The sequence below is a fragment of the Mesorhizobium sp. M0306 genome (genome assembly GCF_040321655.1).
Taxonomy (GTDB): Bacteria; Pseudomonadota; Alphaproteobacteria; order Rhizobiales; family Rhizobiaceae; genus Mesorhizobium.
The window spans coordinates 1-56,397 of the sequence record NZ_JAMYRY010000036.1 but is presented as its reverse complement, the minus strand read 5'-3'; the positions used below and the strand labels follow the sequence as shown (position 1 = coordinate 56,397).

The 56,397-nt window shown below is 60.6% G+C and carries 52 protein-coding genes, 5 pseudogenes and 1 riboswitch (1 of these 58 only partly in view); of the genes and pseudogenes, 20 read left to right on the top strand and 37 right to left on the bottom strand.

Annotation, left to right across the window (positions count from 1 at the left end):
* Positions 1-73 carry the final stretch of a LysR family transcriptional regulator gene (locus NKI95_RS30155; RefSeq protein ID WP_352721414.1) on the top strand. The gene continues 797 nt to the left of window position 1, outside the view, so the window shows 73 of its 870 coding nt (coding positions 798-870); its start codon lies off the left edge, out of view; the stop codon is at positions 71-73.
* A 359-nt stretch (positions 74-432) separates the two neighbouring features.
* Here the strand turns inward: NKI95_RS30155 and NKI95_RS30150 are convergent, their stop codons facing one another.
* The 7 genes from NKI95_RS30150 to NKI95_RS30120 all read right to left on the bottom strand — a co-directional run bounded on the left by NKI95_RS30150 (position 433) and on the right by NKI95_RS30120 (position 5,958).
* Positions 433-1,248, bottom strand: a complete 816-nt coding sequence (locus NKI95_RS30150) for an MBL fold metallo-hydrolase (RefSeq protein ID WP_352721412.1) — start codon at positions 1,246-1,248, stop codon at positions 433-435.
* A gap of 160 nt (positions 1,249-1,408) precedes the next feature.
* Entirely contained in the window at positions 1,409-1,648 is a 240-nt protein-coding gene (locus tag NKI95_RS30145; protein ID WP_352721410.1) for a YdeI/OmpD-associated family protein, read from the bottom strand.
* Positions 1,649-1,694: 46 nt separating this feature from the next.
* Positions 1,695-2,489, bottom strand: a complete 795-nt coding sequence (locus tag NKI95_RS30140; RefSeq protein ID WP_352721408.1) for a helix-turn-helix domain-containing protein — start codon at positions 2,487-2,489, stop codon at positions 1,695-1,697.
* 75 nt (positions 2,490-2,564) lie between these two features.
* Positions 2,565-2,909 carry a hypothetical protein gene (locus NKI95_RS30135; protein ID WP_352721406.1) on the bottom strand — a complete coding sequence of 115 codons (345 nt, stop codon included), beginning with the start codon at positions 2,907-2,909 and terminating at the stop codon, positions 2,565-2,567.
* Positions 2,910-3,053: 144 nt separating this feature from the next.
* Entirely contained in the window at positions 3,054-3,824 is a 771-nt protein-coding gene (locus NKI95_RS30130) for a type 1 glutamine amidotransferase domain-containing protein (RefSeq protein ID WP_352721404.1), read from the bottom strand.
* Positions 3,821-5,320, bottom strand: a complete 1,500-nt coding sequence (locus NKI95_RS30125; RefSeq protein ID WP_352721402.1) for an aldehyde dehydrogenase family protein — start codon at positions 5,318-5,320, stop codon at positions 3,821-3,823. The genes NKI95_RS30130 and NKI95_RS30125 overlap by 4 nt, the downstream gene beginning before the upstream one ends.
* Entirely contained in the window at positions 5,317-5,958 is a 642-nt protein-coding gene (locus NKI95_RS30120; protein WP_352721400.1) for an NADPH-dependent F420 reductase, read from the bottom strand. Before NKI95_RS30120 ends, NKI95_RS30125 begins: the two co-directional genes overlap by 4 nt.
* 375 nt (positions 5,959-6,333) lie before the next feature.
* Positions 6,334-6,449: riboswitch (guanidine-I (ykkC/yxkD leader) on the top strand.
* A 102-nt stretch (positions 6,450-6,551) separates the two neighbouring features.
* Between NKI95_RS30120 and NKI95_RS30115 the strand changes: the two genes are divergently transcribed.
* From NKI95_RS30115 to NKI95_RS34555, 7 genes and pseudogenes are all read left to right on the top strand, one after another.
* Entirely contained in the window at positions 6,552-7,616 is a 1,065-nt protein-coding gene (locus NKI95_RS30115) for a putative urea ABC transporter substrate-binding protein (protein ID WP_352721398.1), read from the top strand.
* Positions 7,617-7,654: 38 nt separating this feature from the next.
* A complete protein-coding gene (locus NKI95_RS30110; protein ID WP_352721430.1) occupies positions 7,655-8,533 on the top strand; it encodes an ABC transporter permease in 879 nt (292 codons plus the stop codon).
* A complete protein-coding gene (locus NKI95_RS30105) occupies positions 8,530-9,339 on the top strand; it encodes an ATP-binding cassette domain-containing protein (protein WP_352721396.1) in 810 nt (269 codons plus the stop codon). The genes NKI95_RS30110 and NKI95_RS30105 overlap by 4 nt, the downstream gene beginning before the upstream one ends.
* Before the next feature lie 11 nt (positions 9,340-9,350).
* Positions 9,351-10,559, top strand: a complete 1,209-nt coding sequence (locus NKI95_RS30100) for an agmatinase family protein (RefSeq protein ID WP_352721395.1) — start codon at positions 9,351-9,353, stop codon at positions 10,557-10,559.
* A 1-nt stretch (position 10,560) separates the two neighbouring features.
* Positions 10,561-11,100, top strand: a complete 540-nt coding sequence (locus tag NKI95_RS30095) for a hypothetical protein (RefSeq protein ID WP_352721394.1) — start codon at positions 10,561-10,563, stop codon at positions 11,098-11,100.
* 47 nt (positions 11,101-11,147) lie between these two features.
* Complete coding sequence (locus NKI95_RS30090) at positions 11,148-11,741, top strand: HupE/UreJ family protein (RefSeq protein ID WP_352721392.1); 594 nt, start codon at positions 11,148-11,150, stop codon at positions 11,739-11,741.
* Between the two features lie 265 nt (positions 11,742-12,006).
* Positions 12,007-12,261 (top strand): annotated as a pseudogene (locus tag NKI95_RS34555) (IS91 family transposase); the annotation flags it as partial.
* Positions 12,262-12,393: 132 nt separating this feature from the next.
* Here NKI95_RS34555 and NKI95_RS30085 read toward each other — a convergent pair.
* Genes NKI95_RS30085 through NKI95_RS30070 form a run of 4 tightly spaced genes read right to left on the bottom strand, consistent with a single transcriptional unit; the run spans position 12,394 to position 16,123 of the window.
* On the bottom strand, positions 12,394-13,167 hold the full coding sequence (locus tag NKI95_RS30085; RefSeq protein ID WP_352721428.1) for an ABC transporter permease: 774 nt from the start codon (positions 13,165-13,167) through the stop codon (positions 12,394-12,396).
* Positions 13,151-13,981, bottom strand: coding sequence for an ABC transporter ATP-binding protein (locus tag NKI95_RS30080; protein ID WP_352721391.1), 831 nt, complete (start codon positions 13,979-13,981; stop codon positions 13,151-13,153). The genes NKI95_RS30085 and NKI95_RS30080 overlap by 17 nt, the downstream gene beginning before the upstream one ends.
* 12 nt (positions 13,982-13,993) lie before the next feature.
* Positions 13,994-14,995, bottom strand: coding sequence for an ABC transporter substrate-binding protein (locus NKI95_RS30075; RefSeq protein ID WP_352721389.1), 1,002 nt, complete (start codon positions 14,993-14,995; stop codon positions 13,994-13,996).
* Positions 14,996-15,040: 45 nt separating this feature from the next.
* Positions 15,041-16,123, bottom strand: coding sequence for a 4-oxalomesaconate tautomerase (locus tag NKI95_RS30070; RefSeq protein WP_352721387.1), 1,083 nt, complete (start codon positions 16,121-16,123; stop codon positions 15,041-15,043).
* A gap of 115 nt (positions 16,124-16,238) precedes the next feature.
* Here NKI95_RS30070 and NKI95_RS30065 point away from each other — a divergent pair, with 115 nt between their 5' ends.
* Both NKI95_RS30065 and NKI95_RS30060 read left to right on the top strand, forming a co-directional pair.
* Positions 16,239-17,138, top strand: coding sequence for a LysR family transcriptional regulator (locus NKI95_RS30065; RefSeq protein WP_292661417.1), 900 nt, complete (start codon positions 16,239-16,241; stop codon positions 17,136-17,138).
* A 616-nt stretch (positions 17,139-17,754) separates the two neighbouring features.
* Positions 17,755-18,030, top strand: coding sequence for a plasmid partitioning protein RepB C-terminal domain-containing protein (locus tag NKI95_RS30060; RefSeq protein ID WP_352721385.1), 276 nt, complete (start codon positions 17,755-17,757; stop codon positions 18,028-18,030).
* Here NKI95_RS30060 and NKI95_RS30055 read toward each other — a convergent pair.
* From NKI95_RS30055 to NKI95_RS30035, 5 genes and pseudogenes are all read right to left on the bottom strand, one after another.
* Positions 17,960-18,256: pseudogene (locus tag NKI95_RS30055) on the bottom strand (phage integrase N-terminal SAM-like domain-containing protein); the annotation flags it as partial. The gene NKI95_RS30060 and the pseudogene NKI95_RS30055 sit on opposite strands and share 71 nt — an antisense overlap.
* Before the next feature lie 91 nt (positions 18,257-18,347).
* Positions 18,348-18,542, bottom strand: coding sequence for a hypothetical protein (locus tag NKI95_RS30050; RefSeq protein WP_352721383.1), 195 nt, complete (start codon positions 18,540-18,542; stop codon positions 18,348-18,350).
* Positions 18,543-18,575: 33 nt separating this feature from the next.
* Positions 18,576-19,031: a YybH family protein gene (locus NKI95_RS30045; RefSeq protein ID WP_352721381.1), complete on the bottom strand. Its 456-nt coding sequence runs from the start codon at positions 19,029-19,031 to the stop codon at positions 18,576-18,578.
* Positions 19,032-19,304: 273 nt separating this feature from the next.
* Positions 19,305-20,372 carry a cyclic nucleotide-gated potassium channel gene (locus tag NKI95_RS30040; protein WP_352721426.1) on the bottom strand — a complete coding sequence of 356 codons (1,068 nt, stop codon included), beginning with the start codon at positions 20,370-20,372 and terminating at the stop codon, positions 19,305-19,307.
* Between the two features lie 575 nt (positions 20,373-20,947).
* Complete coding sequence (locus NKI95_RS30035; RefSeq protein WP_352721380.1) at positions 20,948-21,829, bottom strand: metal-dependent phosphohydrolase; 882 nt, start codon at positions 21,827-21,829, stop codon at positions 20,948-20,950.
* A gap of 147 nt (positions 21,830-21,976) precedes the next feature.
* On the opposite strand from NKI95_RS30035, the gene NKI95_RS30030 reads away from it, so the two are divergent.
* The gene (locus NKI95_RS30030) at positions 21,977-22,216 is read left to right on the top strand and encodes a tyrosine-type recombinase/integrase (RefSeq protein ID WP_352721379.1); all 240 of its coding nucleotides are present in this window, start codon (positions 21,977-21,979) and stop codon (positions 22,214-22,216) included.
* A gap of 565 nt (positions 22,217-22,781) precedes the next feature.
* On the opposite strand, the gene NKI95_RS30025 is transcribed toward NKI95_RS30030, so the two are convergent.
* The 15 genes and pseudogenes from NKI95_RS30025 to NKI95_RS29955 all read right to left on the bottom strand — a co-directional run bounded on the left by NKI95_RS30025 (position 22,782) and on the right by NKI95_RS29955 (position 36,590).
* Positions 22,782-23,063: a hypothetical protein gene (locus NKI95_RS30025; RefSeq protein ID WP_352721378.1), complete on the bottom strand. Its 282-nt coding sequence runs from the start codon at positions 23,061-23,063 to the stop codon at positions 22,782-22,784.
* A gap of 333 nt (positions 23,064-23,396) precedes the next feature.
* Positions 23,397-24,731, bottom strand: coding sequence for an NAD(P)/FAD-dependent oxidoreductase (locus NKI95_RS30020; protein WP_352721377.1), 1,335 nt, complete (start codon positions 24,729-24,731; stop codon positions 23,397-23,399).
* A gap of 40 nt (positions 24,732-24,771) precedes the next feature.
* Positions 24,772-25,125 carry a cupin domain-containing protein gene (locus tag NKI95_RS30015; RefSeq protein WP_352721375.1) on the bottom strand — a complete coding sequence of 118 codons (354 nt, stop codon included), beginning with the start codon at positions 25,123-25,125 and terminating at the stop codon, positions 24,772-24,774.
* 10 nt (positions 25,126-25,135) lie between these two features.
* Positions 25,136-25,828, bottom strand: coding sequence for an ABC transporter permease (locus tag NKI95_RS30010; protein WP_352721373.1), 693 nt, complete (start codon positions 25,826-25,828; stop codon positions 25,136-25,138).
* Position 25,829: 1 nt separating this feature from the next.
* Positions 25,830-26,543, bottom strand: coding sequence for an ABC transporter permease (locus NKI95_RS30005; protein ID WP_352721372.1), 714 nt, complete (start codon positions 26,541-26,543; stop codon positions 25,830-25,832).
* 57 nt (positions 26,544-26,600) lie between these two features.
* Positions 26,601-27,419: a transporter substrate-binding domain-containing protein gene (locus NKI95_RS30000; protein ID WP_352721371.1), complete on the bottom strand. Its 819-nt coding sequence runs from the start codon at positions 27,417-27,419 to the stop codon at positions 26,601-26,603.
* Between the two features lie 37 nt (positions 27,420-27,456).
* On the bottom strand, positions 27,457-28,233 hold the full coding sequence (locus NKI95_RS29995) for an amino acid ABC transporter ATP-binding protein (RefSeq protein ID WP_352721425.1): 777 nt from the start codon (positions 28,231-28,233) through the stop codon (positions 27,457-27,459).
* A gap of 53 nt (positions 28,234-28,286) precedes the next feature.
* Positions 28,287-28,537 (bottom strand): annotated as a pseudogene (locus tag NKI95_RS29990) (aspartate aminotransferase family protein); the annotation flags it as partial.
* 143 nt (positions 28,538-28,680) lie between these two features.
* Positions 28,681-29,172 (bottom strand): Lrp/AsnC family transcriptional regulator, encoded by a 492-nt coding sequence (locus tag NKI95_RS29985; protein ID WP_352721369.1) that lies wholly within the window; start codon positions 29,170-29,172, stop codon positions 28,681-28,683.
* 276 nt (positions 29,173-29,448) lie between these two features.
* Positions 29,449-30,207, bottom strand: coding sequence for an amino acid ABC transporter ATP-binding protein (locus NKI95_RS29980; protein WP_352721367.1), 759 nt, complete (start codon positions 30,205-30,207; stop codon positions 29,449-29,451).
* Positions 30,208-30,302: 95 nt separating this feature from the next.
* Entirely contained in the window at positions 30,303-31,685 is a 1,383-nt protein-coding gene (locus NKI95_RS29975; protein WP_352721366.1) for an aspartate aminotransferase family protein, read from the bottom strand.
* A 63-nt stretch (positions 31,686-31,748) separates the two neighbouring features.
* Entirely contained in the window at positions 31,749-32,828 is a 1,080-nt protein-coding gene (locus NKI95_RS29970) for an amino acid ABC transporter permease (protein ID WP_352721364.1), read from the bottom strand.
* Positions 32,825-33,844: an ABC transporter permease subunit gene (locus tag NKI95_RS29965; RefSeq protein WP_352721362.1), complete on the bottom strand. Its 1,020-nt coding sequence runs from the start codon at positions 33,842-33,844 to the stop codon at positions 32,825-32,827. The genes NKI95_RS29970 and NKI95_RS29965 overlap by 4 nt, the downstream gene beginning before the upstream one ends.
* Before the next feature lie 101 nt (positions 33,845-33,945).
* Positions 33,946-34,995, bottom strand: coding sequence for a transporter substrate-binding domain-containing protein (locus tag NKI95_RS29960; protein ID WP_352721360.1), 1,050 nt, complete (start codon positions 34,993-34,995; stop codon positions 33,946-33,948).
* An 86-nt stretch (positions 34,996-35,081) separates the two neighbouring features.
* Positions 35,082-36,590, bottom strand: coding sequence for an NAD-dependent succinate-semialdehyde dehydrogenase (locus NKI95_RS29955; RefSeq protein WP_352721424.1), 1,509 nt, complete (start codon positions 36,588-36,590; stop codon positions 35,082-35,084).
* Positions 36,591-36,696: 106 nt separating this feature from the next.
* On the opposite strand from NKI95_RS29955, the gene NKI95_RS29950 reads away from it, so the two are divergent.
* Positions 36,697-37,365 carry a FadR/GntR family transcriptional regulator gene (locus NKI95_RS29950; RefSeq protein WP_352721358.1) on the top strand — a complete coding sequence of 223 codons (669 nt, stop codon included), beginning with the start codon at positions 36,697-36,699 and terminating at the stop codon, positions 37,363-37,365.
* 1,161 nt (positions 37,366-38,526) lie between these two features.
* A pseudogene (locus NKI95_RS29945) lies at positions 38,527-38,709 on the top strand (SDR family oxidoreductase); the annotation flags it as partial.
* A 651-nt stretch (positions 38,710-39,360) separates the two neighbouring features.
* On the opposite strand, the gene metH reads toward NKI95_RS29945, so the two are convergent.
* Positions 39,361-43,170, bottom strand: a complete 3,810-nt coding sequence (gene metH / locus NKI95_RS29940; protein ID WP_352721355.1) for a methionine synthase — start codon at positions 43,168-43,170, stop codon at positions 39,361-39,363.
* A gap of 478 nt (positions 43,171-43,648) precedes the next feature.
* Between metH and NKI95_RS29935 the strand changes: the two genes are divergently transcribed.
* Both NKI95_RS29935 and NKI95_RS29930 read left to right on the top strand, forming a co-directional pair.
* Positions 43,649-44,092, top strand: coding sequence for a hypothetical protein (locus tag NKI95_RS29935; RefSeq protein WP_352721353.1), 444 nt, complete (start codon positions 43,649-43,651; stop codon positions 44,090-44,092).
* 286 nt (positions 44,093-44,378) lie between these two features.
* On the top strand, positions 44,379-47,765 hold the full coding sequence (locus NKI95_RS29930) for a PLL family lectin (RefSeq protein ID WP_352721352.1): 3,387 nt from the start codon (positions 44,379-44,381) through the stop codon (positions 47,763-47,765).
* A gap of 136 nt (positions 47,766-47,901) precedes the next feature.
* Here NKI95_RS29930 and NKI95_RS29925 read toward each other — a convergent pair whose 3' ends face one another.
* The gene (locus tag NKI95_RS29925) at positions 47,902-48,912 is read right to left on the bottom strand and encodes a hypothetical protein (RefSeq protein WP_352721350.1); all 1,011 of its coding nucleotides are present in this window, start codon (positions 48,910-48,912) and stop codon (positions 47,902-47,904) included.
* Between the two features lie 242 nt (positions 48,913-49,154).
* Here NKI95_RS29925 and NKI95_RS29920 point away from each other — a divergent pair.
* Positions 49,155-49,396: pseudogene (locus NKI95_RS29920) on the top strand (transposase); the annotation flags it as partial.
* A gap of 298 nt (positions 49,397-49,694) precedes the next feature.
* On the opposite strand, the gene NKI95_RS34550 reads toward NKI95_RS29920, so the two are convergent.
* Complete coding sequence (locus tag NKI95_RS34550) at positions 49,695-49,982, bottom strand: Y4oE-related protein (RefSeq protein WP_502909281.1); 288 nt, start codon at positions 49,980-49,982, stop codon at positions 49,695-49,697.
* 118 nt (positions 49,983-50,100) lie between these two features.
* Positions 50,101-50,817: a hypothetical protein gene (locus tag NKI95_RS29915; protein ID WP_352721348.1), complete on the bottom strand. Its 717-nt coding sequence runs from the start codon at positions 50,815-50,817 to the stop codon at positions 50,101-50,103.
* Positions 50,818-50,982: 165 nt separating this feature from the next.
* Between NKI95_RS29915 and NKI95_RS29910 the strand changes: the two genes are divergently transcribed.
* Positions 50,983-51,198 carry a helix-turn-helix domain-containing protein gene (locus tag NKI95_RS29910; protein ID WP_352721346.1) on the top strand — a complete coding sequence of 72 codons (216 nt, stop codon included), beginning with the start codon at positions 50,983-50,985 and terminating at the stop codon, positions 51,196-51,198.
* Positions 51,199-51,456: 258 nt separating this feature from the next.
* Here the strand turns inward: NKI95_RS29910 and NKI95_RS29905 are convergent, their stop codons facing one another.
* Positions 51,457-53,574: a DUF3363 domain-containing protein gene (locus NKI95_RS29905; protein WP_352721345.1), complete on the bottom strand. Its 2,118-nt coding sequence runs from the start codon at positions 53,572-53,574 to the stop codon at positions 51,457-51,459.
* Between the two features lie 528 nt (positions 53,575-54,102).
* Here NKI95_RS29905 and NKI95_RS29900 point away from each other — a divergent pair.
* The 3 genes from NKI95_RS29900 (at position 54,103) to NKI95_RS29890 (ending at position 56,199) form a co-directional block, all read left to right on the top strand.
* Complete coding sequence (locus NKI95_RS29900) at positions 54,103-54,411, top strand: hypothetical protein (protein ID WP_352721344.1); 309 nt, start codon at positions 54,103-54,105, stop codon at positions 54,409-54,411.
* Positions 54,412-54,471: 60 nt separating this feature from the next.
* Positions 54,472-55,044 (top strand): transposase, encoded by a 573-nt coding sequence (locus NKI95_RS29895; RefSeq protein ID WP_352721422.1) that lies wholly within the window; start codon positions 54,472-54,474, stop codon positions 55,042-55,044.
* A gap of 621 nt (positions 55,045-55,665) precedes the next feature.
* Complete coding sequence (locus NKI95_RS29890; RefSeq protein WP_352721343.1) at positions 55,666-56,199, top strand: Ros/MucR family transcriptional regulator; 534 nt, start codon at positions 55,666-55,668, stop codon at positions 56,197-56,199.
* Between the two features lie 88 nt (positions 56,200-56,287).
* On the opposite strand, the gene NKI95_RS29885 is transcribed toward NKI95_RS29890, so the two are convergent.
* The coding region (locus NKI95_RS29885; RefSeq protein WP_352721420.1) for a DUF736 family protein at positions 56,288-56,397 on the bottom strand (110 nt) is incomplete at its 5' end.

The following is a 56,397-nucleotide window of genomic DNA, read 5'->3' as shown; positions in this document are numbered from 1 at the left end:
AGTCGCTGACCGGATCGCCGCCTTGATGCGGGCGCACCAGCCGCTGTTTCGCGGCGAGACGCCGATCCGGTAAGCCTCAGGCGTCGATCGGCCGCCAGTGGATCAAGAATACTTTGGTGGGCCGGACGATGTGCCGCTGCCGCTGATTTAATTGATTTTTTTCGTGTGCCAAAATCAGAAACCTTTCCGTATAGTTCCGCGACAATCAACCAGTCGAACATATGGCGCACTTGAGGACGACAAACCCGTGAAGGTGACGTAAGAGCTTTCGGCTGCGGTGCATCGGGGGCTGGTCACATATGCTGAAGTCCTGCGCTGGAGCCAGGCAAAGACGTCTCCGGTCCCATAAGGCCCCATTCCTCCGTGATAGAGCACTTCATGGCCAGGGATCGAGGTTTAGCCAAGGCATGGCGCGACAGGAAAGATGCGGTATCACTCTGAACGCGGCGGCATCGCTCGAGCCGGCTCATAGCCGTATGCCTCGCCCTGACGCACCACGCGACCGATGCCCGGCCAGCCAAGGTGCGCGCCGGCGATCCACGTCCCCGCCTCGGCCGCGTCACTGAAAACCTTTAGGCGGGTTGTGCGCGCGGTCAGCTGATCGTCGTCATAGCCCCAACTGAACGCGGGATTGCCGAACTGCAAGGCCGGCACATGAACGATGTCCCCGAAGAATAGGAAACGGTCCTCGTCCGTGTCGAACGCGTAGCCGGTATGACCGGCAGCATGACCGGGCAGGGCGACCGCCCTCAATCGCTCACCCACCTGGTCGCCATTCTGGCCGGGCTTCAGCAGGGGCCGGAACTGCGCAAGGTGCGCGTAAGCGAAAAAGCCCTCCACAGCCGCCTCGGGAATTACGATCGCCTTCAAGTTTGGAAAGAGCACTCGGCCGTCGGGGGTCAAAAGTCCGTGCACATGATCCTGATGGGCGTGGGTGAGCGCCAAGACCGTGATCGAAGCCGGGTCGATCTTGGCTTCCGCCATGGCCTGCTCAAGACACCCCACTGTCGGGGCCCAACCCCCTCCTCCGCTGTCGATCAGAACGCCGTCAACGCCTGGACCTGCGAGCGCAAAGCAATTGACAGACAGGCGAAGCGCCCCTGCCTGCGCAGCTTGCGGCACCGGATTGTCCTGCGGGTCCCGCAGAAGGTCTGCCGGCATCTCGATGTAACCGTCCGAGAGCGACCAGACGCGCCACCTTCCCGACGTGCTACCGAGCACGTTGTTGGTCTGCGATGTCACGATCATAAGGCCACCTGCCGCAAACGAAAATGGAGGATAGGTTCGATTATCACTATTGGCTCTCTGCATCCTCTGCGCAAAAGCGCGGGGAAACCGATGAAGATTAATCCGGAAAGCACCCGATCTCGATAAGCCACGGATTGGAAAATGATCGTTGACCGATCTGCTAGCTTCGCGGCGATACCAGCTCTTGTTGCATGCCCATGTAGATTCCTCCCTTCGTAAGCTCGTCAATCATCTGATTTATGCGCTTTCGGCGTGTTTCCGGGTGACGGGCGCGCTCGATCCAATGCAAGTAATCATTACGCTGATAGGGAGGCCGTTGCTTGAAAGCAGGCATCAGATTTGCGGCCTCGAGCTCTGCACGCAAACTGTCGGGCATTTTAGCCAACGGACGTTTCAGCAAATCACGTCTCCGCCATTCGAATCCTGATGCTGGAATAGATCACAAGTCAGCCCTCGCGCCTGCGAGACCGCAGCCGGCCTGGCGACAGCCCTTTCAATCGGGTCACGACGCGATTCATATGGGCCTGGTGAGTGAAACCCGCGTGCTGAGCAATCTCGGCCAGCGGCAGATCGCTATTTTCCAAAAGCTCGACCGCGCGATCAACGCGGCGGCGTAAAATGAATTGATGTACCGGCAATTGCGTCGCCTCGCGAAAGGCGGCGGTGAAGGCGCGTCGTGGCATTCCCGCGATTCCGGCAAGATGGTCGATCGACACCCCCTTTTCCAGATCGCCGTCAATCGCAGCGAGAACCCGGTCGAACCGCTGCGAGGTTAGGACCGGAGACTTCTGCTGCCGCTGACGTGCATGCCCGAGACGGAGCAGGTTCGCGAAAACCAGGCCCAGCGTCCATTCGCGGACGATGGGGTTGGCTGGCGGGTCGCCTTCGAGGCGTCGGCACAACTCGGCCACCAGCGAATCGCGTATCGGTCGATCGGTCAGGATTACCAGGTCCTCGGGGGTCCCGCCTGCGGATACCAGGAGCCTTGACGCCAGAGCGGAGTCAACGGTGATCATCGTCAGCTCGCGCGGCTCCTCGATCTTGAACCGCGTGGCACGCTCGGGAAGGCTGAGCAGCAGGTCGCCGGGGCGGGTGAAGACGCGCCGCAGCCCGCGGCCAAGATCGATCTCTGCATAGGATGAACCGCTGCGAATCACACGCAGCTGAACGACTCCGGCCGGCGCATGGCGATAGTCGCCGGCAGGAAAGAACAACCTCTTTGCACTTGCCGCGGTCACCATCGTTGTACCGGGCGTCCGGACGCAAGTTCCTGCAGGACTTCGATGATCGATCGCCGCATCCTCGATCCTTGACGTCTACACTTTGGCCCGTTTGAATGGTCCACCAGGCGCATCGTTTGCCAGCGCAGTCAGTTCACCAATCCGGGGCACAAAGATGTTGTGCAGTGTCTGGATCATAATGGTCATTTCACGCTGAATTTGCAGTTCCTGTGCGGCGGGAAACAATGTGTCCTGCAAGAAGAGTTCCAGGCCTGCCTTGTCGTCCCATATCTCGATGATGCGATAGCCATCGTCGGTGGCATGCGCGATGTGCTGGTAGATGCCGCCAGCGGGCCGTTTCTCCACGCCGATCCGATCGAGGATGCGGCTATAATCTTCGGCCGTCAGGCCGGCAATATCAAGTGTCGTCACTACGGCCATGGTTCATCCTCGCTGCTGATAGTGGTTGTTTGACGTGGAGTTCTTGGACGGACCCCGGATCCTATTGGGCCCACGTCGTTTGGCATCGCCGTCCTGACGGCGAGTTTGACTCTCGAACTTCACCGAAGGAGCGGCCTTTGGTCCTCAGCCACCGAGCGCCTCGATGACAAGACGGGCGGTAGCCGCTCCGGAGAAGTTCTGCTGGCCGGTGATCAAATTGCCGTCGCGCACGACAAAATCGCGCCACAGCCCGGCCTGAACATAGTTCGCGCCGAGCGCACGCATCTCATCCTCGATCCGCCATGGCATCAGGTGCGTACCGTGCGGCAGCGCACCCATCTCCCAGACGGCATTGTCGGCGAAGTCCTCCTCGACGTTGGCGAACCCCGTAACAGTGCGCCCTTTGGCCAGCAGCTCGCCGGTTGAGAGGCGCGCGTAACGCAGCAGCGCGACGCCGTGACACAAGGCGGCCGCGACCTTGCCGGCCGCGAAAAAGTTGACGAACAGCCGCTGCAACTCAGTCGCACCTTGGAAGGTGAACATCGGCGCTTGGCCGCCAGCGACGACGATCGCGTCGAACGCGTCGACCGACAGCTCTGCAATGGGCCGGGTCGTCTCCACCAGCGTCGCCAGTTTCGGCGTCGACAGGAAACCGAGCGAGATCAGATCCGTATCCGAATAGCCGGACGGATCACGCGGGTCGCTCAACGCATCCGCCTCGCATTTGCCGCCCTCAGGCGAGAAGATCGCGACTTCGTATCCGCGCTCCGTGAAGGCGAGCCAGGGATGAGTTAACTCGCTCCACCAAAACCCGACCGGCCAGCCTGTGGTGGTTGACACAGCCGGGTTTGAAAGGACCATTGCGACCCGCTTTGGATGCAGCGGGTCGAGCGGGTTGGAATCGCGCACGCTCATCGCGCCATCTCGACTGGTTCGCCAAGATTCGCCCAAATCGTCTTGTATTGGGTGTAGCTTTCCCATGCCTCGCGGCCCTGCTCGCGGCCATAGCCGCTCATCTTGAAGCCGCCGAACGGCGCATTAGGATGGTATTTGTGCCAGCAGTTCAGCCAGACCGTGCCTGCCTTGATCCGGTCGGCGAGCCGCAAGGCGCGGCCGAGATCGCCGGTCTGGATGCCCGAGGCGAGCCCGTAGCTGGTGTCGTTGGCGATCCGGATCGCGTCCTCCTCGCTGTCGAATGGAATCACCGGCAGGACGGGGCCGAAAATCTCTTCGCGCGATATCCTTAGGTCTTTGGTCGCATCGGCGAAGATGGTCGGCTCGATGAAGAGGCCCTTGCCGTTGACCTGGCGGGTGCCGCCGCCCGCGGTCAGTCGCGCGGTGTGCTTGCCCTCTTCGACATAGCTCAAGACCTTGTCATACTCGCCGCGCGACGCGATCGGCCCGATCATGGTCGCAGGGTCCAGCGGATCGCCGAGCGTCGCCGACTTCGCCATGGCGCTCAGCTTCTCGACAACCTCGTCATAGCAGGCGCGTTCGACCAGCAGGCGCGATCCGGCGACGCAGACCTCGCCCTTGTTCCAGAAGATGCCCCAGAAGGCTGCCTGTATCGCGGCATCGATATCGGCATCGGCAAAAACGATATTGGGACTCTTGCCGCCGAGCTCCATGGTCAGGTGTTTCATCGTCCCGGCACCGTTGCGCATGATGCCCTGGCCGACGGCGGTCGACCCGGTGAAGGCGATCTTGTCGACGCGGGCATCGTTGACCAGCGCGTCGCCGATGGTGCCGCCCGGCCCGGTGAGGAGATTGTAGACGCCTGGCGGCACGCCCGCGTCGAGGATGACTTGCGCCAGGGCGAGGGCCGTCAGGGGCGTGTCGGTCGCAGGCTTGTGAACGACCGTGTTACCCGCCGCGAGTGCCGGCGCGATTTTCGAACAGGACAGCGCGAGGGGAAAATTGAACGGGGTGATCGCAGCGACCACGCCGAGCGGCTCACGCCGGGTCAGGATCCTGATATTTGGTTCGTAGCTGGTACGATAGGCGCCGTCCATCGCGCTCATGGCGAGCCCGCCGTGAAAGCGGAACAGTCCCGAGCAGTGCGGCATGATGATATCGCGGAAATCGCGATAGGGCATACCCATATCCATCGCCTCGCGCACCGCGAAATCCTCGGCCCGCTCGTCCATCAGATCGGCGATGCGAAACAGGATCTTGGCACGCTCCTCATGATGCGTCCGCGCCCAGGGTCCTTGCTCGAAAGCCCGCTGCGCGGCCGCGACGGCATAGCTCGTATCGGTGACGCCCGCCTTCGCAATATTGGTGATCGCCGCCTCCGTGGTCGGATCAAAAGTCGTCGAAGTCTCGCCACTGACGGCATCGCGCCATTGGCCATCGATCAGCAGACGTCCTACTGGAATCGCCTTGCGCCGCGCGGGTAGATAATCAGTCATGAACCGGTTCCGTCCTGTCGAATGAGATTGAAGGAAATTGTCGGCCCCATCCCGTGCCGATAGGCGAGCTGGACCAATAGCAGCATCATCGGCTCGATCAGGCGCGAGGCCGTGAGATCGCCGACATCGACCGGCATTGTCGGTAGATCGGCGAGAAGCCGGCAAACCGCCGCCTTGGCATCTGCGTCATTGCCGGCGACATAGCTCGTCACCGGATCCCCGTTGAGACGCGGATCATCCCTGTCAAGCAATTCGGCAAAGGTCGGAATGCACTTGACGACAAGTGCGCCCCGCGCGCGCCTCTGAACCTCCTCGCCTACAGACGTCGTAGTGCCTAGCAGCATCGTGGAAAGGTCAGGCGCGACTGCATTGGTATTGTCCCAGACGATCTTGCCCGACAAATCGCCAAGCGCGCCCATCACCAACTCGAGAGCCGGCCATGGCGTCGCCAGGGCAATTACGTCGGCCCATCTTGCTACTTCGTCAGGGGCACCGAAGCCAACATGGAGGGTTGCCGCGATTGCGCGCAACTTGCCTTCGTCACGACTGAAGCTGAGGCGAATTTCGTGCCCGGCGAGGCCAAGACGTTTCGCCAAGGCCTTCCCGAGCGAGCCTGGTCCGATGATCGCAACTTTCACAACTGCCTCCCGACACGCGATCGGGCTTGCCTAGCATCATTGCAGTCGCGCTTATTTCACGAATTGCCCTTGCACGATCGGGCGCACTCGTCACATGGGTCGGCGCCAATTGGCATCCGGATCCGCCGCGCGCTCACGCCCTCCCCGAACGTGTCCCTACTGGGCGTGTATGTGGGCCACCATAGAGGATGGTGCCATCAGCGGAGGTCCCCAGGGCACAAGGCTCACATTGGTGACGCTAGATTTTCTTTGCCTAATCTGTCGGCGTTGCGATGACTTTTGTGGCATCAGCACAACGCGATTGCCTGCAAAGCCGGGGAAAGGCCGCCTCAGGACGCCTTTCCAGACTGGCACGCCCCTTGCTTCGCTGTTCACGTGCAGAGCGTCTAGGGTTCCGGCCGTGTCGATCACGGTGCTGGTCCAAGAGACGCGACCGCTTGAGATGCATTGAGGCATCCGGCGGAACACGGCGGGCCAAAATCCCGGGAGAACCCTGCACGGGTTTGCTGGCGCGAACCTCTCCCGGATGCGCGCTCCGTGAACCCCCCAAACAGACGTTCGGACGCAATCCGGATCGCAAACAGGGGTATGCAATGCTTCGCAAACTGGCCGCAATCATTCTAGCCGCTTCACTCAGCCTTCCCTCCCTATCGGCCGCGGAAGCGGCGCCGAAGAAAGACTTCAAGATTTGCTGGTCGATCTATGTCGGCTGGATGCCGTGGGGCTATCTTTCCGACAGCGGCATCATGAAGAAATGGGCCGACAAATACGGCATCAATGTCGAGATCACCCGCATCAACGACTATGTCGAGAGCATCAACCAGTACACCGCCGGCGGCTTTGACGGCTGTTCGATGACCAACATGGATGCGCTTTCGATCCCGGCCGGCGGCGGTGTCGACACGACGGCCTTGATCGTCGGCGATTTCTCCAACGGCAACGACGCGGTCATCCTCAAGAACAAGGCCGCGCTCAAGGATATTGCCGGCCAGAAGGTGAATCTCGTCGAGCTTTCCGTCTCACATTACCTACTTGCGCGCGCGCTGGAGACGGTGGGGTTGGCCGAAAAGGACATTACGGTGGTGAACACCTCTGATGCCGACATGGTCGCTGCCTACGGCACCAGCGATGTCACTTCCGTCGTCACCTGGAATCCGCTGGTCTCGGAAATCGCCGCCATGCCGGGCGCCCACAAGGTATTTGATTCGACTGAGATTCCCGGCGAGATCATAGACATGATGGTCGTCAACACCGCGATGCTGAAGGACAATCCGGCCTTGGGCAAGGCGCTTGTCGGTGCATGGTATGAAGCCATGGCGCTGATGACCTCGGGCACGCCCGAAGGCAAGGCGGCCAAGGAAGAGATGGCCAAGGCGTCGGGTACGGATCTTGCCGGTTTCGACGCTCAGCTTGCATCAACGGCGATGTTCTTCGAGCCGGCCAAGGCGGTCGCATTCACCAACGGCGCCGAACTGCCGAAGACCATGGATCTGGTGCGCAACTTCCTGTTCAGCCACGGCATTCTTGGTACCAACGCGCCAAGCGTCGACGTGATCGGCATGAGCTTCCCCGACAGCTCGACGCTGGGCGATGTCAACAATGTCAAGCTGCGCTTCGATCCGGCCTTTATGGCAGAGGCAGCGGGCGGAACGCTCTGACGCGGGAGCGCGACATGCTAGCCAGAGGAACCGGCATCATGCAGGCCGCGGTGGGTCCCGAAGTCGCGCGCCTGCAACTTAGCAGGCCGAAAGCGCGGCTTCGTCTCATCAACGCGACGGTCTCGCGCGGCGGAGCGTTGCTGCTTGGGACGCTGCCGTTTGCCGCCGTGGCGATTGCCTATCTCTTCGCTTCGGCGCAAAGGCTGGCGGTCAATCCCAGCGACAAGCTGCTGCCTTCCCCTGCACAGATGTGGTCGGCCTTTTCAGACCTGGCGACGGTGCCGGACAAGCGCTCCGGCGACCTGATCCTGTGGGCCGACACCTATGCCAGCCTGATCAGGCTGTTCGCCGGAGTCGGCATGGCCACGCTGGTGGCGCTCAGCCTCGGCGTCGCCATAGGTTTCATCCCGCGCGTCAGGGCCTTTCTGCTGCCCTTGGTCACAGTTGTCTGCGTCATCCCGCCACTGGCGCTGCTGCCGATCCTGTTCATTGCGCTCGGCCTCGGCGAAACGGCCAAGATCACCTTGATCGCTCTCGGCGTCGCACCGGTCATGGTGCGTGACATCGCCAACCGGGTGATGGAATTGCCGCCGGAGCTCGTCGCCAAGGCACAGACGCTCGGCGGCAACAGCTGGACCATGGTGCTCAGGCTGGTGCTGCCACAGGTGATGCCGCGTCTCATCACGTGCGTACGGCTGGCGCTTGGGCCGGCATGGCTGTTCCTGATCGCGGCAGAAGCCATCGCCTCCACCGAGGGGCTCGGCTACCGCATCTTCCTCGTTCGTCGCTATCTGTCGATGGACGTCATACTGCCTTACGTCGCCTGGATCTCGCTGCTTGCGGTGATGACCGACTGGCTGCTCGTGCGGCTCTCTCACATCATCTCGCCCTGGGCTCATCCGGTGCGGACCAGATGAGCCGGATCCTCGTCCATGGGCTGGAGAAGAGCTACGGCGACGCCCGCGTGCTGGAACGGGTCAACGTCTCCGCCGAAGCGGGTGAATTCCTGTCGCTGGTTGGCGCCAGCGGTTGTGGAAAATCGACGTTCCTGCGCATCCTGCTTGGCCAGGAACAGCAAAGTGGCGGCGTGGTCGTCGTCGGCGACCAGCCGATCGTGCCGGAGCCGACGCCGCAGCGCGGCATCGTCTTCCAGCGCTATTCCGTGTTTCCGCATCTGACCGCGTTGCAGAACTTGCTGCTGGTCGAGGACTTCCGTTCGGGGGGACCGTTCGGCCGCGTCTTCGGCGCCAGGCGCAAAAGCGCCAGGCAAGAGGCCGAAACCATGCTGGAACGGGTCGGGCTTGCCCATGCGCGCGACCTCTATCCGGCTTCGCTGTCGGGTGGCATGCAGCAACGGCTGGCGATCGCGCAGACCTTGCTCGGCCGGCCGCAGATCCTGCTTCTCGACGAGCCCTTCGGCGCGCTCGATCCCGGCATTCGCATCGAGATGCATGAGCTGCTTACCGAGCTCTGGACCGAACACGGCATGACCGTGGTCATGGTCACCCACGATATCGGCGAGGCATTCAAGCTCGGCACCCGCGTGCTGGTCTTCGACAAGGTGCGCCACGACCCCCAGTTCCCGTCCGCCTATGGCGCGACGATCACCTACGATCTGAAGCTCGATCGCAAGAACCGGGCTTCCGCACGAGACGTGGCCGAAGTGGCCGCGATGGTCGGGACGACCCGACTGGATAGCGCAATCGCGACGACGGCGTCGTGAAGGAGGTTTTCATGCACAGAGATAGTCCAGAACGCCGGCATCGCCGCGCCGGGCTCACCGACCGCCAGCCACGCCAACGCTTCCACCATCCGAACTTCGAGATCCGCGACATGCAGGGCTGGAAGTCGATCGAGGCGGAAGGAAAGCTGCCCGAGGATGGCTGGCGCAAGGAACAGAAATGGGCACTCGACATGGGCCTGCCCGGATCGGATTCGATCATCGACAAGTCGATCCCGACATTCGCGCGAGGCGAGTTGCCGCATTTCGCCGGCATCAATACCTTCCTCAAGGCGCCTTATGTCGAGAACGTCCGCGATGTCGGCAGGTATGACGCTGCCGTCATGGGCATTCCTTTCGACAGCGGCACCACTTACCGGCCCGGAACCCGCTTCGGGCCGCAAGGCATTCGCCGCATCTCGGCGCTCTACACGCCTTACAATTACGAGCTCGGTGTCGACCTGCGCGAGCAGATGACGCTTTGCGACGCCGGCGACGTCTTCACCATCCCCGCCAATCTCGAAAAGAGCTTCGACCAGATCACCAAGGGCGTCAGCCATGTCGCCTCTTCTGGGGCGCTGCCGATCATGCTCGGCGGCGACCATTCGATCGGATTTCCGTGCGTGCGCGGCATCGCCGACGTGACCTCCAAGCGCATCGGCATCATCCATTTCGACCGCCACATCGACATCCAGGAAAAGGATCTCGACGAACGTATGCACACGACGCCCTGGTATTGGGCGACAAACCTGCCGAACGTCTCGGCCACCAATCTGGTGCAGCTCGGCATCGGCGGCTGGCAGGTGCCCCGCTACGGCGTCGCCGAGGCGCGGAAGCGCGGCACCAACGTGCTGACGATTTCCGATATCGAACAGATGGGGCTGGAGAAGGCGGCGGAGATCGCGCTCGAGCTCGCATGGAAGGACACCGACGCCGTATACATCTCCTTCGATGTCGACAGCATCGATTGCGGTTTCGTGCCGGGCACGGGCTGGCCGGAGCCCGGCGGGTTCCTGCCGCGCGAGGCACTGAAGCTGCTCGGGCTGGTTTCTGCGCCCGGCATCTGCGGACTGGAAGTGGTCGAGGTGTCGCCGCCCTACGACACGTCGGACATCACGGCGCTGTTTGGCGTGCGGGTGGTCGTCGAGGCGCTCGGCTCGATGGTCGCCCACGGCAATCTCGGCAAACACAAATCCATCATCGACAAGCCGACGAGCTTTTGACATGCACGAGGATCATCATCACCACGGCCATGACCATGGCGACGGTCACCATCACGGGCCGAACGGTCATCATCACCATCCGCACCCCGTCGGCCACAACGGGCCGGCCGGCAAGCCGTTGCAATGGCAGACACCGCATCTGCCGCACGACCTCGCGCCCGAACCCGCCGACGCGGGGGCGACGGATCTCGATCTCGTCGAGATCGCGTTTCTCGAAGGGTTTTCGCGGGCGCCCGACCCCTCCAGTTTCCTGCGCCTCGCCGGAATTCCCTTCGTCGGCGAAACCGCCGACGGCATGCGGCTGCATCTCCTGCGCGTCGAGACGCAGGACATGGTCGATGTCGGCGCCGTCATGCCGCTGATTGGTGGCGCCGGCGTCACCTATCACCCGCTGCCCGCGAAACTGACGTCCCGCCGGCGCCGCCTGGCCTTCGTCTACCATGACGGCAGGGGACAAAGCCCCCTCGACTTCGGCGAGGCGCGGCTTCTGGCCGACAGGTCCGGCGCCGCACAATTCACCATGCCAGGGGCCGGACAATGAGCATCGGCCTTGAACCGATCGCACCTCTATCAAACAGGTCCAGAACCATGAACAGAACGCTTTCATTCTTCGGCAGACTCGCCCTGGCAGCCGCCACAACCCTCATCCCCTCATTGGCGTTCGCCCATAGCGGCGGTTTTCATGCCCATGGGTTTGTAGACGGCCTTCAGCACCCGCTGGCCGGTATGGACCACCTGCTTGCCATGATGGCTGTCGGCATCATTGCCGCTCGCGCCGGCGGCAGGGGGATCATCATCGTGCCGTCGTGCTTTGTCTCGGCGATGGTCGCTGGCGCCCTGCTCGGTATCGCCGGCATCGGCCTGCCCTCACTGGAAACCGGCATAGCGCTATCGCTGGTAGTCTTCGGCGCCATGATGATGCTTGCCAAGCCGTCTCCGCTCGCTGTGGCTGCCTCGCTGACTGCCCTCTTCGCCCTCTTCCACGGCAATGCCCACGGCGTCGAAATTCCCGAGACTGCCAGCGGCATCGCTTATGCGGTTGGCTTCGTGGTCGCCACCTCGGCTCTTCACGCGACCGGCGCGTTGGCCGCCCTGACACTTCGGCGCTGGCCGGGAGCCATCCGCACGGCAGGGGTCGGCACGTCGGTGGTCGGTACGGCGTTGGCAGCACAGATCATCTGACCCGCAACCCAGGCATCTGCGATGAACAGGAGGGGAAGGCATGACCAAGCGGCTGACCGTTTGGCAGCGAATTCGGAACATGCTGTATCAGATCCTGAAAATCCGGGCTGAGCGGCTCTGATCACATCCGCCCGAGATCAAACCCGCGACCGGCTTCGTGCCGGCCGCGGTTGTTCCTATGCGCATAGAGGCTTCCCTGAACCATGAGTATTCTGCGCTCAGGCGCGAACCGGTTCGCGCCTGAGGGCAGAATTGTGCCAGCAGGGCGTCGCAGACGATGCCGACGATCGGGGCGGATCCCAAGCATCTCGGTGCGCGCACTGGCATTGCACCTATGTTCCCACTCATCGGAACGGGCGCTGCGGCACCATCCGCATGTCATGCCGGGCAGCCGCATGGCGCCGGACGGAAGCAGGTGGATGTCATCGCGCCCGACCTTCCTCCTCCAGTGCCGGTGCTCGGGGAACTGTTCCGCCGACTCGTCACCCGGCCGATCGCCGTCCATTATGCTGGTAGGCTCCGCCCAAACAACTCTGAGGGGAACGGAACTTGGAGGGCTGGAAAGTCGATACCTCCCAGTGAGTGGGCTTCTCCCTTCTTGGCCAAAGGGAGAACGCCAGTGAACAGGCTTCTCGGTCCCCGCTAATGATCGTTATGCAGGCCGTTCGGTAGCGCTCGGTCGCCACTTGATGAGATGCTTCTCAGCGACGTCCAGGATGCTGTCCATAATCAGCACGAAGATCGCCAGGATCAGGATGCCTGCGAAGACGCCGACCGCATCAAAATTGCCTTCCGCCTGAGCGATCAGATAGCCTAGCCCGGCCGAAGCGCCAAGATATTCGCCGATAATCGCCCCGACGACGGCAAAGCCGACGGATGTGCGCAACGACGACAGAATCCAGCTTGCCGCCGCGGGGAAGTAGACGTGGCGAAGCAAGTCGGACCGCTTGGCTCCCAGAATGCGGGCGTTCGATAGCACCACCGGGTTCACTTCACGGACGCCCTGCATGGCGTTAAAGAAGGTGACGAAGAACACCAGCGTGACCGCGAGCGCCACCTTGGACCAGAGACCGAGGCCGAGCCAAAGTACGAAGATAGGCGCAAGCACGACACGGGGAATTGCATTCAGGCCCTTGATGAAAGGATCCAGAATGCGCGCGGCCGAACGGCTGAGACCGAGCCATACGCCTGCCGCCACGCCAAGTGCCGTTCCGACCAAATAGCCGAGCACGGTTTCCGTCAGAGTGATCGCTACATGTCTATAAAAGCTGGCGTCTATCACCCAGGATACAATCTGTTTGAAGATGTCCACCGGCGCCGGAAAAAAGAAGACGTCGATCACCCCTGCCATAACACCGAGCTGCCAGCCGCCGACAATTGCCACCAAAAGCGCGGCCTGGATAGAGCGTTCAGTCGTGGCGTTCATAGCTTTTCTCCACTTCGCCGCGCAGGGACGACCATATACTGCGATAAAGATCCATGAAGCGTGGATCGAGCTTGATTTCGGCGACGTCGCGCGGGCGTTCAAGGTCGACGGGGAAGCTGTCGATCACGTGCGAGCATGGTCCGGCGGCAAGCACCACGACCCGATCACCGAGAGCAATTGCCTCTTCCAGGTCGTGTGTGATCATCACAACGGCGCGCCGCTCCTCCTGCCAAAGCCGCAACAGCTCATTCTGCATCAGGTGGCGGGTATGAATATCCAGCGCCGAGAAAGGCTCGTCCATCAGGATAACCTTGGGACCAGTAATCAGCACCTGTGCCATCTGCACCCGCTTGCGTTGACCGCCTGAGAGCTGATGCGGATAGCGATGCTCGAAGCCCTTGAGCCCGACTTTCGCCAGCCATCTCATCGACTGCCCACGACGATCGGCAGCGCCGACACCCTTGAACATGGGGCCGAGTTCCACGTTCTCGATCGCGGTCTTCCACGGAAGCAATGCATCCTGCTGGAAGAGATAGCCGATGTCGTTCTGGATCCCGCGCACCGGCTGACCATCGATTGATACGGTGCCACTCGCTGGTTTCAGCAGGCCGGCAACCGCATTGAGTATCGTGCTCTTGCCGCAGCCGGTTGGGCCAACGATGGCGAGGAACTCGCCATCGGAGACCTTCAGATTTACATCTTGCACCGCCACATAGGCACCGAAGGCCATGGTGACCGCGTCGAGGGAAACCATCGACTTTGCTTGATGACGGTTGTTCGCCGGGGGGGCGGTTTTTACTACGGCCAATGCCATGACCTCCTCCTGTCAGTTGGCGGGGACGTTCGGGACCTTGCCGACGAACTCGTTCGTGTAGGTTTTCGCAAGATCGATTTCAGCCGCGGCGACTTTTTCGTTGAAGCTCTTCAGGACGGCAAGCGGCGTCTTGATGTCTTCCTCGTTGATGCGCCCGTCCTTTGAGAAGATCGCTTTCGCGTTCTCGACCGCCTTGACGTAGGTGTCACGATCGCCGGAAATAAACTCCTTCGGCAGCTTTTCGACGATCTCTTCAGCGGAGTGGCTATCCATCCACGCAAGCGCTTTGACAGTCGCATTGGTGACTTTCTGGATGGTTTCCGGATTGGCCTCGATAAAGCTCTGCGTGGCATATAGGACCGAGGTCGGGTAGATCCCACCATAGATCGCTTTGGCGCCCTCGTCGCTGCGCGCGTCGATCAGGATCTTGCCGACACCCTTGGCTTCGATGAAGGTCGCCGCCGGATCGTAGTTGACGAGCAGGTCGACCTTTCCTTGTTCGATCGCCGCAACGGCGGCGGAGCCGGAGCCGACGCCGATCAGCGAAATGTCGTCCGCGGTCAGTCCGTGGCGTTGCAAATAGTAACGAACGAAAAAGTCGGAAGACGAGCCCGGCGAAGTAATACCGATTTTCGCACCTTTGATCGTTTCAGGCTTTGCCGGGTCGAACGTGCTCTTGCTGCCGCCTGCCAGCACGAGACCGGAATTGCGAGCGAGTAGCACGAAGGCCACGACGGCCTTCTTCTGCGCCTGCATCTGGATCGTATGGTCGTAGAAGCCGACGGCGATATCAGTCGAGCCGGCAACAAGCGCCTGAAGTGTCTTTGACCCGCCCGATGCGAAGTTTTCGACGGTCACCTCCAGGCCTTCCTTTTCATAAAGGCCGAGCCCCTGGGCGACCGGAAATGGAAGATTGTTGAGATTGTAAGAGCCGACGCTGATGCGGACCGGTTCCGCGAACGCGGAGCCGACAAACGCGACGGTTGCCGCGAGGGCGAGCATGAGCTTGCGCATAATATTCTCCTCCTGTTTGTGGCGCCCTCCCGGCGGCCACGGTTATTATGCCGCGCAACCCAGTTGCGTGACAGGTTTTGCGAATACATGTCCTTCGAACAGCCGGCGGGCGGTGCGAAGGATTCCGGCGACGACTTTGCCGTCCCTTTCATACAGCTTGACGTCCAGGTGGCCGCTTGGATGCTCTATGGAAAGCACGACTGGAGGCGCACGCACGCCGATCAGGAGCGACGCAACCGTGCCCTGGCTGATACAGGCAGTGGCGATCCCTACGGCGCCCGTGGTTGCCAGCGACGGATGACATTGATGAGGCATAAAATACCGTACGCTGATATCGCCTCCCGACGTTGGCCGGGAAATGAGCACCGGCTTCGGCGTTACCTGATTGCAAACGTCTCCAAGGCCCATCAGTTCGCCGGCGGCGATGCGCAGCTTTTCCAGCCGCGCTAGCAATTCCCTATCGGCATTCAGTTCAGCCGCTGACTCGAAGCCGCTTGCGCCGATCGAGTTTGCCTCGATCAATATCATCGGCATGGCGCAGTCGATGCAGGTGACAGCCACACCATCGATCAAGTCGACTGGTCTGCCTGTGGGAAACAGCTGTCCCGTACGGGCCCCCGCTGCGTCCATGAAGGTCAGTGCGATTGGCGCCGCACGGCCGGGCACGCCGTCAATCGCAGCTTCACCGAGATAGGAGACGCTGCCGTTTGGAGTGGGAACTTCGGCCTCGATCAGCTTGCTGGTGTTGACGTTGTGGATTCGGACGAGCGTCGTTTCTCCACGAACCGGGACAAGTCCAGCTTCGATGGCAAACGGACCGACCGCAGCCAGCATATTGCCGCAGTTCGGCGAAGTGTCGACAATCTGTTGATCGACCCGCACCTGGGCAAAGAGATAGTCCACGTCGGCGCCAGGAATGCTGGCAGGTCCGACGATAGCCACCTTGCTCGTGACCGGGTTGCCGCCACCGATGCCGTCTATCTGTAACGGATGGCCCGAGCCCATGACGGACAGTAGGATCTCGTCACGCTGCGCGGCAGCCGTGGGAAGATCGCTTGCCAGGAAGAACGGACCCTTCGAGGTGCCGCCTCTCATCAGGACGCAAGGGATCGCGAACAGGTCGTTCATCGCTTGTGCTTCCATCGGAATTATGTCACCGCCGTATCAATCAGCGCTCTTTGATCCAATTATCGGAAGAAGGCTTTTATTTGTGAAATGCTAAGAATCGGGGGATTGATGCAAGATGAGCATTAATTGCGAGATCCTTGACCTTCGCGCCTTCCTGAGCGTCGTAGAGTTGGAGAGCTTCCATGGCGCGGCCGACGCCTTGCATCTCTCACAGCCTGCGTTGAGTCGACGCATTCAAAAGCTGGAGCAGGTTATCGGGTCGCCCCTCCTGGAGCGGACAACCAGGCGTGTATCCGCGACTGCTCTGGGTACAGAGCTCGTGCCGCTCGTCCGACGCATGCTGGAGGAGTTCGATGGCTCTCTGTTTGCTGTCCGTGACGTTGGACCCAATCGAGGCGGATTGGTGACGATCGCATGCCTCCCTACCGCGGCATTCTACTTCCTGCCCACCGTCATCCGACAGTTCAATGAGGAGTACCCGAACATCCGCTTTCGCATCCTGGACTTGCCGGCGACCGACGGTCTTCAGGCCGTGGCACGCGGGGAGGTGGAGTTCGGCATAAACATCATGGGCACGTCCGATCCGGACCTGACCTTCGAGCGGCTCGCGGAAGACCCATTCGTGCTTGCAGCGCGCAAGGATCACCTGCTTGCAGCAAAACCATGGGTGGAGTGGGCGGAGTTGGAGCCCTATCATCTGATCACGGTTCATCGATCAAGTGGCAACAGAACGCTGCTCGACGCGGCACTGGCCAAATCGAACATCAAGCTTCGCTGGTTCTACGAGGTAACGCATCTGTCCACCTCCCTCGGGTTGGTGGAGGCAGGCCTCGGGATTTCGGTGCTGCCACGAATGGCAACCCCGCAAGAAGACCATCCTTTTCTGATTACCCGCCCCATCCGCAATCCCGAGATATCACGCACTATCGGCGTGGTTCGCCGTCGCGGCGGCACCTTGTCGCCGGCGGCAGAGCGATTTCTCAAGATGCTGATCGATGTATGGGGAACTGATTGAAATGCTCTAGGAAGTTCACGGTTGCACCATAGCCGCCGGGAGCGCAGATCTCGGAAGTCGCAGGCAGCGGCGAGAGCCGCCCTTCTTGGACCAATCTGAAAATGTGGCGATTGAGAATGAACCGACGCTATCGGGAAGCATTTGGCTGAAGCGGACGTTCTGCTGACACCCATTATCTGCAGCCGATGTGTGCTTCGTAGCTGGCGGGATGTGAGCGTCCCCCTGAGCGCGCTCCTGCATGGCGACATTCGGACGGAATTGTGTCCGCGTGCTCGACCGAATCCAACAACGGCAACGTCCGCTTCCTGACGTCCAGCCTGCGCAGTCAAGAGGCGCTTCGATGGCCGCTGGCGGATGACCGAGAGCCGGTCGGATACTTTGCTGGCCTGATTGGCAGCGCGAACGACGTTACACAAAAATACTTGGCGGAGCGGGTTAAGGTGTTAGCAACAGACGCGCACGGCACCACTTGGCCGTGGGCCAGAACACCGCCAGATTTCTGTCCTGGAAATTGCGGAATGCCGATTCGACTCTCGCTGAAAGGAATCTGCCCGGAAGTGGCCGAAATGCTCAATGACCGTTTCGTGCCACGAATAGTTTCATTGAACTACGGAAGTTGGCCCCGGTTCGTCAGATCGAGGCGGCGCAATTGATGATCGCGATGAACAAGTTCTCGGTCAACTACGCAAAATCCCTGGTTGGCGCGACGCCGCAGTCGCAACTTGCCGAGACGTCGCAGCCGAAAAAGCTATCCGGTCTTAGCGACGCGCAAATCGCATTGATGGAGAACGAGTCCGCCAACGTCGATAAGGAATACCGGCTTATCGAGGAGAGCTACGGATCTGACCATCTGGATCTAGTGGCGGCCACGGCTTGCGCGGATATCGGGTGACCACCAGCGCACGCGCCAGATCGCGTCGCTTCAGCGTCACCGTGAACAGGAAGCGTAGCGCCGAAACCGCACCGTTGATCGTCGCAGGGCCCACGCCGTTCTCGTGCTGATACAGCTGGAAGCGCCGGATGTCGTCGGTCGTCGCGGTGTCGGGAGCGCGGCCAAGGAACGCGGCAAAGCGCCGGACATGACGAACGCAATCCTGCTGCGTATGCGGTCCCAGGTTGCGAGCTTGATGAGCGGAACACTCTTGGGAATGCTCTGAAGATCAATACCCTCGACACCGGCCCCCAAATAGACGACGGCGCTTAGCCCCGTCATGGCTCAAAAAAGCCAGGACTGGCGCCCTTGTCGATCAGCACAACATCTATGTCACTTTTGTCCCCGGCGTCTGGCCAGAGCCTGAACTCCAGCTGCGGCACACGGCTTTTTAGCTCAGCAGCCCATACTTGTGCATCAATGTAGTCAGGATACTCATTGACCATCAGAACGGTAATTGGTTCATCCGACACTTCGCCCTCCCGGTCTCAGGGGTCACGGCATCCCTATCGGGCCGCACCCAAGTTCCAGATGTCCCGATGCAGACGCCATGTCCCATCGTCGCCTTTTTTCCAGACGACAATGTACTTGCCTGCGACGGTGGAGGGGTCGCCGCTTTTGCTCGGCACACCGAGCGTAAATGCGCCAACTTCGTAGGCGAGATTCCCGCTCCCTTCTACTTCCAGCGCCTTTAGGGTGAGATTCTTCATCCCGGCCTTGATTGCGCCCTGCCAGAATTCTTCCACGCGCTTGCGGCCATCGATGCGCTTGCTGTCGGGCGGCAGCAGTGCGGCATCGTCCGTATACATCTGACCCACCGCTGCCGCGTTTCCGCTGTTGAAGGCATCCATGAATTTTGTCGACGCCGCTTCGATGTCCTCGCGAGCCGACTGGGCGGCCGCAGACAATGCAGGGGAAAGAAGCAGCAAAGCAGCAAATGCAAATGACTTAGCCAGTCTCATTTTGTCCTCCCTTTGCGTGCTCCACATGCCCACCCGATGGATAGCGGCCAATCCAACTGCGCCGCGGGTGCGCTCAACGGCCAGACGCGGCTTACATTAGGTTTTTCTGATATGATAGCGCAAGCACAGTTGCGGCCCTCTGAATGACCGAACTTCCACGTGCCGTCCAGAACCTCCGCGCGTGGCCGATAGAGCCGCACCATGTAGTTCACCATCGGCAGGCAATTGGCAGCCTTGCCGTCGCATCCTCCTCCTGACGAACACCTAGTACGGTCAACCCTTAGGTGCCGCGCCGCGCCGCTCGAGCGCGGTCTTACGGATGATTTCCGCGATCTCCGGGCTGCTGCTGCACAGCATCTGGAAATCCGCCGAGTGCAGCGACAGGAGTGAGACCACCGTTATGGCGCTGACGGTCGCCGAGCGCGGTTCGCCGCTGATCAGCGCCATCTCGCCGAAGAAGGCGCCAGGGCCAAGCTCCACCGGGTTCGGCGTCGCGACGCTGACGCGCCCCTCCACGACGAAGAACATCTGATCACCGGTCTCGCCATTGCGGCAGATCACAGCGCCCGCCGGCACGATACGAGGTCGTAATGCGCGCACGATCTCGACTAGTGTGGCCGGGCCGAGCTTCTGAAACAACGGCACGGCGGCGACCAATTGCCAATTACGGACGAAATCCTCGCGACGGACTTCTTGGTAAAAGCCGGTGGCAAGAATGCCAGCCCAGAGCGCGAAGATGCCGATGCCACTCATCATGACCGCCCCGGCAAGGACGCGGCCGGCGAAGCTTTGCGGAATAGCGTCGCCATAGCCGGTAGTGGACAGCGTGACCACCGCCCACCACATTGCCTGGGGGATGCTGCCGAACTTTTCCGGTTGGACGTCGCGCTCGATGACATAGGCCGCGAGCGAAACACCGAATAGAACGATGCCGAAGACCGTGGTGACGCCGATCAGGTTGCGCGCTTCGTTGGTCAGGATCCTGCCCAGCAGCGGGAAGAAAGTCGAGTCGCGCAGCGGTTTCAGCAGCCAGACAGCACAGTAGAGGCTCCGGTCGGGCGTGCCGACGAGCAGAAATGCGGCTAGTGGAACCAAAACCGCGAGCACATCAATGGCGATTGCCGCCGTCCTGTCCCGAACGTCTCCCGCCCGGCGCTTGAGCAGCGTCTCGGCCAGTTCCAGGAGATAGACGCCCCAAATGACCGCGAGCACGGCAGCCAAAGCCAGTCTGCTTCGTCCGGACATGTCAGGTGTCGTGAGCGCAGCCACCGCCACAAGCCCAGTCGCAGCCAGCAGCGCGTTGAGCGGCGCGTAAATTCTTAAGAAAGGCAGTACCGACATTCTATGCCCACGAGCGGCTACTATCCTCCAGAATAGGATGCCTTCAAGGCAAGCGCAAAGGTGCTTACTGTCGCTGCGATGTGCATCACCAACGGTGAACTCAGATGTCCGGGAAAGTGAACTGACACGCCACAACCGACGAGAATGACCCGATTCGGACAATTGCAATAGATTCCGCGAAGGTCAGCTTCGGAGAAAAGGCGACATGGGATCGCGACGGAAAAACTGACATATCGGACGCCGCAACGCGTGGCGGCAGAAGCGCCAAGCTGGCTGGTGATCATCATGTCGGTTCGTCTAGTACCAGGCGTCGGGCGCCAAGCTCGCCTTCCGGCCTGAGCTAACAGGCCAGCCGAACCTCATCGGCCAATCTCAACCGGTTCGCCATCAGGGTTTCGTCCGGATTCCGGTCCGGGCAAGCCTCAATGCCGTCGAGAACCCCAAATGCGGCATGTTGAGCATTTCGCCTTCTCGCGATCGTGGCAAGGCAGCTCGACCCGGCGTTCATCTTCGTCGACAGCCGCCGGATGCCGGCTTGGCACAGGTGGAAAAGGAAACAATCCCGGGCTCTTAAGTTACACCGAAAGGCTCGCCGAGGTCGGCTGCAACACGCCGGGGAACGGCCCGATCCTGGCTGGGCGATGCCCGGACTGGAAGAGGTTGCTGTGGAGGTTGGCGATCCACTGCTTGCCTTCGGTCGTCAGCTCCAGATAGCGGATCGCGTCGCCGATATAGGGCTCTACCTGCAGCGTGAAGAAATCGGTGAAGATGGCGCCGAGATCGGCGGCGGTCTTGCAGCCGAGCTTTTCCACCATTCCGATCTCAGAGAACTCGGCAAACAGCGCCGGCAGCTTGCGGTGGTAGAAGGGATCAGCGAGTTGGCCGATCAGGTCCGCGGCCCTGACCAGCGCCGGCTCGGTGTTGGTGACCTGGTAGGCCGGATCGTTCGGCACCGGAAAGCGCGTCATCTCGATCGCCTCGACAATGCGCTCCTCGTTGATGAACTTCGAGGAAGCAAAACGCTGGCGCGCATAGATCTTGGCGCGCTCGATATGATAGGGCGCAAGAACCGCGTCGGAGGCGCCCCGCGGTGGCGTATGGCGGTCGCCGGAGTCGTTAATGACGAAGCTGTCCTCGGTGTCGCCCTGGCATACGCCGTGCACCATGCCAATGTCGTGGACAAGCAGCGCGCAGGTATAATGCAGCCAGTCATCGGGAGTCAGGGATTCCGAAAGCAGCCGGCCGCGGATGATCTGCTGGCCAGCGAGCGTAACCATCAGTGTATGCTCGATGTTGTGATAGAGCGCGTTCGAATTGCCGATACGCTCCAGGACAAGGCGGGCCGCCCCGCCTATGTAACTCGCATATTCCGGATTGCGATGCGAGAAATACTGGAGATAGAGTTCTGACAGATAATCGCCGAGCCGGTCGGCCATTATGGAGATTGGATTGAGCATGACAATCGTTCCTGGGCGCTTTGAAGCACGACAAGTCGCGCCGCGTGGCGGCCATCCTAGCACGGTTCCGGCGTAGATCTTATCTTAGGACCAAGGCCGCCAAGGCAGCGGCGACTACCGAATGCTGCTGCGGTCGCCATCACCGGCATGATGGCACATTGGAACAAGCAGGCCGGCATTCCGGACGGCTACACCTTGCACCGTCTGCGCCGCACCTTCGGCACGCATCTCGCCGAATGCAACATCCAGGCACGCGCCATTATGGAAGCGATGGGACATTCCTCGATGACGGTGACGGACGCGTACGTACGGAAGGCCAACAAGAAGCGGATGGCCGTCGACATCGCCCCGCCATCAACAAGCGGGAGGCGAAACGCGACGCTATAAAGCAGCGGACACCGCTATGCGTCATCAAATGAATGGTTTCAATCGGACCGGTGCAGGGCGGCTTATCGGCCGCTTTTTTTGTTGGGCCCATAATGGGCCCAAAACGTTTTGGGCCGAGGCACTTTTTTATCAATAGAATCAATGGTTATGGTGGGCCCGGAGGGTCAACGTTTTCTACACAAAATCAGTATGTTAGCGGCTGGTTCGCCAATCCATATCTCTCGTATGATCTCGTATGGTTTGGCGAACCGAAAGACCAAGAGGAGGAGTGATCTAAAGCACGCCTAGCTGGCAACATTCTCACGGGCTGCCCTCAAGCTGCGATCGTCTTGCATCAGTTTGGACCCACCCTCAACACATTTCAGAATGGCATCCAACGGCATGCCATGACCCATTCCAGTCGTTCCCGCCACGCCTCATGAACGACTGCTTTGCGCCTGACGGCAGTCATTCCTACGATCCTGTCGGTTCACCAGAAGCGGACATCGCTAATGCACAGGCCACAGGCAGCTTTGCGCCGCGAAGCTGCCTTGCCAGAGCTTGACCAAGACCGGTCTGGTCTTGATCAATGCGCCGCGCCGTCGGACGCGTGCAGCAGTCTCCAGGTCAAGCCGATGCGGCCCTCGAACTGGGATGCAAAATGTTCGGCGGCGACGCCTTCCAGTCCGTCATCGACAAGAGCCTCGATGCTTCGTCGCACCAGCGCGAGCTGCATCTCGCGGGCGTGTGCCAGGTCTGCCTCTCTCATGATTTCCGTGACGTGGTAGGCGACAACTGGCTGGCCGAGGCAAGACATGAGCGCGCTCGCTTCTGACGTCACTGCCGTAACTGCGTCTTCGATATTCATTCTGGCGCTCCTCATCAAACATGATGCTGGCGCCTCCCCATAAGACGACGGTGTTCCGTCGCTTCATTTTTTATTTCGACTGCCGTGAATGAAAGTGGCAGGTGCGCGAACAGGAGAATTACCCTCTGGTTCCAGTCTCCTTGAGCAGCCTCGCTACCCAAATCAGTATGCTGCAAAATTGAATTAAAGGCGACCGGATAGTTAATCGATGGTTAATGGCGGCGCTCGCATCTCAGGGGTTCGCGCATGAAACATCGGGCAGGTCCGCCTTGCGCTCCAGGTCGGGCGTCCGAATTCAGATGGTCCATGACGCGATCACAGGGGAAAGAAAGCTCATGATCGCCCTTCCCTTCCATTGCGTCGGAACATCGCGCGCCTATCCCTCCACTCGTAGAGTGAATAGACAATCGGGATGAACCACGGCCTTCCCCGGTAGAAGGGCACTGCCTTCGGCGCTGGATCGAAGTCGAAGGCCGATCGCGCCTTCTCTGTCTCGCCAAGAAGTTTGAAGGCTGCCTTCTTGCCGAGCCAGCGTGCCCAAACCACGCCGGAGCCGCAGAAGCCAGTGGCGTAGACCGTGTCTCCCGAAGTAAACAGGCGTGGAACCATGTCCCGGTTCATTGCGACCTGGCCGAACCAGCTATGCGTAAGACCAATACCTGCCAGTTCGGGGAATATGCGGCCAAGTTCGGAGCGCAGGTGCGTGGTGGGGGCAAGCGGGTCGCCTTCCGTCGTGCCGTCGCGCCCGCCAAAGAGAATGCGCGAGCCGTCTGGCGATGGACGGTAGTAGTAGCTGAGCTGCCTCGTGTCGCCGTACATCATGCGCTTGGGCATCAGGCGCTCCATAACGCCGTCACCCAGGGGCTCAGTGGCGACGATGCGGCTGCGCACGGGCACGAGACGACGGCGAAGCCAGGGATCGAAGCCGTCAGTATAGGCGTTGGTGCATACCAGCACCTTCTTGGCGAACACCTCGCCGCGCGATGTGGCGACACGCACCCCGCCCACCTCAGCACTCGTCCCCAGAACCGCGGTGTTCTCATGAATGACCGCATCTGTCGCCCGGGCGATTCGCAGTATGCCGGAAAGCAGCTTGGCGGGATGCAGCCCACCAATATCCATGCGCACGAAACCGCCAGCGTAGAAGTCGGTTCCGACGTATTGCGACACTTCTGGGCGGGCAACTGAATACGCCTCAATCCCGAGAAACCGTTGCAATAGCTCGGCATAGCGGCTCAATTCGTCACATTCGTGTTGATTTATCGCTCCATCGAAAAGGCCAGATAGGAAAAAGTCACACTCGACCTTCTCCTCTTCAAGAAAGCGCCAAAGATCCTCTCGCGCAGCCTTTCCCTCCATCAGGATGCCGTTGGCACGAGCTTCTCCAAACCTCCGGATCAATTGTTTTCGGCCCGGCCTTATGCTGCCGCTCGCCATGCCGCCGTTGCGGCTGGATGCGGCTTGCCCTATCGGTAGCCGGTCGAAAAGCTGAACGCTGCGCCCGGCCCTCGCAAGCTCAATGGCTGCGGATAGGCCCGCATAGCCGCCCCCGACGATGGCGACGTCGCATCGAGGGACCACCGGCCGCACCGGCAAGGAAGAGAACGCGCAGTCATCCCACCAATACGGCACGGATTTGAATTGGCGCGCGGAATCTTCGATACTCATGGTGTGCCTCTTGGTTCAGGCAGCTCGGACGTAGTTCCGCTCAATCGCGGGAAACCCAGAGCTTTCGCGTCGTTTCGATCACTCGCCAGACCCCCGTGAATCCGGGATGCATGACGAAAGCATCGCCTGCTGCGATTCGACGTGGCTCGAACCCATCCTCAACGAGTTCCGAAACCCCCGAAAGGATGTAGCAGAATTCGAAGATCTCGCCCTTGACGGAACGATAGGCGCCAAGTGTGACCTCCCATACTCCGGCCTGCACCTGGCCATCGGAAGTTTGCGCGATATCCCAAGTCAGAAAACGGGGATCGCCGTCCACACGTCGTTCCGGCAGTGGTACCCCTCTCCTGGGTTCGGGGAGATTTTTCTGGTCGACAAAGGTAAGCTTTGACATGGAAACCCTTTCAGCGTGCGGAACGCGGCTCGAAAGACAGGCGTCTTTCGATGACATTCAGAGCAGTCAGACAGACGACGTTGATCACGAGATAAAAGACGGCGGTGATGACGAAGATTTCCATGATGGCGAATGTCTCGCTCATCAGCCGTTTGGCATGGCCAGTGATTTCAAGCACCGTTATGGTGGAGGCTAGGCTCGATTCCTTGACGATAACGGCAACCTCAGTGCTGTAGGAAGGCAAGGCCTGCCGCAGCGCCAGGGGGAACTTGATACGCTGGAAAATCACCCACGGGGACATGCCGCAGGCCTCCCCCGCCTCGATAAGCCCACGCGGCAGCGAGAGGAGAGCAGTGCGGAAAATTTCCGCCGTATAGGCACCCGTGTTGAGAATGACGGCGAGGACGGCAGCATGCAGACTGTCGCCGATCAACCACCAGAGGATCGCGTTATGGCGTATGAATCCTATCTGAGCGAGGCCGTAGTAAATGACGAAGATCTGCACGAGCATCGGGGTGCCCCTGAAAACCGCGCAATAGAAATCGGCGCATCTCCGGATCATGACGACTTTGGATGTGCGGGTTATTGCCACAAGAATGCCGAACGGCAATCCGAGGCCGACCCCAAGAAGTGCAATCAGCAGGGTTGTCTTCGCGCCGACGAGGAGAAATGGAACCGCATACGTGATGATGCTCAAATCCATTTTACCCCCTGCTGAAGCCGCGATTGAAGTATTTTTCAGCGCGGTTAAACAGAATTTGACTCACGGCGGTCATGCCAAAGAACATAGCTGCCGCCACGCAATAGAACAGAAGCGGTGAACGCGTGATGCCCGCGGCGATCGCTGCTGTGCGCATCAATTCCTGCATGCCGACGACGGATACGAGCGACGTATCCTTGATCGTCATCTGCCATACGTTATTGATCCCCCCCAACGCCAACCTGAGGGCGAGCGGCAGCGTCACCCGAAAAAAGGTCAAGCGTGGCGTCAACGAAAGCGATCGAGCCGCTTCCAGCAGACCAAGGGGGACGGCCTGCAGTGCGCCTCGTATGACCTCCACAGAGTACGCGCATGAGATGGCGGCGATTGCGATGATGCCGACAATGAATGGATAGGCGTTTTCGGCGCTGTCCGCATAGCCGAATGCGGAGGCAATTTTCTGTACCCAATCGACCGAGCCGAAAAACAGGAGATAGATGACCAGCAGTCCCGGAACGCCACGAATGATGATGCTGTAGGCATCGACAAGCTGAGACAGGACAGGCATTCGGCGCCAACGAAGAATGGCAAGCGGTATTGCCGCCGCCAGCCCTATAACCACGCCAAGAACACCAATTAGAACCGTAACGCCGGCGCCGCGCAGCAGTGCAAGGGTCCAGCCCTTCTCTACCATCAGCACCCAAATATCGTTCAACATGAAAACATCCCGGGATCGTCGCGGCATGGCCGCGACGATCTGTTGACAGTGGAACGATCACTTCTTGCACGCGATGGTGTAGTCGTCCTTGAACCAGTTTTCCGAGGTCGCCTTTACCTTGCCGTTGCTGATCATGTCGCAGAGCGCAGCGTCCAGCTTGGCCTTGAGCTCGGCATTGCCCTTGCGCAGGCCGACGCCCATACCATAACCTAGCGCTTCGTGATCGTCGGCCCCGGTGACCTTGACGTCGATGCGGGCAAAGTTGGCGCCGTCCGGGGAGCCGAGAAAGTCAACCCAGGTCGGGGAATCCCCAAAGGCGGCGTCGAGCCGGCCTGTCGCAAGATCGGAATTCTGCTGGGTAGTGGCGTCGTAGGTCTTCAAGTCTGCGGTCGGAATATGCTTCTTGATGAACTTTGCGTAGGTGGTGCCGTTCACTACACCTACGGTCTTTCCTGCCAGCGCCTTTTCAATTTCTGGAAGGCTCTTCAGCCCGACGAGAGCAGAGTCCTTGGGAACCACAAAATACTGGGGCGTGGTTGCGTATGGAATGGAGTAGTCGATCTTTTTCATTCTCTCGTCGGTGATGCCAAGACCCGAGATGATGATATCGAAGCGATCTTTGTCCATCGACGGAACCAGCGAACTGAACGTCTGAACCACGAATTTGCACTTAACCTTAAGTTCGGCGCAGATGCCGTTGGCGATATCGGCGTCGAACCCGGTGACGTTGCCGTTGGCATCGGCCATGCTGAATTGCGGCGCATCACCTTCGGTGCCGACGCGTAAAACGCCATCGTCGGCCCGTGCGAACCCCATTGCCGCCGTCAGGACAAGGCAGGATGCGAAAACTGAGCGAAGTGTGTTCTTAGTGCGCATGCAATTTCCCCTTTTTGCTTTATGGTGATGGCCGCCATCAGGCGGCTGTTGAGATAACGCTGGAAAGAAACCGATTCACCGCCTCGGATGCGGGATTGCAAAACAGTTCTTCCGGCGAGGCATCCTGCTCAACGGTACCTTTGTGCAGGAATATCATTCGGTTCGACACCTCCCGTGCGAACCTCATTTCATGCGTGACGAGGAGAATGGTCGCCCCCTCGCCGGCAAGCGTTCTGATGACCCTCAAGACCTCGCCGACCAGTTCGGGATCAAGCGCGGAGGTTGGTTCGTCAAAAAGCATCAGTTTGGGCCGCATCGCCAGGACACGCGCGATTGCCACGCGCTGCTGCTGGCCGCCCGAAAGCTGGCTTGGATAGCGGTGGCTGAAGTCGGCCATGCCCACCTTCGAGAGCGCGGAAAGTGCTGTTTCTTCCGCGTCGCGCTTGTCCTGCCGCAGAACGTAGATCAATGCTTCGGTCACATTTCCGAGCACGGTCCGATGGGGCCACAAATTGAAGCTCTGGAACACCATGCCGATGCGTCGGCGAAAAACTCTGATATTGGCCGCGTTGACGATTTCCGTTTCACGACGTTCGTTCTGCACGGCGGAAATCGCGTCGCCCATCACCTCAATCTCTCCCGAACTCGGGGTCTCCAGGAAATTAATGCATCGTAGAGCGGTGCTCTTTCCTGACCCGGACGAGCCAATGAGGGAGATGACCTCGCCCTGCCGCATCTGGAAGCTCACCCCATTGAGAACGCTGGTCGCGCCAAAGGCTTTGCGAAGTTCGCGAACTTTCAGAACAGGGGACATTCTTGAGGCGTCTTCCATGCGTGCCGTTTCCACTCCACCGTTGCTCGGCGCCTTTAGCCATCGATCGTTTGCGCGACCTCGTTTACGGCCGCCTTGGCGATCGAGACCATCTCATCAATTTCGGACTCCGTCATAACGACGGGCGGCGCAAACCCCAGAATGTCTCCATGCGGCATGGCACTGGCAATAAGATTGCGGTCGCGCGCCGCCTGGGAGATCCGGCCCCGACCTTCAGGGCTGGGTCGAATGCCTCTTTGGTCTCGCGGTTCGCAACGAATTCGACGGCGGCCATCATGCCGAGGCCGGAGCGGGTAATACAGGCGGAAATCAACCTCCAATGCCTAGAGGCTAGACCCGCGCCGTGATCAAAAAAGACCGTTTGGCAGCCTTTTTGTAGAGAGATTGTCTGTCTTGGACCCCTCCTCCAGCATGATCTCTCTTTTGCTGCTACAATGACACCCGCAGCAGGCCTGCCAATGGCAGCACAACCTCCTCTTTCACCGTCCTGGTGACGATGTAGGTGAAATAGCGATCGACGCCCATCTCGCGCGCAAGCATTGCATCTACTAACTCCTGGTAGGCTTCGATGTCGCGCGCCATCACTTTCAGGACGTAGTCGACACCCCCACCAACCGACCAGCAGGCGACGACTTCCGGGACGTCGCGGATGACACGTTCGAATAGGATGAAATCGGAGTGGCGATGATTGCGGAGCGTGACTTCCATCAGCACGGTGGTAACGGGCGTCACTGTCCGCACGGCGACTTTCGCATGGTAGCCGGAGACGATACCCACCTTTTCGAGCTTTCTCAGCCGCGCCCAGCATGGCGAGGGCGACAACCCGACTTTCTCGGCTAGTGCCAGCTTGGTTATGCGTCCATCGCGCTGGATGGCATCCAGGATGCGCAGATCGACGGGATCGAGTTTCGTTGGGATCATGGACCAGAACTTTCTCGCGTGGCTGGCAAACAACACCCGCCGATCCATCGATGGCTGGCGGGTAGTCCGAGCGGTTGGTGCATATGGTCAGCCGCGCAGATAGCGAGCGCGTTGGAAATAATGCCGCCACCTCGATGAGCGGAATCGAAAAGGTCATCACATTCGGTCCAATCGGAGCACTACTTGTCGATGGCCTCCCACAGGGTCCTTGTCGAACTGGTGGCGAGGACGTGAGGCGGGACGGCGCCTCGCACAACCGCCCCTGCGCAATGCGGGTCAATTCAATATCTGGCTCAGGAACATCCTAGTGCGTTCGTGCTGGGGATTGTCGAAGAACTCGGCTGGTGTGTTCTGCTCGACGATCCGTCCCCCGTCCATGAAGACTATCCTGTCGCCGACCTGACGCGCGAAACCCATCTCGTGCGTGACGCAGATCATGGTCATGCCGTCCTCGGCAAGCGTCACCATCGTCTCGAGCACTTCTTTGACCATCTCCGGATCGAGCGCCGAGGTTGGTTCATCAAACAACATGATGCGCGGGTTCATGCAGAGGGAACGCGCGATAGCTACTCTTTGCTGCTGCCCGCCCGAGAGCTGGCTGGGATATTTGTGCGCCTGCTCAGGTATCTTCACCCGCGCCAGGAAATGCATCGCGCGCTCCTCCGCCTGCTTCTTCGGAATCTTCCGGACCCAGATCGGCGCAAGCGTGCAGTTCTCGAGAATTGTGAGATGGGGAAACAGATTGAACTGCTGGAACACCATCCCGATATCCCTGCGGACCTCGTCGATCCTCTTGAGGTCGCTGGTAAGTTCGATCCCGTCGACGACGATGCGCCCTTCCTGATGCTCCTCGAGCCTGTTCATGCAGCGGATCATCGTCGATTTGCCAGACCCGGATGGACCGGCCACCACGATGCGCTCGCCTCTCATGACCCTGAGATTGACGTCAGACAGAACCTGGAACTCACCGTACCATTTGTTCACTCTCGTGATTTCGACTGCGACATCGGTCGCGGATATTGCCGTCGCTTTCACTAGCCCCTCCCGTTGATCGAGTTCAGTGTCATGTCGTTGTCCTCATATTGGTGCTGGCCGCCACGAGCAGACCGCTTGCTGGTGGCTTTGGGATCTCAGTAGGCGGGCTTGCCGCTGGCGATCCATCGAACTGTATCCTCGAGCGTCCTTTCGAAGGCGCTGACCAGTTCCTCGATCTGGTCTTCGCTGATGATAAGGGGCGGGCAGAACGCGATCGTATCCGTGATGGCCCGAACCACGAGGCCATGATGATGAGCGCGATGAAATACGTAGGCACCGACCCGGCCCGGTTCGTCGAAACTGGCTTTGGTGGATTTGTCGGCGACGAGCTCCACGCCTGCGATCAGGCCGGCCCCCCGAACTTCGCCGACAAGGGGATGATCTGCAAGCGCGGCGAGCCTTGATTGCAGAACACGGCCCATCCTAGCCGCGTTTTCGACAAGTTGCCGTTCCTCGATGATTGCTATGTTCTCCAACGCCACGGCGGTAGCCACCGGATGGCCACTTCCGGTGTAGCCGTGCCCGAAAGTGCCGATCTTTCCCGTGTTTTCAGCCACCGCCTTGTAGATCGCATCGCTTATGACGACCGCTGCCAATGGCTGGTAGGAAGAGGTAATCTGCTTGGAAAGCACCAGGATGTCTGGCTGGATGTTGTAGTGTTCACTTCCGAACATCGTCCCCAGACGCCCGAACCCAGTGATGACCTCATCAGCCACGATTAGAATGTCATTGCGTCGGCATACCGCTTGCACGCGCTCCCAATATTGGTTCGGCGGAGGAATTACCCCACCTGCAGACATCAAGGGCTCGCCGATGAAAGCCGCGATTGTTTCCGCGCCTTCCTCTGCGATCACAGCCTCGAGCTCGCCGATCAGGCGGTCGACGAACTGTGCCTCGGTCTCGCCTTCCTGGCCGAAGTGGTAGTAATGCGGGCAAGTGAGGTGCCGCACGGGGATCGCGGGGAGATCGAAATCCCGGTGATTGTTCGGAAGCCCGGTCAGGCTTCCCGACGCGACGGTGATACCGTGATAAGCCTGCTCGCGCGCAAGGAACTTCTTCTTCTTGGGCCGACCGCAGGCGTTGTTGTAATACCAGAGCAGCTTGACGACGGTGTCGTTTGCTTCCGAGCCCGAGTTCGTGAAGAAGACATGCGACAGATCGCCGGGCGTCATCTCGGCCAGCTTTTCCGCCAGAGCGATCGACGGCATATGCGATTTGTGGCTGAAGATGTGGTAGTAAGGCAGTTTCTCCAGCTGTCTCTTCGCCGCCTCCACGAGCCTCTTTTCCCCGAAGCCGACCGCCACGCTCCATAGGCCCGCCAGACCCTCCAGGTAACGACGACCCTGATCGTCGTAGGCATAGACGCCCTCGCCCCTGTCGATGACGATGGGACCGATCGCCTCGTGCCGGATCGCATTGGTGTAAGGGTGCAGCTGATGGGCTATGTCGCGGGCCGCGGTAGAACTCAGTATGGACATGACGGTCTCCGGTGTTGTCTGGATTCGCCGACTGCGAAGTGAGCGGTGGATCGGTGTATCGTGCTATCTCCGCTCCCGAGCGAAGTCCTCTTCGAGTCGGCGGGAATGCAGTGACAAGATGAAGCAGAAAGCGAAGAAGGCCGCGCCCACTGCAAGGTAGGCTTCGCCGTAGAAACCCATCCAGACGCCATCGGCGATAGCGCCACGAGCGCCGCCGAGCACGTCAACGAGGCCGATCACGCTGATCAGGGTCGTGTCCTTGATGGACTCGATGAACGTGTTGATGATGGCAGGCAGGGCAATCCGGAACGCCTGAGGAAGGACCACGAGACGCGAAACGAGCCCGTCCGGCAGGCCAAGGCTCGCCGCGGCTTCCGACTGTCCGCGCGGAACAGCTGCTAGCCCCGACCGGATCGCTTCGGCGAGATAGGCCGCCTGGAACAGGACAAGCGCGATCTGGGCGCGTAACACCGTGTCGACGTTTCCTCCGAACGGAAGCAACAGCGGGAGCAGGGTAGACGCGACGAAGAGGACCGCGAGCAAAGGAAGACCCCTGACGATCTCGACATAGGTATCGCAAAACCGCTTGACCACTCCGACCTGGGAGCGACGGCCGAGTGCGATCAAGACAGACAGCGGCAGTGCCAGGATAATGCCGAATGCCGACAGGCCCACGGTGAGGGGAAGGCCGCCCCACTTGCTCGTCGGAACGTCCGGCAGACCCGGCAGGCCACCACTCATTAGCACGGCGCTCGCGATCATCGTCGCGACCCAAGCGAAGGCCAGCCAGGGCTTCCAGAGGGTTCTGAATCCGCTCGCCACCAACAGGCCAAGGACAAGGAGGACCGCGGCGGTCGGACGCCAGTATTCCTGGGGCGGGTAGCTGCCGAACAGGATGATGTTGTACCGTGCCCGCAGCATCGACCAGCAGGCGCCACCGGCGGCGCGGCAGTCGTCCGGAGTAGCGGCCCTGAACGTGGCGTCGATGACGGCCCAACGCAGGAGCTCGACGGTACCATACGAGATGACGGCCGCGGCGAGGATCGTCACAAGCGCATGGGGCCAAGGATTGAAAAGGGCACCCATCCGTTTCGCAATGGTTGGACGTTGGCGGACAACCGCCGAGACGGCGAGGTCACTCATAGCTTCACCACTTGCGCGCGCCTTTCGAGCCGTCGGATGATCATCGACGTGATCAGGCTGAGTGAAAGGTAGATCAGCAGGTAGATGCTGACGGTTTCGATCGCGCGCCCAGTCTGGTTGAGTGCCGTGTTTCCAACGGACACGAGGTCCGGAAATCCGATCAGGACCGCCAGGGTCGTGTTCTTGATCAGGTTGAGATATTGATTGGCCAGGGGAGGAAGCGTGAGCCGGATCGCCTGCGGCGCCTGGACGAGCCAAAGCGAAAGCAGCGTGCTGAGGCCCAGCGACGCGGCGGCTTCGGACTGACCCTTTGGGATCGCTGCCAGGCTGCCCCTGACAATCTCGGCTATGAAGCCGGATGTGTAGAAGCCCAGACCGAACATCATGGCCAGGTATTCTGGGGTAACGCTCCAGCCCCCACGGAAGTTGAAGGCCGTAAGCCTTGGCCAGTCCATAGACGTCGTGAGGCAAACCCAGACGACGAGAGATGCGAAGCCCGCCACGCAGAAGGTCAAGGCGGCCCGGCTGGCGAACGGAAAGCTACCCAATCTGCTTCTGCCTCGCAGTGACCATTTCCAGACGACCGAAGTCGTTGCGGCGAGGATGACCGCGGCGATGCCCAATGCCCATCCACCGGAGAAGACCGGCATCGGCAGATAAAGTCCCCGGCTGGAAAGGATCACACCGTCGAAGAGCATCCACGCTTGACGTGGCGCGGGCAACTCGCGAACCGCCGTTGCGCAGACCACGAGAATCAAAAGCAACGGGACGTTTCGGGTGAACTCCACATACGCCTTTGCGGCGCTGGTGAGCAGCGGGTGGCCGATGCGCGCCGCCAGTCCCACAGCGATGCCGAACACGGTCGCCAAGACAATGCTCGACAGTGCGAGATGAATGGTGTTCAGCAGTCCGGCAATCAGGGCCCTCAGGTACGTATCGCCCGAACTGTAGGCGATCAACGATTCCCCGATGGGGAATGACGTCGGCGCGGACAGAAATCCGAAGTCGATCGTCATGCCCCGTGCCGCCAGGTTAGCCGAGAAATTGAGCGACAGCCAAATGACTATGGCTGTGGCTGTCGCCACAAAGACCAGGCCGTGAAGGCGGGTCCGACTGATCATCTCAGTGGAGCCGCATACATGAGACCGCCCTTGGTCCAGAGGGCGTTCAGGCCGCGATCGAGCTTGAGCGGCGAGCTCTTGCCAAGGTTGCGTTCGAAGCTCTCGCCGTAGTTGCCGACCGCGGAGACGACCTTCACGACCCAGTCCTCGGGAAGGCTCAAATCCTTGCCGTTGCCGGGAGTCTTGCCAAGCAGTTGTTGCACTTCGGGATTGGTCGAGGAGGTGGCCATTTCCTTGACGTTCGCCTGGGTGATGCCGAGCCGCTCGGCCTCGACAAGTGCGAACATCACCCAGCGAGCGGTCAGGAAAAGTTCGTCGTCACCGCCGTAGACGGCGGGCGCATATGGTTCCAGCGTGATGAATTCCGGAAAGATGATGTAGTCGCTGGCGTTTCCATGGGCCGCCCGCGATCCGGCAAGATTGCCGTAGTTGCCGCCGAAGGCGTCGCAGCGGCCGCCGAAAAACGCGGCGTCAAGCTGCTCCCAGGTACCGAGAACGAGCGGTGTATACTTGAGGCCGCGCGACTTGAAGAAGTTCTCGGTGTTCACCTCGAACGTAGACCCCTGGAGGATGCAGACCGTGGCGTCGGCGAGCTTGTCTGGGCTATCCACGCCGAGGGATTTCGACACCATGAATGTGTAGCCGTCGAAGTAATTCGGCGAGGTGAAGCGCGCTTTCTGAGCGCCTTCGCGGTTTAGAGTGGTCGTCGTATCATGCACCAGGACGTCGATCTCGCCGGAGGCCAGGAGGACGAAGCGGTCCGAATAGGAAGTCTGGCGGTAGGTCAATTTGGTCGCGTCACCCAGGACAGCGGCTGCCATGGATTTGCAGAAATCGATGTCGATACCCGCAAGGTCGCCGTTCGCCGCCGGCGCCGAGAAGCCTGGAACCGCCTGTCCGACGCCGCAGACCAGGTTTCCCTTCTGCCTGATGCCGTCCACGACCTTTCCCGCCGATGCATCGACAGGGGCAAGAAGCGCACCTGCGGCCGCGATTGCCGCGAGGCACCCGAGTAGCTTGGCACGAGTTCTTCTGAAAGCGTTCATTCTGCATTTCCTCTCTTTTGTTGAATAGAAGACTTCCTCCGGCGCCGCCGTCAGTTACGGAGCCGATCTGCTTTGCGATCCGCTGGTTACCAGCCAGCCGCGATGTATTTTGTCTCCAGATATTCGAGCATGCCGTGGTGGCTGCCCTCACGGCCCAAGCCGCTCTGCTTCATGCCGCCGAATGGAGCGGCCGCGTCGGAAACGACGCCACGGTTGATGCCGACCATGCCGCTCTCGATCCGACCGGCAACGGCGAGCGCCCGTTTCAGATCGCGGCTGAACACATAGGACACCAGTCCATATTCGGTGTCGTTCGCCATGCGGACAACTTCGTCCTCCGTATCGAAGGCGACGATCGGCGCGACCGGACCGAAGATTTCCTCGTTCAGGAGAGCTGCGTCGGCGGGGACGTCCGCAAGCACGGTAGGCGGATAAAAGAAGCCGTCACCGTCGTACCGGAAGCCGCCGGTCACGACGCGCGCTCCCTTGGCGACGGCATCTTCGACCAGACTGGCGACCTTGCTCATGGCGGCTTTGGTGATCAAAGGGCCCAACTGGGTCTCCGGGACCAGGCCTGGACCGACCTTGAGCGCCGCCATCTCCTCGCCGAGACGCCGGGTGAAGTCCTCCAGAATACCGCGCTGGACATAGAAGCGGTTCGCAGCGGTGCATGCCTCTCCGCCATTGCGCATCTTGGCGACCATCGCGCCCGCTACCGCGACGTCGAGGTCGGCGTCGTCGAACACGACGAACGGTGCGTTCCCGCCGAGTTCCATGGAGCAGCTGACGACTTGGTCGGCCGCCTCCTTGAGGAGAATTCGGCCGACACCGGTCGAACCGGTGAAGGAAAGCTTCCTGACCCGCTTGTCATGGAGCAAGGCGTTGACGACGGGCCCGGCCTTCCGGGTCGTCAGGACGTTCACGACGCCGCCGGGAACGCCTGCTTCGGCCATGATTTCGCCGATCGCCAGCGCGGTGAGCGGTGTCTCCGCCGCGGGTTTCAGGACACAAGTGCATCCAGCCGCCAGGGCGGGAGCAATCTTGCGGGTCGCCATGGCCGCCGGAAAGTTCCAGGGCGTTACCAACACCGCGATGCCAATCGGCTCTTGGTTTACGATGATCTGGTTCGCTCCCGATGGCGCGAGACCAAACTCTCCTCGATTCCTGACGGCTTCTTCAGCATACCAGCGGAAGAATTCCGCAGCATATGCCACTTCGGACCGAGCATCGGCCAGAGCTTTGCCATTCTCGACGGAGATGAGCCTTGCCAGCCAATCCGAGCGCTCGGTCATAAGATGAAAGCACTTCATCAGCATGTCCGAGCGACAGCGCGGCGATGTTGCCTTCCAAGGCTCGGCGGCAGCAGCGGCAGCATCTACCGCGGCGATCGCATCCGCGACGTCGCCGTCGGCGACTGTTGCAATGACTCGGGCCGTCGAAGGATCGACCACGTCAAAGGCGAGTGCGTTTTTCGCATGCAGCCACCGCCCGCCGATGAAGAGTTGCGTCCGCGCTTTGCCGGCGACGGCGGCCACGTCACTCTGGGATTCCGCGTAAGTCTTCTGTACTGGATTTGGCTTCACGTAGGACACCATTCGCAACCAAATTGGGTTAAAACATGCGATCAACTTAACATTGGTCTTGATATTGGTGTCAACATGGATCAAATTGGTTGCGAAAAAAAGTTTCAAGGTTAGGATGATGAGCGTGGTACTGAAGGATTTCATCGAGGCGGAGGGATTGGAGCCAGGCGACCGCCTGCCACCCGAGCGCGATTTGGCGCTAAAGCTTGGCCTGCCTCGCACCGCGTTGCGGAGGATGCTCGCTTCGCTCGAGAACGAGGGGCGCCTGACAAGGCACGTGGGAAGGGGCACTTTCATCGCAGGCAGCGGAGTCACGTCAACGGCACTACGCCGTCCGCCAGGCAGCGCGGGCGACGCGGTCCGCACCTATCCAGCAGAAGTGTTCGAGACGCGTTTGATCATCGAGCCAAAAGTCGCCGGATTGGCCGCGCTCAGAGCGACGCCGCAGGAGATCGATGAACTACAAAAATCGATCGACAAGGGGAGCGCCGCCGAGACGCTTGTCGAGTTCGAAAAGTGGGATGCCGTCTTTCACCGCATCGTCGTCGAGGCGGCAAGAAACGGTCTTCTTTCGTCACTGTACGAAGTAATCCATGAGGTGCGGGCCGGAAATCTTTGGGGTCGGATGAAAGAGCAATCACTCACACCGGACAGAATGAGGGGATACATCGCAAAGCATCGAGAAATCCTAGCGGCCATCAGGGACCGGGACAGCGTAGGGGCGGAGCTAAGTATGTACAACCATATCATGGAAGCGAAGGTGAACATTCTTGGCCCGCATGCATGAAGCCATGGGCCGAACATATTTTTAAAGTCGAATACGTTCACTGGCTTCGACAAGACAGTCTACGACGACGAGCGCTGAAAATGCGCCTCTCAAGGCGCCGATGCAACCTCGGCGCCGACCGCGCTATCGACCAGTGGTGGGACGTGGCGGGTCGAAACTTGGAAGGAAATGTGGCGTCCGGCCAAAGCGGCGGACCGTTGCTTCGCACAAACGAATGTCTCGTTGGACCAGCACACCGCTGGAATGGTCAGCTAGCGACCGCCGGCGTCGATGTCGGCTTTTGGGAAGTGTAGTACCTTGCTGGACGTCCGCTACAATGTCAGCGGATTGGCCGCTTGTCGGTAACTTCGTCCCGAAAGCGGAAGGGTATCTCTGATCGACTGATGCCTTAGAAATCCTTTTCCGAGGCGTCGCTCCTGCTAGGCTCAACCTGTCGGGACTCATATTCCCCTTATTCCCTCCCCTCCTGACCTTACCATCTGAGGCCGGTGATCTGGCGCGATCTCTGCAGCAAGCACTCGCTGTGTCATCGGAGTCGGCTAAACCAACGCTGCTATCTGCGAAACCTGGAGCACTATCTTCTCAACCGCCTCTTCCGATTGTCAGTAGCCCACCATAACGCAAGGAAATCAATGTGATGCAGTGGGGTTCGCCATCCCCGCCTGGCTAACCGAGGACCTAAAAAGCTGCTAAGTCATTGATAAATAACGATAATGGTGGGCCCGGAGGACGTATCAAGGCCGTTGATTTCATTGGCTTCTTCGCGGGTTAAAATCAGGACCCTTCCCGTATCGTTCCGTATAGTTCCGCGACGGCCAAACGGTCGAACATGCGACCCGTTCCTTAAGGCGAGCGCCACATCTGCCGCGGTTGCCTTTGGGGAAGCTTGCGTTTGCATTCTATTCTTCTCTGGTAACGGAGCGTTGTCGGCCCGGAGTATAGAGTGATGCTGCGGAGGAGATCGAGTGTGCCGGAGTCGAGTTACTGACGACCGTACGATTACCTAGTCCTCGAAGTAACATACGATCCTCAGGTAGCGGCGCGTCATTTCTTGCGGGCTTGACGCTGACTGCCTTTTGGCGCGGACCGGCCCTAAAAGATCAAGCATGGTGACGCAGGTTCTTGCGATGTCCAATCCAGTCAGCCTTACGCTCGCGCGCCACAACCAAGCCGGGCGTGGCCAACGACCCGGATGCGCTCGACTATTCACGCCGGCGCACGCCGTGGCCACGGCTTGGGGCCCCGAGCGACGTTGCCGGTGCAGCCCTATTCCTCGCCAGCGACATGGCGAGCTACGTCACCGGCATCAACCTGATGGTGGATGGCGGTTGGATGGCAGGCTGATGGATTGGCCCGCCCCTGTCGCTTCACAGTCCTCCAGCAGCGGCTGAAATAGGCGCGAAGCGAATCGGCAAGTGGTTCGCACCTTTGGATGGCTGATGTCCTTGTGGCCTTGACTCAGGCAAGTATCTGGTTTGACCGCATGGGTCTGTTTCTGGCGCGAGCGGGCCGGCTTCGTCACTGGTTCGGGCTTTTATGAGCCGCCGATTTGCACGCCATAGCCCTCTATGAGGCGGAATGGGATTTACTCGCGAAGCAACGACGTATCAGATCGGTCAAACGCTTGGCTAGGAAGGAGCACAAGAAACTGTCGAAAGCATCCGATCGAAAAGGCAGCGGAGATTTAGAAGGCACGAATTTACGATACCGCCGTTCCCCCTCACTCCCACTCGATTGTTGTTAGCCCAGCTAGGTCATTGATCTAGCTGGGTTTTCTTGCTTGCGGCACCGAAAGCCGACGCATGGTCCGTCAAAGAGTTACGCTTTTGATTTTAAAAGGAAAATCGCCGCAAGAAATATTTTGAGGTTTCGCCAACTATCGGGGCCAATCGGGCGATTTTTCCACCCTCCCCCTTTTCGACGGCGCGCCCAAGCCGACTCGAAAAGTACCGTCACCGCTAGCTGTCAGATCGAAAAAGACAGAGCTTGCCGCCGCTATTCAGCCGCCTCGGCATAGTGTGCCGGCACATAGTTGAGAATGGGGCCGAGCCAGCGCTCGACATCGGCGATTGGCATCGCCTTACGGCGCGCATAATCCTCGACCTGGTCGCGTTCGATCTTGGCGACGCCGAAATAATAGCTTTCGGGATGGGCGAGATAAATGCCCGACACGGAAGAGCCCGGCCACATCGCATAGCTTTCGGTCAGGCTGACGCCCGCATTGCGCTCGCCGTCGAGCAACCGGAACAGCGTTGCCTTTTCGGTATGGTCGGGCTGCGCCGGATAGCCGGGCGCCGGGCGGATGCCGCAATAGGACTCACCGATCAAATCGTCCGGTGCCAATGCCTCGTCAGTTGCGTAGCCCCAGAATTCCTTGCGCACCTTCTCGTGCATACGCTCGGCGAAGGCCTCGGCGAAACGGTCGGCCAGCGCCTTGACCATGATCGAGGAATAATCGTCATTGGCCCGTTCGAATCGCTCTGATATCGACACCTCCTCAATGCCGGCGGTGACGATGAAGCCACCGATATAATCGGGCTTGCAACTCTCGGTGGGTGCGACGAAGTCCGACAGCGCGACATTGGCCTTGCCGTCTCGCTTGGTCAGTTGCTGGCGCAACGTGAAGAACGTCGCCAGTTCCTGCGATCGCGCCTCGTCGGTGAACAGCCTGATATCGTCGCCGACGGCGTTGGCCGGCCAGAAACCGATGACGCCGCGTGGCGCAAACCACTTTTCGGCGATGATCTTCTTCAGCATCGCCTGCGCATCCTCGAACAGCTGGCGCGCGGCTGGCCCCTGCGCCTCATCCTCGAGGATCCTAGGATAACGGCCCTTCAGCTCCCAGGTCTGGAAGAATGGCGACCAGTCGATGTAGCGCGCAAGCTCCGTCAAGTCCCAGTTGTCGAACACTTTTACGCCGGTGAAGGACGGTTTTGGCGGCTCATAGGCCGACCAGTCGATCCGGTGCGCATTGGCCCTCGCCCTGGGCAGCGGCAGTCGCTGCTTGTCGGCTTCGGAGCGGGCATGCGCGTCGGCGACCTTCTTGTACTCGGCCCGCACGGTCTCGACATAACCGCCCTTGGTCTCGTTTGACAAAAGCGACGACACCACGCCGACGGCGCGGCTTGCGTCGGTGACGTAGACCGTCTGGCCCCTGGAATAGCGTGGGTGGATCTTCACCGCCGTGTGCACGCGGCTGGTCGTCGCGCCGCCGATCAGCAGCGGAATGTCGAAGCCTTCGCGCTCCATCTCGGAGGCCATATGCACCATCTCATCAAGCGACGGCGTGATCAGGCCGGATAGGCCGATAATGTCGACACTTTGCTCACGCGCCGTCTGCAGGATCTTGGCCGCCGGCACCATGACGCCGAGATCGATGATCTCATAATTGTTGCAGGCGAGAACGACGCCGACGATGTTCTTGCCGATGTCGTGGACATCGCCCTTGACCGTCGCCATCAGGATTTTTCCGGCCGTCTGGCGCTCGTCATTATCGATGCCATTGGCGGCGTTGGCCAGCTTCTCGGCCTCCATGTGCGGCAGCAGCCCGGCCACTGCCTGCTTCATCACCCGCGCCGACTTCACCACTTGCGGCAAGAACATCTTGCCCGCGCCGAACAGGTCGCCGACGACATTCATGCCGGCCATCAACGGGCCTTCGATGACGTGCAGCGGCCGCTCGGCCGCCAGCCGTGCTTCCTCGGTGTCGGCGTCGATGAATTCGGTGATGCCGTTGACCAGCGCATGGGAAATCCGCTGCTCGACCGGCAGGTCGCGCCAGGCGAGATCGCGCTCCCGCGCTTCCTTGCCCGCCGTGCCCTTGAAGCGTTCGGCGATCTCCAGCATGCGCTCCGTGGCGGTGCCGCCGACCCTAGGCACGCGGTTGAGCACGACATCCTCGCAGGCCTCGCGCAGCGCGGGCTCGATCGTATCGTAGACGGCGAGCTGGCCGGCATTGACGATACCCATATCCATGCCGCGCTGGATGGCGTGATAGAGGAACACCGCATGCATGGCCTCGCGCACCGGCTCGTTGCCGCGAAACGAGAAGGACAGGTTCGACACGCCGCCGGAAATATGGGCATGCGGCAGCGTCGAGGTGATCTCGCCGGTGGCTTCGATGAAGTCGACGCCGTAGTTGTCGTGCTCCTCGATGCCGGTGGCAACCGCGAAGACGTTGGGGTCGAAGACGATATCCTCGGGCGGGAAACCGGCCTGCTCGGTGAGCAGCTTGTAGGCACGGGTGCAGATCTGGACCTTGCGCGCCTTGGTGTCGGCCTGCCCGGCCTCGTCGAAGGCCATGACGACCACGGCCGCGCCATAGGCGCGCACCAGCCTGGCATGATGCAGGAACGCTTCCTCGCCTTCCTTCATCGAGATGGAATTGACCAGCGGCTTGCCCTGCACGCATTTCAGGCCGGCCTCGATGATCTCCCATTTCGAACTGTCGACCATGACGGGCAGACGGGCGATATCCGGCTCGGCGGCGATCAGGTTGAGGTACTCGACCATCGCCTTCTTGGAATCGATCAAGCCCTCGTCCATGTTGATGTCGATGATCTGCGCGCCATTGGCGACCTGGTCGCGCGCCACGTCGAGCGCGGTCACATAGTCGCCCGCCGTGATCAGCTTCCTGAACTTGGCCGACCCGGTGACATTCGTGCGCTCGCCGACATTGACGAAGGGAATCTCGTCGGTCAGCGTGAACGGCTCCAGGCCCGACAGGCGCATCTTGCGTTCGATCTCGGGAATGGCGCGCGGCGGATACTTTTTGACCGCCTCGGCGATGGCGCCGATATGATCGGGTGTCGAGCCGCAGCAGCCGCCGACGACATTGACCAGCCCTTCCCGCGCAAAATCCTCGACCTGCGCGGCCATGAATTCCGGGCTCTCGTCATACCTGCCGAATTCATTGGGCAGGCCAGCATTCGGATAGGCGCAAGTGAACGTATCGGCGACGCCGGATATCTCGGCCAGATGCGCGCGCATGGCGTTGGCGCCGAGCGCGCAATTCAGGCCGATGGTGAAGGGGCTGGCATGGCGCACCGAATGCCAGAAGGCGGTCGGCGTCTGCCCGGACAGAGTGCGGCCGGACAGGTCGGTGATGGTGCCGGAGATCATCACCGGCAGGTACACACCCTTCTCGATGAAGATCTCGTTGCAGGCGAAGATCGCCGCCTTGGCGTTCAGCGTGTCGAAGATCGTCTCGATCAGGATGATGTCGGCGCCGCCGTCGATCAGGCCGCGCAACTGCTCGCCATAGGCAAGGCGCAGGTCGTCGAAGGTCACGGCGCGATAGCCGGGATTGTTCACGTCTGGCGACATCGAGGCGGTGCGGTTGGTCGGCCCGAGCGCGCCGGCGACGAAACGGCGCTTGCCGTCCTCCTGCTCGGCACGAACAGCGGCGCGGCGCACCAGTCGCGCGCCATCGCGGTTCAACGCGTAGACCGCATCCTCCATGCCGTAATCGGCCTGGGCGATTGAGGTCGAGGAGAAGGTGTTGGTTTCAAGGATATCCGCGCCGGCGATGGCGTACTGATAGTGGATCTCCTCGATCGCCCCAGGCTGCGTCAGGATCAGCAGATCGTTGTTGCCCTGCTGGTGGCAGGCACAGCCGGCGAAGGCCTCACCCCGGAAATGGTCCTCGTCAAACCCCAGGCCCTGGATCTGCGTGCCCATGGCGCCGTCAAGGATGAGGATGCGTTCGTGCACCGCTGCGGTCAACGCAGCAAGCACTTCGGAACCGTCGGGCTTTGCTGCGGCGGGGCCGAACAGGTCATCCAGCGATGAGGAACTTTGCGACATTTTTCATCCTCAAGACGACAGTCGCACTCAAGTCACATAAAGACATCTTTATGTCAACATACGCCGTCTAGCTCTGTTTGTCACGCTTGTTCCCCACGCATCGGTTTCGCCGGCCTGAGGCTGGTGATGCCGCTGGCCGGCAGCATCCATCTGCGTCCGTCGCTGTGTAGTTAGTCAATGGGGCTTTGCCATGAAATATCATCCAGGCCGACGGGGTCCGAAGCAGAAGCCTGACACCCGGAAAAATCTCGTCGAGGCGGGCTCCGGATGATTCACGCTGATGCCGCGACTGGTAATACAGAGCATCGTCGAGGGAGCCGGCAGCGTACGCCACTTGCGGTGGCGGACCTGGGATACCGAGTTGGCAGCTGCGGTGCGGCCGTCACGAGTTCGACACAGCGGACTGTCGCCCGTGCGCTGGCCGCACATGATGCTCGGGGATGATGGCATATAAGTTCCTGAGTCAGCGTCAACTGCATTGCGGATCAAGCAATTTGTTTTGCTTGTGAAGCGCGATGATTTCGTGCCGACCTTCGACTACGCTACGCTCCTCACTGAAAAAGGGAGACATCGACTTGGCAATCAAAACCATAGTGCTGGTCCATGGGCGTTTGCAGACGGCTCCTGTTGGGCAAAGGTCATTCCGCTTCTGACGAAGCGCGGTCTCAAGGCGATCGCGGTTCAGAACCCGCTGAGTTCGCTGGCCGACGACGTGACGGCGACACATCGCGTCATCGGAATGCAGGAGGGGCCGGTCCTTCTGGTCGGCCACTTGCGGCGCCCTCAGCACGGCGCATACCGCTACCGTTTTGTCGCCACCGTTGGCTATGACCAGTCGGACCTGGAGACTGCACGCAACAGTCGCCTGCGCGATTCGTGCAACGATCGGCAGCCTGTCTGGAAGCTATTGGTGAGAGCCTGACCGAAAAAGAAGTTGGGTGATATCAGCATTTTGTGATTCAGCCGGTGTTGCGAAACATCGACGGAGGATCACATGTGGACCGACACCACCCGCAAGCACTTTTGCCCGGGGCGGGGGGCGTCGCAATCCGCTGGGTGATTGACAGCCAGAGCGTCAAGGGTGTCAAAGGTTAAAATTCAAACTGACACACTGGAATCCGACCTCCGTTGACAGTCCGCACAAATGAGCATTAGGCGTTGGCCCTGAGCAGACGGCCGCCGCCGCCTTTCCACAAGCGAGGGCATACATGGGCGGCAATGTCATCAACTTCAACGGGATTCCAACTGCGCTAACGCCATTCGACTCCAATGAGGAGTCCCTGTTTCGGGCTCGGGCGAACGTCGCCGTGGCGTTCGAGGCGACGTTGCAGTATCCAGGCGACTGGATCGGGGGCGAGATCGACGGTGACGGCTCGGTCAACAACGCGATAGCTCGGCTGGAGCTCGGCGGTAGTTCGCCTGCTAACACACATCGTGGTCCAGTGTTGCCAGCGTTCTTGCCCGATTCAGGTTGGGATGTACTGACCATTGACAATATCGTCGCCGTCAATGATGCCCTGCTGCGCACCCAAGTGCGTGCCAAGACCGGCACTAGTGCCGATGTTGATTTCATCATCCCGATCGCCAAGCGCACCGGCGAGTGGGACACCGTGCTCAAGGGCCTGGTGGTAATCATGTATCGCCATCGGACCAAGTTGCGGCCGGAGGTGGCTGCCCACGTGCTCAACGACCTGCTGAACACGCGCGGGTCGCGGCCGGCGAACGCCGACCACGTCAACATCGGCGGCGCGGCCGGTGCGCTTGCTTCTGACCCGTGGGAGACCGAAAACCACGTCCTGATGATCGAGACGTCGCGCTACCTCACCAACCAACTGCTGGCCCTAGACCAGTGGCAGCGCGGCGTGTGGAAGGACGTGGATGCGCTGCGTAAGGAGGTGGACGCCGACCTGCCGGGTGCGATCGGGGGCTCGCTGCGCGCGCAGATTATCGAAGGTTTGGTGCAACAACTTAACTACGACAACGAAACCAACGGCATGAACACCTGGATGCTGCATCATCTGCAGCGGTTCCTGCAGTTCGACTTCTGGGAGTACAACGCCCGCCCCTATCAGAGCTACAGCATGGCGGCGCTGCAGAATCTCTACGACTACGCCTGGGATGACCGGGTCAAGCGTGCCGCGCGCATGGTGCTGGATTACGTCTCGGGCAAAGTGGCGGTGTCGAGCAATGGCCTGCGCCGGGTCCCGCCGTTCCGGCGCTTGCGCGAACATGTCGGCGACACCCTGCTCTACGACGACGAGAGTGAGCCGCAGACGTGGCGCTTCTTGGCGCTCGCTGGCGTACCCCAGGGCTTGGCCGAAGTCGGCTTCAATGCCGCATGGGGTGGTCGCAGTGACATCATGCTGGCCGGATTGTCTAGCTATCGGGTGCCGGAAATCGTCCTCGATATACTGCTCGATAAGAGCCACAACGAGTACTACCAACAGTTCCACCATGGCGACCGACTGCCGGCCCCGATTCCTGCGGAACTGCAGGCCATCATTGATTCGCTTGGTATCGAATTCAGCGGCATTCCTGGCGGCGTGGAAATTTATGCAAGCTCGCGCGACTTCCTGCTTACGGCTGGTGGCATCTGGCTGCGCTCGGGAAACCTCGATTCTGACGAGCTCGTCAAGTATAAGGACAACGGCAACGCACTACCGACCACGTTGATGCCATCGCGGGCAGGCAGCGATCGCGCCGATTTCATCCGCATCGATGGTGCCAACTTTGAGCGCGATCGGATCAACACTGGCGTGCTGCCGGGTTTTGCCTGTGGCCTAAACATCAATATCCCCGCGACATTTCTCGGCCGCCAAGTGCCGTCTCATCCGGCCGTGTACCACCCACCTGGCACGCAGCCGCCCATCGAGGCGCCAGCGATCCTGCGCGATGGCCCATGGGTGTTCATTGACTGCTCCACCGGTAGTCCGAACTGGCACAATAACCTCAACCTCTACATCGCCGCACACATCCAAGACTGCTCGACCGGTGCCTGCTTTCTGGCATCGGGTTCATTGCACCTGGCCAAGCCATACATTAACGCCAGCAACTTCGGATTTTTCGAGGTCATTTCCGCCGACCGCATGGATTTCAACCAGTTCATTGCCTCGGTCAAGACAAGGAACGGCGGACGCACCTATGTCTCGGAAGGCGAAAATGTCTACGCGACTACCGACGGCCGTGTAATCCACTTCAACCCCAATGCTAGCGGCGACGGATACCAATGGGGAATCCTTAGCGTCAACGGCCAGGCTTTCGACTCCAACATCCACCATTGGCCGCTGGCGCGCGGCGACATCATGAATACCGAGCCCGGCACCGATGGCCACAACGGCTACGTTACGGTCGATAACCCATACATGAAACAAAGGCTGGTGCTCGACATGCGCGACCCTATGATCCCCCGACGCTATCAGTTCCGCCAGGATGCCCCGCGCCACACCGCCACTGCCCTGGCCTCGCGCGACATATACCGACTCGATGTGTTCTGGACTGCGGCCGACGGCTCGGTCGCTGCCAGTTACTGGGATGCCTACATAAACCGCGGCATTTGGGGACTTGCGATTCCGCTGAGCAATCCGAACTTGGTACGTCTCAATTCGCCGATCATGGCCGTGGCCCGAACTTCCGAGAACAACGACCTGTTCTGGATCGGCGGCGACGGTCAGGTCTGGTCGCAGTGGCATGCGGTCGGCGCCAACGGCAATGAGTGGAATCTGCCATTCGCCCTACCCGGTGTGCCGGCCGGCGATGTGCCGGCGCCGGCCGGAAAGCTTGCCGTGGTTTCCCGCGTATCTGATCAGCTTGATTTGTTTTGGATTGGCGCGGATGGGGCGGTTCGCTCACACTTCTGGAGTGGCGCCTTCGCCGACGGCGCGTGGGAAAAGCACGCCTGCTTTGCGGTGACACCACGCAACGCGGCACGCGCCGACTCGCCGATCGTAGCGGTCTCGCGGATCAATGACCAGATTGACTTGTTCTGGATTGGCGCGGACGGGGCCATATTCACGCATTGGTGGTCAGCTTCGAATGTGTCCGGCCAATGGGACCAGCACGGTCACTTCATGATTGCCCCGCCCGGCTCGGCGCGGGCCGACTCGCCGTTGACGGCAATAGCCAAGACCTCGCATCACCTCGATGTGTTCTGGGTGGCACCCGACGGAGCGGTGCGCAGCCAGTGGTGGGACGACCGCAACAGCGAAGGCCGCTGGGACCAGCATGAGGCCTTCAATGTTGTGCCACCCGGCAGCGTCCCGCCAGGGGGCGATCTTGCAAGCGTGTCGCGCATTCCTACGCAAGTAGACTTGTTCTGGCGCAACGCAAATGGCGCCATCGCCAGCGCGTACTGGAGCGACGACACACCCCAACCGCACTGGATTGGTCCATTCGACGTGACTTCGCCCACCCTCGTGCATCCTCATTCGCGGATCTTTGCCACCAGCCGCGAACCTGAACAGCTTGACCTCCTGTGGACTGGCAACGACCTAGCCATGTGGACGCAATGGTGGAATGGTCGCGATCCGCAAGGCAATTGGTTACAGCATGCGTCGTTCCCGATCACGCAAGCGAACGCGGTGGTGACGCCGACCTGAGGCATTGTGCGCCACTGTGACAAACCAAGCCATTTTGAGCAGGCCTGAGGGTTTGATTGCACATTCCGAATGTGTCAGAGAGGAAACTTAGGAAGGCTACAACAACGAGTATTCCCCGTCCGAACACGGACCAGTCCTATTTGTCATCAGCTGTAGAGAGACGATTGAGCAGCGCGAACAGGGATAGCTCGGTACGCGGATCAATCTCAAAACTTGTCACAGGATGAATTTCCCACGCGGACCCCGGTTTCAATCCTTCGGGCCCGACGGCCCCAGTGCCGGAATTAGGATTCACTGGGTGATCGCTGTCGTAAAATGCCGACCCCGTAACCCTTACCAACACGGGAGTCTCAAAAAGCAGATAACTCCCTGATCCGGGTACTTCATCATGACCTGAATAAAGTGGCCACTGCTGCTTGAAATACTCACGCGCGGCCCTCAGTTTTTGCCTGCTCCAGCCTAGTCGTGGGACGCCGCTGATTTCAACAGTTAGACGGCATTCCGGTTTAATGCACCCGCCATCCTGGAGGATGAAGTGGTAATCGTTGTCATCCTCCTTCTTCGCCGCAACGAGATATGCAGCGACTGTTACATTCCGGTTTTCAGCTTCCACCCGAACTTCATCGCATTTCTTGGAGATTAATGCTGCCTGCATCTCAGCGTCGGACGGATGCGAAGCCTGATACGACTTGACTGTGAGATTGTCCTCTTCAATTGGCGCCTCCGCAATGCGAGTCTTGGCAACCTCCCGGCTCGTCCCGCGAAAGGTTTCGCCGTCGCTGTCATGGGGCACCGGCGTACATGCAGCCGGCAGAACTGCTTCGAGACCAATTTCGCTGCCTTCCTCCTCGTCCGGCCAATCGTTACGCACGATGGTGCTAATGATCTGGCCATTGGGAGCAACATGCTCTACCCGGTTTGTTCGAGTTTCAGGAGTAAGTTGAAGAGCCTCTAATACCTTCGGCGCTGTTGCGATCTTCAGCACTTCTCGCTCGGCGGAGAGAACAACTGCAGAGGCGTTCATGATCGTTACACCAACGATCGTGAGGATGCATGCCGGACGATTAGCGTTCATTGCCTCTCCTAAATTGACGTCATTTATTTTTTGTGCCAATGCCGCTAGGGCGAGCCACAATTGCTTGCCCATTCGAACAGTCGGTATCTTACGTCAAGTCCGCTTTCCAGCCAATCATTCTGGATCCCTGCTCATTCGCTTTCTGCAAATCGATGGTGAGCTTCTCGTCGTCCGGGTGTTGGGCGGTCGTGAGCGCCCTGCGGTCAAGTCAGTAATCGATGTTTCCGAAATAGAAGATCGAAAGGACGCGTCCCGAAACGGTCGGGTTGCTGAAGGCCAACCTGGCTCGAAGGAGCGACCAATGAAACTACGACATGACGAACTTGCGGGCGGGTAGAGAAGAGCTCCGATGCCGATCTGTTGCGCGAGATGATCGGCTTTACCGCCGATCGGCCGATGGAGATCGAGGTGGGTGGCCACCGGAGCCGGCAATGGCTATAGGAGCCCGCTGGGCTGGTGCAGGCGCAACGGCCACTGGAGCCGTGACTGGAAGACGCGAGCCGGTATTGTCGAGCTAGGGGTCCTACCTAACAAGTTTGCTGGGAGCCGCCACCCGCCCGAGAAGGCGCTTGACCTGCTCCCCGGTTGTCCCCGTTTATAAGTTAGCCCCGTCCGGGCAAAGGGAAGGCGCCGAACAAGGGCGACGAAGTGCCGGAGTAATGCACCCCGAGGAGTGGAGTGGTATCGCTCGTACCGGAGCCTTGCCTGCGTCCGAAGCGTCCGCCGGGCCGAAAACTGCCGGTCAAGGCTGGCGCGGCACCTGCCACCGCGAGGCGGCTCTGGCTTTGACGGGCTGACTTCGGTCCGCCTTCCTCTCGACAGGCAGGCAGTTCCCTCGCCGGACATTACTTCCCCTATCGGGAAGACATGGATACCGCTTTAGAATCGGGCGAACCCGCTTGAAGATAGGCGAATACCCGAAACCAGAATCGGTACTCCTGTGTCCGCCCGTCGCAATACGCCGACACGGCGCACCAGGCGACTGCGGTCGCGGCCGTCTTTCCCCAAAAGGCTTTCGCTGCCTCTGCAGCTTCAGGCAGGGTCCACTTTGCCAAGGCGGCTTTGCGGCTGAAGGCGTCCAGCAGATCGGGATCGCTCGCCGCCGGATGGTGAGATGCCGCAAGAGCGTCCGGTGTTGCCAACTCCCTGCCAGTTGAAAGGGCGACGGGAGGCGGACGCTTCGCTGCAAGTTGAGGGATTTTCGGCTGAAGCCGGAAGTCGGGTTGGACGGTTCTTCATAGCTCGCCTCCATCCTCGTTTTCAGGCGCGGAAACAGCAGCCGGCCCGCCGCGGGCGGAGCTTGGGATGCTGTTCGCCGTGAAAGAACTGTTCCGGCATCATCTGCTGGGCGATGCGCACCAGATCGCTGAGCGCCGAGCGGATTTGCGGCCAGGGAAACTCGGAGCATTCCTCCCACGCCTCACCCTCGCGCAACACGGCATCGAGCTTGCCCGCCATACCGGCGAGCGTCGTGGCGGGCGTCGTCGAGAACGCCTCCAGCAGATCCTGCGCCCGATCGCCAGCCTCGCGCTCAGCCCTGAGTGCGGCGGTGTGACCGGTCTCCTCGGCAGCCGCGTCCCAGCGTGCCTGATGCACCGCGAAATCAGCCTCGGCCTTCTCGCGGAGAACCGCCATACCCGGCTCTTTGCCAAGCACGTCATCGAGCGCCTCCATCGAGTGGACCGTCACCTCCTCACCCTCGGGCACGTGGATGGTCACACAGGGAAAGCCGAGGCTTGCGACAAGCCTCGTCTCCAGGCACTGTTGCCTGCGGCAAAGCCGCTCGGTCAGCTCGTGCGCTGTCTCCCATTCCCGCCAAAGCGCCAGCGCTGGGTCGGGGAACACATTCGTTGCCGCTGTGTTGCCGGCGAGCGCGCTTTTCTCAAGCACCAAAGCGGTGGACGTGATCATCCCGCCTGCAAGCACCCGCCTGCGGGTGACGCAAGGCAGAGTCGTGGTATTGTCGGAATCACGCATGATCCGAGCTCCTCAGAAGCTTGGGGTTGTGGTCAGGCTGGGCACGGTGCGCCAACACCGCGCTTAGCCGCACCTCGGACCGTCGGCCCAAGGGTATCACTGATACCTTTGGATCATATAGGAATGATCTAAAGGGATCAATAGACTTTGGTGACAGCAGGACAGATGCGGGCAGCCCGCGCGTTGATCGGTATCGCCCAGGCGGAGCTTGCCCGCCGGGCTGGTGTTTCGGTTCCGACAATTAAGCGCTGCGAAAGCGATAGTAAGAACGGTCCGATCGTCTCTGCAGAAACCCAAGAGAAGATTCGCGCCGTTCTTGAGGCCGAAGGCGTGGAGTTTACCAATGGCAATCACCCAGGCGTCAGAGTGCGGCGACCATAAACGGTCGTTGAGCACACGATTGCGAGGCTTTTCAGTCATGGCCCGGCTACGGCAGATTTATACTGAGCCGGCGGTCGCTTACCAGATCAGTAGCGATCACCATGACCTCGGCGAGGTCTCGATGAACGAAACGGCGCCCCGCCAACTCAGGCTCAGATAAAGATCCGTTCTCCGTGAACGGCTCGCTGGCCAACTGCTGCTGACGAACTCGGCCTCGCGGTACGACCACCCACCCGCGGGCATTTGAGCCAGCATCCCTCACATACCGATTCCGAGCCCGCGCTTTTTGCCGAAGCTCCAATCAAGGTCACCGCTGTTTTGCACGAGGCCGGTGATGTGCTGGCCGATGCGCCTCTCGAGCATTGGCTGCCAAGGAACGAGCTGAAACCCGAGCCCGTCGTCCAGCATGGCAAAACGCCCGCTGGCAAGGCGGACCGAGCCAAGGAGCGTGCCGCCGACATAGTTGCCGGGCTGTACGGGCGCGTAGGTGAGGCCGCGCGCAGCGGCCATCTCCTTGCCGACCCGCGTGATCTCCTGGCGCTCCAGCGTGGCAACAAGGTCGCGCGCGAAGGCAATGGTCCCGCTCCCCGCGTCGCGTTCGGCATGGCCGATCGTGACGAGTTGGGCGGCCCGTTTGTCGAGCGCGTTATCGACGTCGAGACCAAAGCCTGACCGGACCAGCGGCACAGGGGTCCTGGCCACAAGCTCCCGATCGAGCCAGGTGGCGCCGTCGCTGCCGATCTGCGCGTCGAGGTCAAGCGTCGAAAGCACGCGGATGGAGAAGTCCTTGCCGCGGTTATTGGCATCATAGGCGATGCCGCGCTCGGACAGGTCATTTGGAACGCGCCAGTGGTCGTCGTCGATGCGTTCGACATGGCCGGCCCGGCGCAGCGCTTCGAGACGGCGGACATGGAAACGGACGAAGGCGTCCGGGTCCTTGCCCTCTTCCAAAAACGTCTCGCGGATCGCCTCCAGGTGTGTGCTCGGACGATAGATACCTTCCTCGCCCGCCACGACACTGATGTTGCGGTCGGCCGCACGCGGCTCCTGCTTCGGCGGGATCGGATCGAGCACCACGATATGGCCGCGCTGGATGTCATCGAGCTTTGCCGCATCCGCGGTCTCGACATAGTGTGTACGCCCGTCGACGCCGTCGATGACGAGCGACAGCCGATCGCTCATCTCGTCGCCGGCAAGACCCTTGGCGAGCACGCGGCCGACGACCGGCTCGGTGATGGTCCGCCGGTGCATGACGTATTGCGCAGCACCCCGCTCTTCGGCGAGGCCGTGCTCCTCGAGCGCCCGGTGCATGGTCTTGATGATGTCGTTGCGCTCACCAAGCGCTCGCAAAGTACTTTCGGCCCTGTCGGAAACCACCCATCGGCCGGGCTCGATCTCGTTCGCCAGGCCGAAGTGCGCCAGTCTCTTGGCCCGGTCGATCAGCAGATAGCGGTTGCTGGAAATGGTGTAGCGGTCGCTCGCATTGGGACGCAGGTCGACAACATCGTGCTCCTGCTGTTCGGCGATGAGCATGCGGTCGAGGCGGGTCAGCCGTTCGGCGCCGACCTCGTTGGCCAGCTTGCGGGCGACTTCGAGCTCGCTTTGCAAGCCGAGTTCCCGTTCCACCAGCTCGGTTGCCCTCTGGCGGATGCCATGGGCGATGTAGTCGCCGGCGATGTTCAGGATCTTGCCGTCATCGGTGATGCCGCGCACCAGGACATGGGTATGGGGATGACCGGTGTTGTGGTGGTCGACGGCGATCCAGTCGAGGCGCGTGCTGAGGTCGGTCTCCATCTGTCGCATGAGATCGCGGGTGAAGGAGCGCAGGTCTTCCATCTCGGCGGCATCCTCCGGTGCGACGATGAAGCGGAACTGATGCCGGTCGCCGCGGCCGCGCTCGACGAAGGCCTTGCCGTCGGCCTGGTCGTCGACGGACGAGTATACCTTCCCCTTCTCGCCGTCGCTGGTGACGCCGTCGCGCTGGAGATAGCGCAGATGCGCATCGACGGCCTTGCTGGTCGTCACGAACTTTTGGCCGCGCGTACTCCCCTTGCCTCGTCCCGGCAGCTTGACGACACGCCCCTTCACCACGACGCGGCGGGCGCGAAAGCGGATGCCGTTGCCGTCCTGCTTCCACCCGCCACGATCCTTCGGTAACGCTGCTGCCAGCTTGCCGCCGCGGCCGCGGGCGTTGAAGCGGCCACTCCCCTTCCCGGCACCGCTGCTTGCGCCGAGGCGATTGGGATTGCCGCCCTGCTTGCGGATGGCGATCTCGACCTGACGCACAAAGGGCAGCGTCCGCGAATTGAGCGGCGCGCCGCCATGCCGCGTCCGGCCGGTGCGAACCTGGAATCTGTCGCTGTCACGATCTGCCATGACGACAGCATCGGGAGTCAGATTTTGCGCTTCAAGATGGCCGGCGCGCAGAGCGTGCTACGGCGCGCAAAGACTTGCTGTGGCGTAGAATGGCCGATTGCACATCGCTGCGGCACGACAGTTTTACTTTTTAGATCAACAGCATAGCCATAGCCCGTGAGCCCCGCACCTCGCGTCATTTCTGCGTTGCGTCGGCACGCGCTGGAAAAACAATGTGCAGACAAGCACTTAGAGCGAAGCGAGGGCGAGCGCCAGCTCGCTTTATCTTGCTGTCCTAATCCACCCTCCGTAAGCGCCCGGTCCCTGCACCTACTCGGCTAGTGCAATTGAGCTTCATGTGGGTTTCCTTCGTCATGTGGAGGATCTCCGATGGCGGCTCGCCGCTCCTGGCCAAGGCCAACGGTCCTTACTGGTCGTCGCACGTCGCGAGCTGGTACCGCGGCAACCAGGCTGCACAGGAATACTGTCTCCGGGGCGATCTTTCGATCACCACATTCGAGCTGTGGATGCGCCATCTGGTGAGCGCGGATGACCTGCGCAAACGTGCGGAAAAGCTGCAGGGAATTTGCACCGGAAGAAGGCAGCACGTTTGCGCAAGAAGGTGCCACCGAAGCGGCTCAAAAGGCCTCCACGCTATCGCTACAGCAGGCGCACGGACAGCGGCCCAATCGCTCTGCGGGCATTCTGGAGCATGCATTCGAGGTGATGAACTGGAGCGGCATGGGGCATGCCGAACATACTGCGGCGCTCGTCCTGTCGCCGCATGCGTTGCGGATCTGGCGGGATCGCCTAAATAATCCGGCGACGAAATGGACTGGCGATCCCTGCTTCATCTGAGTGCCCGAGCCCAACTAAGCAGCGCTGCTAATTGCGCGCGACGCAAATACCGCTTGACGCCTGACGCGATCGGACGGCCGCTCGAACCGCGGCCGGTTCAGCGACGCACAGAAGCGGCCGATCGTGCAGGAGACGGAGAAGCCCGGCGTCGCCGTGGCGCAGGGCTGCCGTCGTCATGGCGTCGCCACCAGCATGGTGCTCCGCTGGCTCGTCGAGTTCGGCCTGACCGCTCGCAAGGCGCCGCAACTGGCAACGGTTGAGCTCATCCACGGGACGGAAAGCGAATCGCCGGCAGTGACCGCCTTGCGCAATCTCGTGCAGCCGCCGGACGGCATGATTGCCAGCCAACTGGACGACGGGCGGCGTATCTTTGCATCCGTCGGCAGTGAAGCGGATGCAGCCAAGCGGCATCTCGCGGCAAGAAGACCGCATCATTATCGTCGTCCAGGCGGGCGTGTAGGTGCATCTGGCGCTCGGTCATGCCGGCATGCGCAAAGGGGGCTCGACGGGCTCGCCACGGTGATCCAGGAGCAGCTGAAGACGGATCACTTCTCGGGTTTCCAAACGCATGGACCCCGACGAGTTCGAGCTTGCCGCGGAGGACATCGAAAGCGATATCGAGCGAGTGAGTGAACATCATTCCACGCCGGCGGTGAACGCGGAAAGGCGCAACCAAGGCGCGGACCGGTGCCTGATCACTGCCGCGCGTGGCCCGCGGTCATCGACGTCGACAGCCTGTCCTCGGCCATTGCGGTGGCACCCTGCACAGCATCTGCGAGAGCATTAGCGAGATGCTCGACTATGTTCCGGCCCGCTTTAGGTGCTGCGGCACGCCGCACGAACGACGGCTACGACCTTGGCCGACAAGATACAGCCCACCTGAACGCTCGCCGATGCATTCCAAATGAACTGCGCTCGAACATCCAATTCACACTGGCGCGGACGAGGGGAACCACGCCGCCGAGTGTCGCGGCGATAATTGCGCGCACGTTCATCGCTCAATCGTGCAGTGCAGGAGCAATACGTTCTGGCGCTGGTGTGTCTAGGTCTGGGCGCCTCCCCGCGCGAGCGGAAAGTCCGCTTCTCCGACGCGATCAGTAACTTTATCTGCCGGGCAGAACGATGGAAGCGAAGCTTCCCGCTTGATATTTGCAGCGAATGAGGTTTGTTGGCGGAAATAACGAATTGTTTGCCTGATTGGCAATAAACAGCTCATCCGTTTCAACGCGCGCCATTAGACAAGAGGAAAACTCGATGACCGTTCCTGCAGACCGAAACTACAACGATGATCTCGTAGCAATTACCGCCGACATCGTTTCCGCCTACGTGTCGAACAATCCGCTGCCGGTCGGCGAGGTGTCGAAGCTGATTGGGGATACCTATGTCGCTTTGCAAGGGATCGGCACACCTGTGGCTCCGGCCGCAGTCAAGCTGGAGCCGGCGGTGTCGATCAAGAAATCAGTGACACCTGATTTCATCATCTGCCTGGAAGATGGAAAGAAATTCAAATCCTTGAAGCGACATATCGGGACGCATTACGATCTGAGCCCTGACCAATACCGGCAGAAATGGAGCCTGCCCTCGGATTACCCGATGGTGGCGCCGAACTACGCAGCTACCCGCTCGGCTCTGGCAAAATCAATCGGCCTCGGACGCAAGGCGGTGGCGCCCACTCCTGCCGCGGCGGAAAAACCAAAACGGGCTGCCCGTGCGGCAGCAGCGACAGCAACCGCAACGGCAATCAAGTCGCCGACTAGGAAGGCGCGCAAGGCACTCGTCAAAGCGTAGCGTGCTGCACCTAACAGGAGTGCCAACGAGTGGCGGACCCGAACTTGGCGAAGCCCCGCCGAGCGGCGGGGCTTCGTGTTAGCTCGGATCATTCTGCGGCGCGGCGAGACCAGATCAGCGAGAACTCGCCGTCGGTGTCGGTCTCAACCAGGCTCGCATAGATCGGAGCGGGAAAACTTGGATCGTCGAGCTTGACGG

What these genes read in the sequence shown, in the direction of transcription:
- NKI95_RS29995 (WP_352721425.1), bottom strand. Translation starts at nt 28,233, where the DNA reads ATGTCCCCTGTTCTGAAAGTTCGCGAACTTCGCAAAGCCTTTGGCGCG.
- NKI95_RS29890 (WP_352721343.1), top strand. Translation starts at nt 55,666, where the DNA reads ATGACCGTTCCTGCAGACCGAAACTACAACGATGATCTCGTAGCAATT.
- NKI95_RS29985 (WP_352721369.1), bottom strand. Translation starts at nt 29,172, where the DNA reads ATGATCCCAACGAAACTCGATCCCGTCGATCTGCGCATCCTGGATGCC.
- NKI95_RS30040 (WP_352721426.1), bottom strand. Translation starts at nt 20,372, where the DNA reads ATGTCGGTACTGCCTTTCTTAAGAATTTACGCGCCGCTCAACGCGCTG.
- NKI95_RS30025 (WP_352721378.1), bottom strand. Translation starts at nt 23,063, where the DNA reads ATGAATATCGAAGACGCAGTTACGGCAGTGACGTCAGAAGCGAGCGCG.
- NKI95_RS30070 (WP_352721387.1), bottom strand. Translation starts at nt 16,123, where the DNA reads ATGAACGACCTGTTCGCGATCCCTTGCGTCCTGATGAGAGGCGGCACC.
- NKI95_RS30090 (WP_352721392.1), top strand. Translation starts at nt 11,148, where the DNA reads ATGAACAGAACGCTTTCATTCTTCGGCAGACTCGCCCTGGCAGCCGCC.
- NKI95_RS30110 (WP_352721430.1), top strand. Translation starts at nt 7,655, where the DNA reads ATGCAGGCCGCGGTGGGTCCCGAAGTCGCGCGCCTGCAACTTAGCAGG.
- NKI95_RS30030 (WP_352721379.1), top strand. Translation starts at nt 21,977, where the DNA reads ATGATGGCACATTGGAACAAGCAGGCCGGCATTCCGGACGGCTACACC.
- NKI95_RS30065 (WP_292661417.1), top strand. Translation starts at nt 16,239, where the DNA reads ATGAGCATTAATTGCGAGATCCTTGACCTTCGCGCCTTCCTGAGCGTC.
- NKI95_RS30135 (WP_352721406.1), bottom strand. Translation starts at nt 2,909, where the DNA reads ATGGCCGTAGTGACGACACTTGATATTGCCGGCCTGACGGCCGAAGAT.
- NKI95_RS30085 (WP_352721428.1), bottom strand. Translation starts at nt 13,167, where the DNA reads ATGAACGCCACGACTGAACGCTCTATCCAGGCCGCGCTTTTGGTGGCA.
- NKI95_RS30105 (WP_352721396.1), top strand. Translation starts at nt 8,530, where the DNA reads ATGAGCCGGATCCTCGTCCATGGGCTGGAGAAGAGCTACGGCGACGCC.
- metH (WP_352721355.1), bottom strand. Translation starts at nt 43,170, where the DNA reads ATGTCGCAAAGTTCCTCATCGCTGGATGACCTGTTCGGCCCCGCCGCA.
- NKI95_RS30035 (WP_352721380.1), bottom strand. Translation starts at nt 21,829, where the DNA reads ATGCTCAATCCAATCTCCATAATGGCCGACCGGCTCGGCGATTATCTG.
- NKI95_RS30000 (WP_352721371.1), bottom strand. Translation starts at nt 27,419, where the DNA reads ATGCGCACTAAGAACACACTTCGCTCAGTTTTCGCATCCTGCCTTGTC.
- NKI95_RS30095 (WP_352721394.1), top strand. Translation starts at nt 10,561, where the DNA reads ATGCACGAGGATCATCATCACCACGGCCATGACCATGGCGACGGTCAC.
- NKI95_RS30140 (WP_352721408.1), bottom strand. Translation starts at nt 2,489, where the DNA reads ATGGTGACCGCGGCAAGTGCAAAGAGGTTGTTCTTTCCTGCCGGCGAC.
- NKI95_RS30150 (WP_352721412.1), bottom strand. Translation starts at nt 1,248, where the DNA reads ATGATCGTGACATCGCAGACCAACAACGTGCTCGGTAGCACGTCGGGA.
- NKI95_RS30080 (WP_352721391.1), bottom strand. Translation starts at nt 13,981, where the DNA reads ATGGCATTGGCCGTAGTAAAAACCGCCCCCCCGGCGAACAACCGTCAT.
- NKI95_RS29975 (WP_352721366.1), bottom strand. Translation starts at nt 31,685, where the DNA reads ATGTCCATACTGAGTTCTACCGCGGCCCGCGACATAGCCCATCAGCTG.
- NKI95_RS30075 (WP_352721389.1), bottom strand. Translation starts at nt 14,995, where the DNA reads ATGCGCAAGCTCATGCTCGCCCTCGCGGCAACCGTCGCGTTTGTCGGC.
- NKI95_RS29910 (WP_352721346.1), top strand. Translation starts at nt 50,983, where the DNA reads ATGCGGGCAGCCCGCGCGTTGATCGGTATCGCCCAGGCGGAGCTTGCC.
- NKI95_RS29905 (WP_352721345.1), bottom strand. Translation starts at nt 53,574, where the DNA reads ATGGCAGATCGTGACAGCGACAGATTCCAGGTTCGCACCGGCCGGACG.
- NKI95_RS30015 (WP_352721375.1), bottom strand. Translation starts at nt 25,125, where the DNA reads ATGTCAAAGCTTACCTTTGTCGACCAGAAAAATCTCCCCGAACCCAGG.
- NKI95_RS30130 (WP_352721404.1), bottom strand. Translation starts at nt 3,824, where the DNA reads ATGAGCGTGCGCGATTCCAACCCGCTCGACCCGCTGCATCCAAAGCGG.
- NKI95_RS30125 (WP_352721402.1), bottom strand. Translation starts at nt 5,320, where the DNA reads ATGACTGATTATCTACCCGCGCGGCGCAAGGCGATTCCAGTAGGACGT.
- NKI95_RS29955 (WP_352721424.1), bottom strand. Translation starts at nt 36,590, where the DNA reads ATGGTGTCCTACGTGAAGCCAAATCCAGTACAGAAGACTTACGCGGAA.
- NKI95_RS29950 (WP_352721358.1), top strand. Translation starts at nt 36,697, where the DNA reads ATGAGCGTGGTACTGAAGGATTTCATCGAGGCGGAGGGATTGGAGCCA.
- NKI95_RS30020 (WP_352721377.1), bottom strand. Translation starts at nt 24,731, where the DNA reads ATGAGTATCGAAGATTCCGCGCGCCAATTCAAATCCGTGCCGTATTGG.
- NKI95_RS29970 (WP_352721364.1), bottom strand. Translation starts at nt 32,828, where the DNA reads ATGAGTGACCTCGCCGTCTCGGCGGTTGTCCGCCAACGTCCAACCATT.
- NKI95_RS29925 (WP_352721350.1), bottom strand. Translation starts at nt 48,912, where the DNA reads ATGGGCAAGCAATTGTGGCTCGCCCTAGCGGCATTGGCACAAAAAATA.
- NKI95_RS30010 (WP_352721373.1), bottom strand. Translation starts at nt 25,828, where the DNA reads ATGGATTTGAGCATCATCACGTATGCGGTTCCATTTCTCCTCGTCGGC.
- NKI95_RS29915 (WP_352721348.1), bottom strand. Translation starts at nt 50,817, where the DNA reads ATGCGTGATTCCGACAATACCACGACTCTGCCTTGCGTCACCCGCAGG.
- NKI95_RS30005 (WP_352721372.1), bottom strand. Translation starts at nt 26,543, where the DNA reads ATGTTGAACGATATTTGGGTGCTGATGGTAGAGAAGGGCTGGACCCTT.
- NKI95_RS30045 (WP_352721381.1), bottom strand. Translation starts at nt 19,031, where the DNA reads ATGAGACTGGCTAAGTCATTTGCATTTGCTGCTTTGCTGCTTCTTTCC.
- NKI95_RS29930 (WP_352721352.1), top strand. Translation starts at nt 44,379, where the DNA reads ATGGGCGGCAATGTCATCAACTTCAACGGGATTCCAACTGCGCTAACG.
- NKI95_RS29965 (WP_352721362.1), bottom strand. Translation starts at nt 33,844, where the DNA reads ATGACGATCGACTTCGGATTTCTGTCCGCGCCGACGTCATTCCCCATC.
- NKI95_RS30115 (WP_352721398.1), top strand. Translation starts at nt 6,552, where the DNA reads ATGCTTCGCAAACTGGCCGCAATCATTCTAGCCGCTTCACTCAGCCTT.
- NKI95_RS30100 (WP_352721395.1), top strand. Translation starts at nt 9,351, where the DNA reads ATGCACAGAGATAGTCCAGAACGCCGGCATCGCCGCGCCGGGCTCACC.
- NKI95_RS29960 (WP_352721360.1), bottom strand. Translation starts at nt 34,995, where the DNA reads ATGAACGCTTTCAGAAGAACTCGTGCCAAGCTACTCGGGTGCCTCGCG.
- NKI95_RS29900 (WP_352721344.1), top strand. Translation starts at nt 54,103, where the DNA reads ATGACCTGCGCAAACGTGCGGAAAAGCTGCAGGGAATTTGCACCGGAA.